General features: G+C 61.4%; 46 protein-coding genes, 2 tRNA genes and 3 pseudogenes (1 of these 51 running past the window's edge). 26 read left to right on the plus strand and 25 right to left on the minus strand.

Features of this window, described 5'->3' with window-relative positions:
- Window positions 1-577 precede the first annotated feature (577 nt).
- The 5 genes from P3T21_RS03390 to P3T21_RS03410 form a co-directional block, all read right to left on the minus strand.
- On the minus strand, window positions 578-934 hold the full coding sequence (locus tag P3T21_RS03390) for a hypothetical protein (protein ID WP_429254529.1): 357 nt from the start codon (window positions 932-934) through the stop codon (window positions 578-580).
- Window positions 935-1,400: 466 nt separating this feature from the next.
- A complete protein-coding gene (locus P3T21_RS03395; RefSeq protein WP_429254530.1) occupies window positions 1,401-2,519 on the minus strand; it encodes an ABC transporter ATP-binding protein in 1,119 nt (372 codons plus the stop codon).
- Window positions 2,520-2,651: 132 nt separating this feature from the next.
- Window positions 2,652-3,509, minus strand: coding sequence for a carbohydrate ABC transporter permease (locus P3T21_RS03400; protein ID WP_429254531.1), 858 nt, complete (start codon window positions 3,507-3,509; stop codon window positions 2,652-2,654).
- A complete protein-coding gene (locus tag P3T21_RS03405; protein WP_429254532.1) occupies window positions 3,499-4,440 on the minus strand; it encodes a carbohydrate ABC transporter permease in 942 nt (313 codons plus the stop codon). The genes P3T21_RS03400 and P3T21_RS03405 overlap by 11 nt, the downstream gene beginning before the upstream one ends.
- Window positions 4,441-4,610: 170 nt before the next feature.
- Complete coding sequence (locus P3T21_RS03410) at window positions 4,611-5,858, minus strand: ABC transporter substrate-binding protein (RefSeq protein WP_429254533.1); 1,248 nt, start codon at window positions 5,856-5,858, stop codon at window positions 4,611-4,613.
- A 515-nt stretch (window positions 5,859-6,373) separates the two neighbouring features.
- On the opposite strand from P3T21_RS03410, the gene zwf reads away from it, so the two are divergent.
- From zwf to P3T21_RS03425, 3 genes are all read left to right on the plus strand, one after another.
- Entirely contained in the window at window positions 6,374-7,837 is a 1,464-nt protein-coding gene (gene zwf, locus P3T21_RS03415; protein ID WP_429254534.1) for a glucose-6-phosphate dehydrogenase, read from the plus strand.
- Between the two features lie 198 nt (window positions 7,838-8,035).
- The gene (pgl, locus tag P3T21_RS03420) at window positions 8,036-8,740 is read left to right on the plus strand and encodes a 6-phosphogluconolactonase (RefSeq protein WP_429254535.1); all 705 of its coding nucleotides are present in this window, start codon (window positions 8,036-8,038) and stop codon (window positions 8,738-8,740) included.
- Window positions 8,718-10,637, plus strand: coding sequence for a bifunctional transcriptional regulator/glucokinase (locus tag P3T21_RS03425; RefSeq protein WP_429254536.1), 1,920 nt, complete (start codon window positions 8,718-8,720; stop codon window positions 10,635-10,637). The genes pgl and P3T21_RS03425 overlap by 23 nt, the downstream gene beginning before the upstream one ends.
- A gap of 114 nt (window positions 10,638-10,751) precedes the next feature.
- On the opposite strand, the gene P3T21_RS03430 is transcribed toward P3T21_RS03425, so the two are convergent.
- Window positions 10,752-11,975, minus strand: coding sequence for a Bcr/CflA family multidrug efflux MFS transporter (locus tag P3T21_RS03430; protein WP_429254537.1), 1,224 nt, complete (start codon window positions 11,973-11,975; stop codon window positions 10,752-10,754).
- A 212-nt stretch (window positions 11,976-12,187) separates the two neighbouring features.
- Between P3T21_RS03430 and P3T21_RS03435 the strand changes: the two genes are divergently transcribed.
- The 5 genes from P3T21_RS03435 to P3T21_RS03455 all read left to right on the plus strand — a co-directional run bounded on the left by P3T21_RS03435 (window position 12,188) and on the right by P3T21_RS03455 (window position 16,770).
- Window positions 12,188-12,694 carry a hypothetical protein gene (locus P3T21_RS03435; protein WP_429254538.1) on the plus strand — a complete coding sequence of 169 codons (507 nt, stop codon included), beginning with the start codon at window positions 12,188-12,190 and terminating at the stop codon, window positions 12,692-12,694.
- A gap of 169 nt (window positions 12,695-12,863) precedes the next feature.
- Window positions 12,864-14,174 (plus strand): glutamate-1-semialdehyde 2,1-aminomutase, encoded by a 1,311-nt coding sequence (hemL, locus tag P3T21_RS03440; RefSeq protein WP_429254539.1) that lies wholly within the window; start codon window positions 12,864-12,866, stop codon window positions 14,172-14,174.
- Between the two features lie 39 nt (window positions 14,175-14,213).
- Entirely contained in the window at window positions 14,214-15,365 is a 1,152-nt protein-coding gene (ribD, locus tag P3T21_RS03445) for a bifunctional diaminohydroxyphosphoribosylaminopyrimidine deaminase/5-amino-6-(5-phosphoribosylamino)uracil reductase RibD (protein ID WP_429254540.1), read from the plus strand.
- A 22-nt stretch (window positions 15,366-15,387) separates the two neighbouring features.
- Window positions 15,388-16,023, plus strand: coding sequence for a riboflavin synthase (locus P3T21_RS03450; RefSeq protein WP_429254541.1), 636 nt, complete (start codon window positions 15,388-15,390; stop codon window positions 16,021-16,023).
- An 87-nt stretch (window positions 16,024-16,110) separates the two neighbouring features.
- Complete coding sequence (locus P3T21_RS03455) at window positions 16,111-16,770, plus strand: glutathione S-transferase family protein (protein ID WP_429254542.1); 660 nt, start codon at window positions 16,111-16,113, stop codon at window positions 16,768-16,770.
- A gap of 305 nt (window positions 16,771-17,075) precedes the next feature.
- Here P3T21_RS03455 and P3T21_RS03460 read toward each other — a convergent pair whose 3' ends face one another.
- Window positions 17,076-17,789 (minus strand): type IV pili methyl-accepting chemotaxis transducer N-terminal domain-containing protein, encoded by a 714-nt coding sequence (locus P3T21_RS03460; RefSeq protein ID WP_429254543.1) that lies wholly within the window; start codon window positions 17,787-17,789, stop codon window positions 17,076-17,078.
- 641 nt (window positions 17,790-18,430) lie between these two features.
- Between P3T21_RS03460 and ribBA the strand changes: the two genes are divergently transcribed.
- The 4 genes from ribBA to P3T21_RS03480 all read left to right on the plus strand — a co-directional run bounded on the left by ribBA (window position 18,431) and on the right by P3T21_RS03480 (window position 21,870).
- Complete coding sequence (gene ribBA / locus P3T21_RS03465) at window positions 18,431-19,585, plus strand: bifunctional 3,4-dihydroxy-2-butanone-4-phosphate synthase/GTP cyclohydrolase II (RefSeq protein ID WP_429254544.1); 1,155 nt, start codon at window positions 18,431-18,433, stop codon at window positions 19,583-19,585.
- A 54-nt stretch (window positions 19,586-19,639) separates the two neighbouring features.
- Window positions 19,640-20,155, plus strand: a complete 516-nt coding sequence (gene ribH / locus P3T21_RS03470) for a 6,7-dimethyl-8-ribityllumazine synthase (RefSeq protein ID WP_429254545.1) — start codon at window positions 19,640-19,642, stop codon at window positions 20,153-20,155.
- On the plus strand, window positions 20,152-20,586 hold the full coding sequence (gene nusB / locus P3T21_RS03475; protein ID WP_429254546.1) for a transcription antitermination factor NusB: 435 nt from the start codon (window positions 20,152-20,154) through the stop codon (window positions 20,584-20,586). Before ribH ends, nusB begins: the two co-directional genes overlap by 4 nt.
- Window positions 20,587-20,676: 90 nt before the next feature.
- Window positions 20,677-21,870: a pyridoxal phosphate-dependent aminotransferase gene (locus P3T21_RS03480; RefSeq protein ID WP_429254547.1), complete on the plus strand. Its 1,194-nt coding sequence runs from the start codon at window positions 20,677-20,679 to the stop codon at window positions 21,868-21,870.
- Window positions 21,871-21,991: 121 nt separating this feature from the next.
- Here P3T21_RS03480 and P3T21_RS03485 read toward each other — a convergent pair whose 3' ends face one another.
- Window positions 21,992-23,167, minus strand: a complete 1,176-nt coding sequence (locus tag P3T21_RS03485; protein WP_429254548.1) for a transglycosylase SLT domain-containing protein — start codon at window positions 23,165-23,167, stop codon at window positions 21,992-21,994.
- 575 nt (window positions 23,168-23,742) lie between these two features.
- Between P3T21_RS03485 and P3T21_RS03490 the strand changes: the two genes are divergently transcribed.
- Entirely contained in the window at window positions 23,743-25,311 is a 1,569-nt protein-coding gene (locus P3T21_RS03490) for a UbiD family decarboxylase (protein ID WP_429254549.1), read from the plus strand.
- Window positions 25,312-25,415: 104 nt separating this feature from the next.
- Window positions 25,416-26,096 carry a LysE family translocator gene (locus P3T21_RS03495; protein ID WP_429254550.1) on the plus strand — a complete coding sequence of 227 codons (681 nt, stop codon included), beginning with the start codon at window positions 25,416-25,418 and terminating at the stop codon, window positions 26,094-26,096.
- Window positions 26,097-26,145: 49 nt separating this feature from the next.
- Here P3T21_RS03495 and P3T21_RS03500 read toward each other — a convergent pair whose 3' ends face one another.
- Both P3T21_RS03500 and P3T21_RS03505 read right to left on the minus strand, forming a co-directional pair.
- Window positions 26,146-27,111, minus strand: a complete 966-nt coding sequence (locus tag P3T21_RS03500; protein ID WP_429254551.1) for a threo-3-hydroxy-L-aspartate ammonia-lyase — start codon at window positions 27,109-27,111, stop codon at window positions 26,146-26,148.
- 222 nt (window positions 27,112-27,333) lie between these two features.
- Window positions 27,334-27,621: a hypothetical protein gene (locus tag P3T21_RS03505; RefSeq protein WP_429254552.1), complete on the minus strand. Its 288-nt coding sequence runs from the start codon at window positions 27,619-27,621 to the stop codon at window positions 27,334-27,336.
- A gap of 844 nt (window positions 27,622-28,465) precedes the next feature.
- Here P3T21_RS03505 and P3T21_RS03510 point away from each other — a divergent pair.
- From P3T21_RS03510 to trmB, 4 genes are all read left to right on the plus strand, one after another.
- Window positions 28,466-29,416, plus strand: a complete 951-nt coding sequence (locus P3T21_RS03510; protein WP_429254553.1) for a Rossmann-like and DUF2520 domain-containing protein — start codon at window positions 28,466-28,468, stop codon at window positions 29,414-29,416.
- 179 nt (window positions 29,417-29,595) lie between these two features.
- Window positions 29,596-30,159: a YggT family protein gene (locus P3T21_RS03515; RefSeq protein WP_429254554.1), complete on the plus strand. Its 564-nt coding sequence runs from the start codon at window positions 29,596-29,598 to the stop codon at window positions 30,157-30,159.
- Window positions 30,160-30,233: 74 nt separating this feature from the next.
- Window positions 30,234-30,308 (plus strand) — tRNA-Gly (locus P3T21_RS03520).
- 165 nt (window positions 30,309-30,473) lie between these two features.
- Entirely contained in the window at window positions 30,474-31,259 is a 786-nt protein-coding gene (gene trmB / locus P3T21_RS03525) for a tRNA (guanosine(46)-N7)-methyltransferase TrmB (RefSeq protein WP_429254555.1), read from the plus strand.
- 94 nt (window positions 31,260-31,353) lie between these two features.
- On the opposite strand, the gene P3T21_RS03530 is transcribed toward trmB, so the two are convergent.
- From P3T21_RS03530 to P3T21_RS03540, 3 genes are all read right to left on the minus strand, one after another.
- Complete coding sequence (locus P3T21_RS03530; protein WP_429254556.1) at window positions 31,354-32,187, minus strand: undecaprenyl-diphosphate phosphatase; 834 nt, start codon at window positions 32,185-32,187, stop codon at window positions 31,354-31,356.
- 71 nt (window positions 32,188-32,258) lie between these two features.
- Complete coding sequence (locus P3T21_RS03535; protein WP_429254557.1) at window positions 32,259-32,843, minus strand: DUF1439 domain-containing protein; 585 nt, start codon at window positions 32,841-32,843, stop codon at window positions 32,259-32,261.
- 91 nt (window positions 32,844-32,934) lie between these two features.
- Window positions 32,935-33,258: a YkgJ family cysteine cluster protein gene (locus P3T21_RS03540; RefSeq protein WP_429255152.1), complete on the minus strand. Its 324-nt coding sequence runs from the start codon at window positions 33,256-33,258 to the stop codon at window positions 32,935-32,937.
- Between the two features lie 237 nt (window positions 33,259-33,495).
- Here P3T21_RS03540 and hemN point away from each other — a divergent pair, with 237 nt between their 5' ends.
- The 4 genes and pseudogenes from hemN to P3T21_RS03560 form a co-directional block, all read left to right on the plus strand.
- The gene (hemN, locus tag P3T21_RS03545; protein ID WP_429254558.1) at window positions 33,496-34,881 is read left to right on the plus strand and encodes an oxygen-independent coproporphyrinogen III oxidase; all 1,386 of its coding nucleotides are present in this window, start codon (window positions 33,496-33,498) and stop codon (window positions 34,879-34,881) included.
- Between the two features lie 124 nt (window positions 34,882-35,005).
- Window positions 35,006-35,090: transfer RNA gene (locus P3T21_RS03550), tRNA-Leu, on the plus strand.
- A 174-nt stretch (window positions 35,091-35,264) separates the two neighbouring features.
- Window positions 35,265-36,010, plus strand: a pseudogene (locus P3T21_RS03555) (tyrosine-type recombinase/integrase); the annotation flags it as partial.
- Window positions 36,011-36,338: 328 nt separating this feature from the next.
- A pseudogene (locus tag P3T21_RS03560) lies at window positions 36,339-36,458 on the plus strand (transposase domain-containing protein); the annotation flags it as partial.
- 145 nt (window positions 36,459-36,603) lie between these two features.
- Here P3T21_RS03560 and P3T21_RS03565 read toward each other — a convergent pair.
- The 3 genes from P3T21_RS03565 to P3T21_RS03575 are packed head-to-tail and all read right to left on the minus strand — an operon-like array spanning window position 36,604 to window position 39,796.
- Complete coding sequence (locus P3T21_RS03565) at window positions 36,604-37,437, minus strand: SDR family NAD(P)-dependent oxidoreductase (protein WP_429254559.1); 834 nt, start codon at window positions 37,435-37,437, stop codon at window positions 36,604-36,606.
- A gap of 12 nt (window positions 37,438-37,449) precedes the next feature.
- The gene (locus P3T21_RS03570) at window positions 37,450-38,262 is read right to left on the minus strand and encodes an alpha/beta fold hydrolase (protein ID WP_429254560.1); all 813 of its coding nucleotides are present in this window, start codon (window positions 38,260-38,262) and stop codon (window positions 37,450-37,452) included.
- Window positions 38,263-38,269: 7 nt separating this feature from the next.
- Window positions 38,270-39,796, minus strand: a complete 1,527-nt coding sequence (locus P3T21_RS03575) for a flavin-containing monooxygenase (protein WP_429254561.1) — start codon at window positions 39,794-39,796, stop codon at window positions 38,270-38,272.
- A gap of 130 nt (window positions 39,797-39,926) precedes the next feature.
- Here P3T21_RS03575 and P3T21_RS03580 point away from each other — a divergent pair, with 130 nt between their 5' ends.
- The gene (locus P3T21_RS03580; protein ID WP_429254562.1) at window positions 39,927-40,946 is read left to right on the plus strand and encodes an AraC family transcriptional regulator; all 1,020 of its coding nucleotides are present in this window, start codon (window positions 39,927-39,929) and stop codon (window positions 40,944-40,946) included.
- Window positions 40,947-40,981: 35 nt separating this feature from the next.
- Here the strand turns inward: P3T21_RS03580 and P3T21_RS03585 are convergent, their stop codons facing one another.
- The 6 genes from P3T21_RS03585 to P3T21_RS03610 form a co-directional block, all read right to left on the minus strand.
- Window positions 40,982-42,544 carry a methyl-accepting chemotaxis protein gene (locus P3T21_RS03585; RefSeq protein WP_429254563.1) on the minus strand — a complete coding sequence of 521 codons (1,563 nt, stop codon included), beginning with the start codon at window positions 42,542-42,544 and terminating at the stop codon, window positions 40,982-40,984.
- Between the two features lie 683 nt (window positions 42,545-43,227).
- The gene (locus P3T21_RS03590; protein WP_429254564.1) at window positions 43,228-44,700 is read right to left on the minus strand and encodes a coniferyl aldehyde dehydrogenase; all 1,473 of its coding nucleotides are present in this window, start codon (window positions 44,698-44,700) and stop codon (window positions 43,228-43,230) included.
- A gap of 219 nt (window positions 44,701-44,919) precedes the next feature.
- Window positions 44,920-46,212: an anaerobic sulfatase maturase gene (locus P3T21_RS03595; RefSeq protein ID WP_429254565.1), complete on the minus strand. Its 1,293-nt coding sequence runs from the start codon at window positions 46,210-46,212 to the stop codon at window positions 44,920-44,922.
- 131 nt (window positions 46,213-46,343) lie between these two features.
- The gene (locus P3T21_RS03600; protein ID WP_429254566.1) at window positions 46,344-48,869 is read right to left on the minus strand and encodes an arylsulfatase; all 2,526 of its coding nucleotides are present in this window, start codon (window positions 48,867-48,869) and stop codon (window positions 46,344-46,346) included.
- 240 nt (window positions 48,870-49,109) lie between these two features.
- A complete protein-coding gene (locus tag P3T21_RS03605; RefSeq protein WP_429254567.1) occupies window positions 49,110-50,240 on the minus strand; it encodes a porin in 1,131 nt (376 codons plus the stop codon).
- A gap of 83 nt (window positions 50,241-50,323) precedes the next feature.
- Window positions 50,324-51,949, minus strand: a complete 1,626-nt coding sequence (locus P3T21_RS03610; protein WP_429255153.1) for a 3-(methylthio)propionyl-CoA ligase — start codon at window positions 51,947-51,949, stop codon at window positions 50,324-50,326.
- Window positions 51,950-52,518: 569 nt separating this feature from the next.
- Between P3T21_RS03610 and P3T21_RS03615 the strand changes: the two genes are divergently transcribed.
- The gene (locus P3T21_RS03615) at window positions 52,519-53,565 is read left to right on the plus strand and encodes an AraC family transcriptional regulator ligand-binding domain-containing protein (RefSeq protein ID WP_429254568.1); all 1,047 of its coding nucleotides are present in this window, start codon (window positions 52,519-52,521) and stop codon (window positions 53,563-53,565) included.
- Window positions 53,566-53,881: 316 nt separating this feature from the next.
- On the opposite strand, the gene P3T21_RS03620 is transcribed toward P3T21_RS03615, so the two are convergent.
- The gene (locus tag P3T21_RS03620) at window positions 53,882-54,808 is read right to left on the minus strand and encodes a LysR family transcriptional regulator (RefSeq protein WP_429254569.1); all 927 of its coding nucleotides are present in this window, start codon (window positions 54,806-54,808) and stop codon (window positions 53,882-53,884) included.
- Window positions 54,809-54,932: 124 nt separating this feature from the next.
- Between P3T21_RS03620 and P3T21_RS03625 the strand changes: the two genes are divergently transcribed.
- Entirely contained in the window at window positions 54,933-55,664 is a 732-nt protein-coding gene (locus P3T21_RS03625; protein WP_429254570.1) for a glucose 1-dehydrogenase, read from the plus strand.
- Between the two features lie 79 nt (window positions 55,665-55,743).
- Entirely contained in the window at window positions 55,744-56,637 is an 894-nt protein-coding gene (locus P3T21_RS03630; protein ID WP_429254571.1) for an SDR family oxidoreductase, read from the plus strand.
- A gap of 96 nt (window positions 56,638-56,733) precedes the next feature.
- Here P3T21_RS03630 and P3T21_RS03635 read toward each other — a convergent pair.
- Window positions 56,734-56,919, minus strand: a pseudogene (locus P3T21_RS03635) (SDR family oxidoreductase); the annotation flags it as partial.
- Between the two features lie 14 nt (window positions 56,920-56,933).
- Window positions 56,934-57,671, minus strand: partial view of an amino acid permease gene (locus tag P3T21_RS03640; protein ID WP_429254572.1) — the 3' portion only. The gene runs 642 nt beyond the window's last position; the window shows 738 of its 1,380 coding nt (coding positions 643-1,380); the start codon falls outside the window, past its right edge — the gene reads right to left on this strand; the stop codon is at window positions 56,934-56,936.

A 57,671-nucleotide genomic window follows, 5' to 3' on the forward strand; every position in this document is an offset into this window, starting at 1 on the left:
CAGGTGTTGGCCTACAACCTGAAGCGGGTCATGAACATACTTGGCGTTGCGGGGACGTTGAAGGCCATGAAGACGGCCGGAAGCTAAAGCCCCGAAGGGCTTTGTTGTGCTCGCAATGTTCGATTAGTGCAAACTCTCCGTATCAAACTCGATCAGCCTGATCGGCAATCAACCGCTCAGCGGCAAAAATGGAGTTTCCACACACTCTGGGTCGACTACGGTCGATCGCGTCCGTCGAAAGCGGACATTGGAGGTCCGGGACACTCACACATTGGACGACCGCAAAGGCCGAGATCCTGTCTCAGACCGAAATGCAACCGCAGGCCATAAGAAACCTGTCGTTCAAGCGAAAAGCGGCCGTTTCATGTTCGAGCTAGACCTCGTCATCTTCCCGTCCAAAACAAAGGCTGCGGGCAAGTCGAGCCACCCTGAACGCAGTGAGGCCTGGAGATGGCATTCCAGTGAGCTCTGACGCAGAGTATTGCAGACGATATGTCTTGAACTCAAAGCTTGAGTGCGGCCCTCCTTCCAGAAGAGCGATCCCTTCGGAAAGTCTGAACACTGGAAGGAGGTAACCTCAATGCTTCGTATCCGAACCTGGCGCAACGATAACGTCCGCCATCGCCGCTTCGCTCGCCTGCTGTAGGCTCCGCTTCGTCAACTGCCCTGCCAGCAGTCCTTGGAACGTTTTTACATCAAGCTCAGCATTTGCCTCAGCGTCATTAGCAACGGACTCCAACATCGAAAGCAACTTCGCACGATCGACAGCCGGCACATCACACGCTTCAATCGTCCGGGCGAGCGCCGCTAACTGCGCGAATTGCTGAACATGACGCTCACCTGCGAGCAACGCTGTTTCAAGCATCGTCTCTAGCAGACCGGCACGCGTGGAAGAACCGGAAGGGGCTTGAACAGCAAAAGAATTTGAAGACATGATGCGATCCTCGGGATGGTTTTGTGAAACAACCCGACACTCGCTGTCAAACGGGTGGACGGGCACGAGACAAGGTTGACAGACCGGAACCACCGCACACCGGCGAGCCTTGCGGCTCCCTTGCCAAGGCCCGCCCATAGGCGTGCGGAGGCAAAGCGCAGAGAACCCGCGAAGGCAGGCTAATGCGGCGATGATTAGCGGGCTGTCAAACCCGTCCATCGCTGTTTCGATGGCACCAAAAGTATAAATACGCGCCACCGACAACCAATCGCCCGCACAAGCTAAACCGACTAGCCTTTGATCAAAAGCAAAAAGCCCGAAACGTCTCCCAACGCAAGGGGCCTACTCCCTATCAACGCACGTCACCAAACAAACGCCGGATCCAAAAAGACACAACCCCGATGCGCCTTGGAACGCATCGGGGTTGTGCTTACTTCTCGCGAAAGCTTCGAGCAGCGACGGTTAATTAAGCAATCCGCTCTTCATTCGAAGGATCAAACAACACAGCCTTCGAAACATCAAACAGCAAAGTCGTATTAGCCATCGGCTGCGGGTTCGAAGCCGGATGCACGCGGCTAACAATCCGCTTGCCGTTCACCTGGGCAAACACCAGCGTATCCGGACCCGTAGGCTCAATAACATCAACCTTAACTTCGATAGGCTGCAGCTTCCCACCTTCGAGGTTATGCGCGTGACGGGCGTCGGTAATGCGTTCCGGGCGCAAGCCCAGGATAACCTCACGCCCAACGTGCGATTTAACCTTACCTGAATCAAACGGCAGATTCAGCACACCGCGCGTAGCGCCGGTATCAAGCTCGATGCCCATACCCGAACCATTCTCAACCAGCTTGCCTTGAATGAAGTTCATCGGCGGCGCGCCAATGAACCCGGCAACAAACAGGTTAGAAGGCGAATCATAAATTTCCTGCGGCGCGCCAAACTGCTGCACCACGCCATCCTTCATGACAGCAATCCGATCCCCAAGCGTCATCGCTTCGATCTGATCATGCGTCACATAAACGATGGTGGTACCCAGACGTTGATGCAGCAGCTTGATCTCAGACCGCATCTCAATCCGCAGCTTCGCATCCAGATTCGACAAAGGTTCATCGAACAGGAACATCACCGGATCGCGAGCCAGCGCACGCCCCATCGCCACACGCTGACGCTGCCCACCAGAAAGCTGCCCAGGCTTCCGATCCAGCAAATGCGTAATCTGCAGCGTATTAGCCACACGATCGACAATCTGCGTCTGCTCAGCCTTAGGCACCTTCCGGATACCCAACCCGAAAGAAATATTCTCGCGCACCGTCATCGACGGATACAGCGCGTACGACTGGAACACCATCGCGATGTCGCGATCTTTCGGCGAGAGGTTGTTCACCGTCTTGCCGTCGATCTGGATCTCGCCCTTCGTCACGGTCTCGAGGCCGGCGATCATGTTGAGCAGCGTCGATTTCCCGCAGCCTGAGCCGCCCACCAGAATCAGGAACTGGCCGTCTTCGATGTCGATGTTGACACCCTTCAGAACCGGCACCCCGTTCGGGTAGGTCTTAAACACGTCACGGATAGAAAGGCTTGCCATGCTGTGAATCCTCTAGTCTCTGTACTGCGTCTCGTGCATCCCGCCAGCCACTCAAACTGCACCGGCAAAACGCCTTGTTCGGGCCACCCGCGCGCAACGCGCGCAAAGGCAGCATGCATAATTCCCGATCGATCAGCCCTTCACTGCACCTGCCGTCAGACCGCGCACAAAATAGCGGCCGGCGACGATGTAGACGAGCAACGTAGGCAGCGCGGCGATGATCGCGCCCGCCATATCGACGTTATATTCCTTCACACCCGTCGACGTATTCACGAGGTTGTTCAGCGCCACCGTGATCGGCATCGAATCGACGCCGGAGAACACGATACCGAACAGGAAGTCATTCCAGATCTGCGTGAATTGCCAGATCAGGCAGACCATGAAAATCGGCAGCGAAACCGGCAGCAGGATCTTCGTGAAGATCGTGAAGAAACCCGCACCGTCAATCCGCGCCGCCTTCACGAGTTCAGCCGGAATGCTGACGTAGAAGTTGCGGAAGAACATCGTCGTGAACGCGATACCGTAGATCACGTGCACGAGCACGAGACCCGACGTCGTATTCGACAGGCCAAGGAAACCTTCGAAACGCGCCATCGGCAGCAGGATCGCCTGGAACGGAATGAAACAGCCGACCAGCAGCATCGTGAAGATCGGATCCGCACCACGGAAACGCCAGTGCGTCAGCACATAACCGTTGAACGCACCGACAATCGACGAGATCAGCACGGCCGGAATCACCATGCGCACGGAGTTCATGAAGAACGGTTGCATGCCGTCGCAACGCACACCCGTACACGCGCCGCTCCACGCCTTGATCCACGGATCGATCGTCCAGTGGGTCGGCGGCGTCAGCAGGTTGCCGGTGCGCAGCTGGTCGATGTCCTTGAACGACGTCGACAGCATCACGTACAGCGGGAACAGGAAGTACAAGGCAAACAGAACCAGGGCCGCATAAATGACGGCGCGGCTGATCGTCATCTTAGGCTGCATTGCGGGTGCTCCTCGATTCCAGATACATCAGCGGCACGAGCACGGCCACAACAGTCGCAAGCATCATCATCGACGACGCAGCGCCGACGCCCAGTTGCCCGCGATTGAACGAAAACGTGTACATGAAAATAGCCGGCAACGACGACGAAGTACCCGGGCCACCCGCCGTCAACGCGACGACCAGGTCAAACGTCTTGATCGTGATGTGGCAGAGAATCAGCAGCACGGAGAAGAACACCGGACGCATGCTCGGAATCACGATCTTGCGATAGATGGTGGGCAAGCCCGCGCCGTCCATCTGCGCTGCCTTGAAGATTTCCGAGTCAACGCCACGCAAACCCGCCAGGAACAGCGCCATCACGAAGCCCGTGGATTGCCACACCGCCGCCACCACGACGCAGAAAATCGCCTTGTCAGGATCGCCGAGCCAGCTGAACGAGAAGCTCGTCCAGCCCCAGTCGTGGAACACCTTTTCGAGGCCGACGCTCGGCGTCATGATCCATTGCCATGCGGTACCCGTCACGATGAACGACAGCGCCATCGGGTACAGGAACACGGCGCGCAGCGCGCCTTCGTTGCGGATCTGCTGATCGAGCAGGATGGCGAGGAAGAGACCGAGTCCAATACAGATACCGATGAACGGAATGCCAAACCAGCCAAGATTCGCAGCCGACGTCCAGAACACGTCGTTCTCGAACAGTTCGCGGTATCGGTCGAGACCGACAAATTCGTAGCGTGGCATCAGTCGCGAATTGGACAGCGACAGAAAGCCGGTGATCAGGATAAAACCGTAGACGAAAACAAGGCTGATCAGGACGCTGGGTGCGAGCACCAGCTTCGGAATATAGCGATCGGCCAGCGCCGCCATCGGCGACGTGCGGCGGGTCACGGAAGGCGTCTTCTTCCCGTTTCCGCTGATAGAAGCAGTCACTACTCGACTCCTGCTGAAACTGTGCCGCCGGTACGTCACGCAGGCAACGCGCGATGTCTGGCAAGCATAGAGGTGACTCAGGGTGAAGCACAGCTAAACCACTCACAAACCGTGCTACAGAAGGATACGCCCGGCGCCTGCGTGGACAGGTACCGGGCGCATCACTTCGCTTACTTCGTCTTCGCTGCCTTCGCGAGCGCTGCAACTGCGCTCTTCGAATCTTGCGTCGAGTTCATGAACTTCGTCACGACGTCCGAGATCGCGCCTGCTGCTGCGTCCGGTTGAGCCATGCCATGTGCCAGCGAAGGCACATAGCCGCCCGACTTGATCGACACCTGTTCATCAGCGTACGACTTCTTCGCGCAGTCGTCGAACTTGTCCATCGACACGCCCAGACGAACCGGGATGGAACCCTTGTTCAGGCTGAACTGTTCCTGGAAGTCCGGCGACATGATCGTCTTCGCCAGTGCCAGCTGACCCGGCGTTGCAGCCTTCTGGCCCTTCTGGGCAAAGAACACGAACGAGTCGACGTTGAACGTGTACGACTTTTCCGTACCCGGCACAGCGGCGCAGACGTAGTCCGTGCCCGACTTCTTGCCGGCGTTGGCAAATTCGCCCTTCGCCCAGTCGCCCATGAACTGCATGCCGGCCTTGCCGTTGATGACCATCGCCGTTGCCAGGTTCCAGTCACGGCCCGTGCGGCCCGCGTCGAAGTAACCCTGGATCTTGCGAACCGTGTCGAACACGCCAACCATCTTGTCCGACGTCAGCGTCTTCTCATCGAGGTCGACGATCGCCTTCCTGTAGAAATCCGCGCCCTGCGACAGCACCACGTCTTCCCACAGCGTCAGGTCTTGCCACGGCTGACCACCCATCGCGATCGGCTGGATGCCCGCGGCCTTCATCTTGTCGGCCAGCGCGAAGAATTCCGGCCAGGTCGTCGGTGCCTTGCCGCCTGCCTTGTCGAGCGCTGCCTTGTTGATGTACAGCCAGTTCACGCGGTGGACCGAGAACGGCGCGCCAACGTAGTGGCCGTCCGCGTGCATGATCTTGTCGATTTCGGGCGGCAGGTTCTTCTTCCAGTCGCCAGCCGCTGCGTCGATCGGTACCAGCACGCCTTGAGCGGCCCAGTCCTGGATCAGCGGGCCCTTGATCTGGGCTGCGCTCGGCGCATTACCCGAAATCACCTGCGTCTTGAGTGCCGTCATGGCAGCCGCACCTGCGCCGCCCGCAACCGCGAAGTCCTTCCACGTGTAACCCTGCTTCTGCATGTCGTCCTTGAGGACGCCAACGGCTTTCGATTCGCCGCCCGAAGTCCACCAGTGCAGAACTTCGACCGACTCGGCCGCCTGAACTGCCGACACGCCACACATCAGACCTGCGGCGCACAGAGCGCCCATGATCGCGCGAAATTTCATTGCTTATCTCCTCCAGACACCTGAACAAAAAACGAATGCCCCTGTAGAGACAGGGTGCGGTGGTTTGGTCAAACAGGCAAAACAGGGCGGTCGAACGTCGGGCAGCCGATGTGTTTGTACATCGCCGGCGCGCCGGTATCCGGCCGCTGGACGCTCAGAAGATGAGTGGTTCGGGATGCAACTGACTGTCTCCTCTTTTGATTTTTGCCTGCCCGCTGTGGCGCGCTGCAGACTCGAGGGCGGACCGCGCAAGGCTTCGGACATCTGCCGCCGCAAGCCCGCCAGGAAAGCCCGCCGGCGATGCGAAAACACGATGTCCGTTAACATGCAAGGACGCTTCGCTTATTCGGGAAAACGCGCATCTCTCTCGACAGCGCACGCTTTTTTTATCGAATTAGCGTTACCTCTTGATTTGGATTGTAGTTAAACTACAATTCAGTGTCAAAAAAAATTTTATCGGACTACGGTCGCCCTTTTCGCACCACTGGCGGCCCCCATGACATCGACGGAGACTCATGCAAACCGATTCAAGTTTCACCTTCGTTCTCTTCGGCGGAACCGGCGATCTGTCGATGCGAAAAATCCTGCCGGCACTGTATGAAGCGCACCGTGCAGGTGGCATGCTGGCTGAGAGTGGCAAGATCGTGGCGGTCGCACGTCACGAGGAAGACCGTGAAGGTTATCTGCAGTGGGTCAACGAACACGTCAAGCCGTACGTCTCGAAGAATGGCCTCGATGAAGCCGCATGGGCGAGCTTCGTTGCGCGCATCGACTATGTGAAGCTCGACCTGGGCAAACCCGAAGATTTCGTGCTGCTGCGCGATGCGGTGAAAGACCTGCCCGGCATCCGCGTGTTCTATCTCGCGACGGGTCCGTCGCTCTTCGTGCCGATCTGTCATGCGCTGGCTTCGGTCGGGTTGAACGCGAACGCCCGCATCGTCCTTGAGAAGCCGCTTGGCTATGACCTGCGTTCGTCGAACGCGATCAACGATGCAGTCGGCGAGATCTTCGCTGAAGAACAGATCTACCGGATCGACCACTACCTCGGTAAAGAGCCGGTGCAGAATCTGCTCGCGCTGCGTTTCGGCAATGCGCTGTTCGAACCGCTGTGGCGTCGTGAGTGGGTCGAGAGCATCCAGATCACGATCGCTGAAGAACTCGGCGTCGAAGGGCGCGGCGACTTCTACGACAACACCGGCGCGCTGCGCGACATGGTGCAGAACCATTTGCTGCAGCTGCTTTCCATCGTCGCGATGGAGCCGCCGCATTCGATGGATTCCGATTCGGTCCGTGATGAGAAGCTGCGCGTGCTGCGCGCGCTCAAACCGGTCGATGAACGCGAAATCGGCAAGGTCGCCGTGCGCGGCCAGTATCATGCGGGCGGTATCCGCGGTACGCCGGTGCCGGCCTATGCAACTGAGCCGGGCGTGAAACCGGACAGCACGACGGAAACGTTTGTGGCGCTTAAGGTGGAAATCGAAAACTGGCGCTGGGCGGGCGTGCCGTTCTTCCTGCGTACCGGAAAGCGGCTGGCGGATCGCGTCGCGGAAATCGTCGTGAACTTCAGGCCGGTGCCGCATTCGGCGCTGGGTTCGTCGGCGCTGCGTCCGGGCGCGAACCGTCTCGTGATCCGCCTGCAACCGAACGAAACGATTCGTCTGTACTGTCTTGCCAAGCAGCCGGGCGAAGGAATGAACCTCGCCAGCGTCCACCTCGACCTCGCATTCGACCAGTTCTTCCGCGAAGGCCAGATGGAGGCGTATCAGCGTCTGCTGCTCGATGTGATCAACGGTCGCCTCGCCCTTTTCGTGCGTCGCGATGAACAGGAAGCTGCATGGCGCTGGGTTGAGCCTATCCTGAATGAGTGGAGCAGCTCGAACAAGCCGCCCAAGCCGTACGCGGCTGGCACGTGGGGACCGGCGGCGTCGAGCGCGATGCTCGCGCAGCATGGCACGTGCTGGCTGGAAGAAGAGAACTGACGTCGCATTCCCGGTAGAGGCGCGTGGAGGTCCACGCGCCTTTTACCGTTGCAACGCCGCATTTTGGGAAGTATTGAACCGGGTTGACCGGACCGTGCAGCCGCCCATGAGACGCAATGCATCGCGTCTTATCGGCGACGGCATCAAACCGGTCGCTGTACGACCTGCAAACCTACAAGAAAGCAGCATGGAGGAGAAGTGATCGAGCTTCACGCTTTCGACGACCAACGCGCCCAATCCGACGCGCTGGCGAAAGCGGTGGGCGACGCGTTACATGCGTCACTCGCCGCACAGGCGACCGCGCCCCAGACCGGCGCGCGCCGCGCGACGCTTGCAGTTTCCGGCGGCTCCAGTCCGCGTCCGTTCCTGCAGACGTTGTCGACACAACCTTTCGACTGGGCGCACTTCGATGTGACGCTGGTCGACGACCGCTGGGTGCCGGAAACCGACGCGGCCAGCAACTCGCGCCTCGCGCACGAGACGTTGCTGCAGAACGCCGCGGCCGCCGCCACGTTCTGGCCGCTGGTCGACACCACAGAGACGCTCGAGGCCCACATCGCCGCGCTCAACGCTGACGCTCTTCGTCGCGTGCCGGATGTCGCGATTCTCGGCATGGGCGAAGACGGCCACACGGCTTCGATCTTCGCCGACGCGCCCGAGTGGGACCACGCCATCACGACGACTGAGCACTTCGTTGCCGTGCATCCGGGCAACGCGCCGCACGCGCGCGTGAGCTGGTCGCTTTCCGCGCTGCAACAGGTGGGACATCTGTATCTGCTGATCGCCGGACCGCGCAAGCTGGACGTGCTGCAACAGGCCGCCGCTGCGCCACAAAAAAATGCCATCTCGAAGTTGGCAAACGACAAGGGAGTGAGACTCGATGTCTACTGGTGTGCAAACTAAGGCTGTCCCGGTCGCGGGCCAGCACGCCGATGGACCGAGGCTACTCGCAGACATCGGCGGCACCAACGCGCGTTTCGCGCTTGAAACCGGTCCCGGTGAGATCGCGCAGGTGCTCGTGTATCCGTGCGCGGATTACCCGGGCGTCGCCGACGTCATCAAGAAGTATCTGAAGGACACGAAGATCGGCCGCGTGAACCATGCGGCGATCGCGATTGCGAACCCGGTCGATGGCGATCAGGTCAGCATGACCAATCACGACTGGACCTTTTCGATCGAAGCGACGCGTCGCGCGCTCGGCTTCGACACGCTCCTCGTCGTCAACGATTTCACCGCGCTCGCGATGGCGCTGCCGGGTCTCACCGACACGCAACGCGTGCAGGTGGGCGGCGGCCAGCGTCGGCAGAACAGCGTGATCGGCCTGCTCGGACCGGGTACGGGCCTCGGCGTATCCGGCCTGATTCCGGCGGATGACCGCTGGATCGCGCTCGGCAGCGAAGGCGGCCACACGACCTTCTCCCCGGCCGACGAACGTGAAGACATCGTGCTGCAATACGCACGCAAGAAGTGGCCGCATGTGTCGTTTGAACGGGTCGTCGCGGGTCCGGGTCTTGAAGTGATCTATCGCGCGCTGGCGGCACGCGACAAGAAGCGCGTCGCGGCATCGGTCGATGCGCCCGAGATCACGCGGCGCGCGCTCGAAGACAACGAGCCGCTTGCGCTTGAGACGGTAGACTGCTTCTGCGGCATTCTCGGCACCTTCGCCGGCAATATCGCGGTGACGCTCGGCGCGCTTGGCGGTATCTATATTGGCGGCGGTGTTGTGCCGCGCCTCGGCGAACACTTCGCAAAGTCGTCGTTCCGCAAGCGCTTCGAGGCGAAAGGCCGCTTCGAGGCGTATCTCGCGAATGTGCCGACGTATGTGATCACGGCGCAGTATCCGGCGTTCCTCGGCGTGTCGGCGATTCTCGCGGAGCAGTTGTCGAATCGCGCGGGCGGCAGTTCGTCGGCGGTGTTCGAGCGTATTCGCCAGATGCGCGATGCGCTGACGCCGGCTGAACGTCGCGTCGCTGATCTCGCGCTGAATCATCCGCGTTCGATCATCAACGACCCGATCGTCGACATCGCGCGCAAGGCCGACGTGAGCCAGCCGACCGTGATCCGCTTCTGCCGTTCGCTCGGCTGCCAGGGTCTGTCCGATTTCAAGCTGAAGCTCGCGACGGGTTTGACCGGCACGATTCCGGTGAGCCACAGCCAGGTGCATCTCGGCGATACGGCTACGGACTTCGGCGCGAAGGTGCTGGATAACACCGTGTCGGCGATTCTTCAGTTGCGTGAGCATCTGAACTTCGATCACGTGGAACAGGCGATCGATCTGCTCAACGGCGCGCGACGTATCGAGTTCTACGGCCTCGGCAACTCGAACATCGTCGCGCAGGACGCGCACTACAAGTTCTTCCGCTTCGGCATTCCGACGATCGCTTATGGCGACCTGTATATGCAGGCCGCTTCGGCTGCGTTGCTGGGCAAGGGCGATGTGATCGTCGCGGTGTCGAAGTCGGGCCGCGCGCCTGAATTGCTGCGTGTGCTCGACGTCGCGATGCAGGCGGGCGCGCAGGTGATCGCGATCACGTCGAGCAACACGCCTCTGGCGAAGCGCGCGACGGTGGCGCTGGAAACCGATCACATCGAGATCCGCGAATCGCAGCTGTCGATGATCTCGCGCATCCTGCATCTGGTGATGATCGATATTCTGGCGGTGGGCGTGGCGATTCGTCGCGCAATGCCGAATCCTGAAGTCAGCGAAGCGGTCGCGAAGGTACGCGAGCGTGCAGATGATGATTCGACGGCTGTGCTCGACTGGTTGAGTCACGGCGCGGCGTCTTCGGCGAAGGACTGAGTTCTAGCAGTCCACGTTCGGTGCCGATGTGAAAAAACGCCGGTCTCGTGAGAGGCCGGCGTTTTTTATTGTGCGTTCGAGATGCGCGTCGTGTTGTCTCGCAGCCTTCGCATGTCAGGCCGCGCGCACACCAGGCAACGGCCGTCCGTGCCAGCGCAACACAAGCCACCGGCCCGCAAAACACAGCAGCCCCGTCACGCCGATCGTCACGCCCATTCCCTTCGGCGTGCCGCCCTGCCAGAGTCCGACCGCGAAACTCGCCAGCGCGCCGAGCGCCAGCTGCATCGCGCCGAACACGGCCGCAGCCGCGCCCGCGTTGCGCGGATAGCGATGCATCAACTCAGTCGTGCAGTTGGCCGACAGCACACCCACCACGCCGACCACGAAGAACAGTCCGGCGACGATCGACCACAAACCGCCCCACCCTGTCAGACATACGAGCGCAACGAACAGCGACGCGCCACAGCTGATAGCCGCGGCAACCGAGATGATCGGCAGCGGCCCCAGCCGTCCGACGAGCCGCGTATTCATGAAGTTGCCGAACATGATGCCGATGATGTTCAGGCCAAACAGAAAGCCGTAATGCTGCGCCGATACATGGAAGTACTCGATGTACACGAACGGCGTCGCGGTGATGTACGCGAACATCGAAGCAAACGCCATCCCGCCGCACAGCATGTGCCCCCACGCGACCGGATCGCGCAGCAGCTTGCCGTAAGCCGCGAACGACTGCAGCACCGCCGAACTCGCACGCTTCTCGCGCGGCCAGGTTTCCGGCACGCGCAGAAACGCCATCGCTGCGCAGACCGTGCCGAACGTCGTCAATGCGATGAACACGACGCGCCAGCCGCCCAGCAGCAGCAACTGCCCGCCGATCAGCGGCGCGAGCAGCGGCCCGATCGATGTGACGATAGCCAGCATCGACAGCACGCGCGCGGCTTCGGTGGGCTCGTGGGCATCGCGGGCAATCGCGCGCGCCAGCACCGATGCAGCGCCCGCGCCCAGCGCCTGCACGAAGCGGAACGTCATCAGCGAGCCGATCGAGAACGACAGCGCGCAGGCGACGCTCGCGAGCACGTACATCACGATGCCGCCGAGCAGCACCGGCCGCCGCCCGAACGAATCCGACAGCGGGCCATACAGGAGCATGCCCATCGAAAAGCCCAGCATGAAACTGGTCAATGTCGACTGCGCAGCGCCCGCGCTGACGGCGAACGCGTGTGCGATCGACGGCAGGCTCGGCAGGTACATGTCGATGGAGATCGGCCCGCATGCGGCGAGCGCACCGAGCAACAGAATCAGCCGGCGATCGTGCCCGCTTCTGGCAGCGTGAGACATGGGAATCCGGATGAAGCGGCTCGCCGCAGGAATCGGCGAACAGCGGGTACGACGGGGTTAGGGGTCTCAACATTGTACGCGACGCTTAAAAGCGCCGTGCGCGGTCCGGCCCCTCAATCGACGCGACGTACGGGATTCAGCCCGCGCCGGCGATCGGTTAAAGTGCCTTTCCCGCCGGCCAGCATGTCGGCCCCCTTTGAACCCAATCCGCCATGACCGCCTTCCTGCTGATCTGGAGCCCCAAAAAGTGGCCGTGGCCCGAACTGCCCAACGTGGCGAAGCGGGTCGCCGCCGGCGAAGCCGTGCTGGACGTCTGGGGCTGCGGCTTCGCGCGCGGCATCGAGCCTGGCGACCGCGTCTTCCTGCATCGGGTGGCGCAGGAGCCGAAGGGCATCTTCGGCTCGGGCTACGTGATGCGCGCGCCCTACGAAGTCCCCGATCCGGCGACAAAGCGCGGCTACCGGCTGTGTATCGATTTCGTCTACGACTGGCTGGTCGACGCACATCAAGGTGTCGTGATCCCGCGCGAGGCGTTGCGCACGCATCCTTTTTCGGTCCAGACGTGGGACGCGCAAAGTTCGGGCACGTCGATCAAGCCTATGGCCGAAGGCGCGCTGGAAAAGCGCTGGGCCGAACTCACCGGCAGACGGCCGCGGCCAGAACCGCCCACGCCCAAAGGCCCCGTGCGTTCGTCGAAGCTCAAGGCCAGCGCGTCCTGAGACGACACCCCGCCCTGCTCCCGCGCAAGGCCTGATAAGCCCGACTCCGGTACAATTTCATAACCATCCAGCCGCCGCGACGCCAGCACGGAGCGGGCAAGCCGCCGTTTCCGCACCGCGCGTCCGTGCTTCACGATCAGGCAGATCACTTTCAGCAGGTCCAAAGTTCATGTCCAGCGCATCCAGCACCGCCAGCCCTTCCCGAAACGAGACGCTCTTCGAACGCGCCCAGCGCACCATCCCGGGCGGCGTCAATTCGCCCGTGCGCGCGTTTCGCTCGGTTGGCGGCACGCCGCGTTTCATCGAGCGCGCAGCAGGCGCGTACTTCTGGGACGCTGACGGTCAGCGCTACATCGACTACATCGGCTCCTGGGGACCGATGATTCTCGGTCACGTGCATCCTGAAGTGCTCGAAGCCGTGCAGCGCGTGCTGGCAAAGGGTTTTTCGTTCGGCGCGCCCACCGAATCCGAAATCGAAATCGCCGAAGAAATCTGCAAGCTGGTGCCGTCGATCGAACAGGTCCGCATGGTGTCAAGCGGCACCGAAGCGACGATGAGCGCGCTGCGCCTCGCGCGCGGCTTCACGAACCGCAGCCGCATCGTCAAGTTCGAAGGCTGCTATCACGGCCACGCGGACAGCCTGCTCGTGAAAGCCGGCTCGGGTCTCCTGACGTTCGGCAATCCGACGTCGGCAGGCGTGCCGACCGATATCGCGAAGCACACCACGGTGCTCGAATACAACAACGTCGCTGAACTCGAAGAGGCGTTCAAGGCGTTCGGTAACGAGATCGCTTCGGTGATCGTCGAGCCGGTCGCGGGCAACATGAACCTCGTGCGCGCAACGCCCGAATTCCTGACCGCGCTGCGTCGTCTCTGTACCGAATACGGCGCCGTGCTGATTTTCGACGAAGTGATGTGCGGGTTCCGCGTGGCGCTCGGTGGCGCGCAAGAGGTCTACGGCATCACGCCGGACCTCACGTGTCTCGGCAAGGTGATCGGCGGCGGCATGCCGGCGGCCGCTTTCGGCGGACGCCGCGACATCATGGCCCACCTCGCGCCGCTCGGCGGCGTGTATCAGGCAGGCACGCTGTCGGGTAATCCGATTGCCGTTGCCGCGGGCCTGAAGACGCTGCAACTGATCCAGGCGCCGGGCTTCTACGAGAAGCTCAGCGCGCAGACTTCGCGCCTCGCAGGAGGTCTCGCCAACGCGGCCCGCGAAGCGAAGGTGCCGTTCGCAGCGGATTCGCTCGGCGGCATGTTCGGCCTGTACTTCACCGATGCGATTCCCGCGAGCTTCGCCGAAGTCACGAAGAGCGACGTGCCGCGCTTCAATGCGTTCTTCCACAAGATGCTCGACGCGGGCGTGTACTTCGCGCCGTCGGCGTATGAAGCGGGCTTCGTGTCGATCGTGCACGACGATGCGATCATCGATGAAACCATCGCCGCCGCGCGCCGCGCCTTTGCTGCGCTCGCTGCCTGAACCCGGTCCCGTTCCAGCACAACACACGACAAACCGCCGATGTTCTCGCAAACCGATTTCGTCCATATGGAACGTGCACTCGCGCTGGCAAGGCGCGGGATGTACACGACCGACCCGAATCCGCGCGTCGGCTGCGTACTCGTCAAGAACGGCGAGGTGATCGGTGAAGGCTATACGCAGCCCGCCGGTCATGACCACGCCGAAATCCGCGCGTTGAAAGATGCCCGCTCACGCGGTCACGATCTGAGGGGCGCCACGGCCTATGTGACGCTCGAACCCTGCAGCCACTTCGGCCGCACGCCGCCGTGCGCGAGTGCCCTGATCGATGCGCAGGTCGAGCGCGTGATCGCTGCGATGGAAGACCCGAATCCGCAGGTGTCCGGGCGCGGCCTCACGATGCTGCGCGATGCGGGTATCGAAGTGCGCTGCGGCCTGCTTGAACAGGAAGCGCGCGAACTGAACATCGGCTTCGTGTCGCGCATGACGCGCGGCCGGCCGTGGGTCCGGATGAAGGTGGCGGCGTCGCTCGATGGACGCACGGGTTTGCCTTCCGGCGAAAGCCAGTGGATCACGGGTGAAGCTGCGCGCGCCGATGGCCATGCGTGGCGTGCCCGCGCGTCGGCGATTCTCACGGGCATCGGCACCGTCAAGGAAGACAACCCGCGCATGACCGTGCGCGCCGTCGACACGCCGCGTCAGCCGCTCCGCGTGTTGATCGACAGCCAGCTCGAGGTGCCACCGGAAGCACAGATACTCGTCGGCCCGCCGACGCTGGTCTTCTGCGGCAATCTCGACGAGCGTCACACCGAACGCGCCGAAGCGCTGCGCGCACGCGGCGCCGAGATCGTGCAGATGGCGAACGCGAACGGCAAGGTCGACCTGCCCGCGATGCTGAAGGCGCTCGGCGAACGTGGCGTCAACGAGTTGCATGTCGAGGCGGGCTACAAGCTGAACGGCTCACTGCTGCGCGAAGGCTGTGTCGATGAACTGCTCGTCTATCTTGCGCCGAGCCTGCTCGGCATGGATTCGATGAGCATGTTCAATCTCGTCGCGCCGGGCTCGCTTGCGGGCCGGACACAACTTGTCTTTCACAGCGTCGATCGCATCGGCGACGATCTGCGGATTCTCGCGCGGTTCGCTCCGCCACCTGAAACGTCTGAAACTCCAGAAGCGCCTGACGTTTCGCACTGAACACAGCAAAGGAACCAGCACGATGTTTACCGGAATCGTCGCGGCAGTGGGCCGCATTGAATCAGTCAAGCCACTCGGCAACGATGGCGATGCGGGCGTGCGACTGAATGTCGAAGCCGGCGCACTCGATCTCGACGACGTGCAGCTCGGCGACAGCATCACCGTCCAGGGCGCATGTATGACGGTCGTCGCGAAGACCGCGCATTCGTTCGAAGTCGATGTGTCGCGTGAGAGCCTGAACTGCACCGCGGGTCTTGGTGAGCCTGGCGAAGTCAATCTGGAGAAAGCGCTGCGTGCGCATGACCGGCTTGGCGGCCATATCGTATCGGGCCACGTCGATGGGCTCGGCACGGTCACGCATTTTGCGCCGGTCGGCGAATCGCACGAACTGCGCGTGCTCGCGCCGCGCGATATCGGCCGCTATCTGGCGTTCAAGGGATCGATTACCGTCAACGGTGTGAGCCTGACGGTCAACTCGGTCAAGGACACCGACAACGGCTGCGAATTCTCGATCAACCTGATCCCGCATACCGTCGAAGTGACGACGCTCAAAAACCTGCGCGCGGGTTCGAAGGTCAACCTGGAGATCGATCTGATCGCGCGGTATGTGGAGCGGATGCTGTCGACGTCGCAGGATGGACATCAGCCGTTGCAATAATCAATTTTTCGCAGGGCCGGTTTCGTTCGTCGAAGAGTAAGTGGACCGCTGAATGCGGCCGTATATCGCTATCCAGGGTGACTTTTCATGGCGCTGAAACTCTACTATCACCCGTTTTCGTCCTATTGCCAGAAAGCACTGGTCGCCCTGTACGAAAATGCCGTCCCATTCGAACCGCAGATACTCGCCGGTCCGGACAGCCCGGCGTTTCGCGAACTATCTGAACGTTGGCCCATGAAGCGTTTTCCGATGCTCGTGGATGGCGAACGCACCATCATCGAAGCCAGTTGCATCATCGAATACGTCGGCCTGTGCGCGCCCGGCCCAGTGCGCCTGATTCCCGACGACCCGCGTGCCGCACTCGAGGTTCGAACGATGGACCGCTTCTTCGACAACTATGTCTCGGCGCCCCAGCAAAGGATCGTGTCTGACTCGCTCCGACCCGATGATGCCCGTGATCCCTATGGCGTGCGGGAAGCACGGGACATGCTCGACACAGCTTATGCCTGGCTCGACAAGGTGATGTCGCACCGCGAATGGGCGGCCGGCGAGCACTTCAGTCTTGCCGATTGTGGCGCCGCGCCCTTTCTCTTCTATGCAGACTGGACACATCCCATCGGTAATGCCCATCCCAACGTGGTGGCCTACCGTCGGCGGCTGCTGGAACGGCCATCGTTTGCCCGAGCGGTGAATGAAGCACGGCCGTACCGCAAGTTGTTTCCGCTGGGCGCTCCCGATCGCGATTGATCGGTGAGAACCGGTCGACGCGCCCGTCGCCGACAACTCGCCCCGCACCAGGCCGCTGAACTAACCGGGCGTCGTGCTTCTTCCATACAGGGCGCGTCTGTGATGCCGTGATTGCGTGCGCCTTCTTCGGCCGCGCAGATGGGCCGGACGCGGGTCCGCGGTATATCGCAGCGTACCTTCGCCGCTGTCCGCGAAGTGAGCCACATCCACGTCGCCCTCTCCGCCGCGCAGTTCGCCAGTCAGACAGGTCCGGATAAAAGCAGAAATTCGTTTGTGCACGGTTCAACCTTCAATGATTCGCCGGATCATCCGGGCGTTGCGACCGGATCCTGCTGAAGCGCGCCGCGTCGACGCGACGTCTCGCCGTCGCCAGATGTATCGACCACGCTATAGATCAGCTGATCCATTTCCTTGATGATGTCGGCGAGCACGGTGGTGATGACCGCGAACTCCCGTCCGAATTGTCCCGCGCGCGCAGCGGCGATGCGCGCGTTGAGCGCGACAATATTGGCCTGCATGGAGATGTTGCCGAGCTGCTCGGCAATCTCCGTCTGACGTCTGTGCGCCGCCAGCTCGATGCCGCGCATCTCGTGCTGATAGGCGAGCGTGATGGCCTGCAACAGTTCGAGCAGCGGCGTGGCCTGGGCAACGAGGGCGTCGATGGCTTCGCGGTCCCCGGTCGTGCCTGATTCAAGACACGACACGGCGTGATTCGCGCATGCAATGAATCGCTGAATGCGTTCGTCCGCCTGACGCGTGCCGAAATAGACCTGACGCAGCGCGTCGGAAAACACACCGGGCAGATGACCGTTGCCGCTCACCAGATCAGCGTGCGTAGTCGCAAACGTGCTCAGGCAATCCTTGACCACCGCGAGCGCGGCGTCGTCGCCATGCGAAGCAAGCAGCACATGCAGCACGATGCGCTGCGAGAGCATCCGCTGCCGGCCAGACAGGTTGATGAGCTCTCCGATGAGCTGCCCGGAGACTTCTCCGGAGCGTGAATGTGTCTGCTGTTTCATGGTGAGAGGCGTTAGAAGACCCGGACCCGGAAACCGGTGAACGGACCGCGCGCATCGGCCGATCGCCAGCGCAAAAAAAAAAACGCCCCGAAACGCGTTCGCGCGGACCGAATGCTCGTTCAGCGCGAATCACGTTTCGGGACGCCGTTGTCCCTGATGGCTGCCGATATGAGCAGCCAGCAAAATGGTCGATAAGAAGAGGCCGCCATTGACCCCAGCGTGGGGCGTGCAATTGTTATGCCATGGCGTGCAGACAGCACTGACAGGGGAAATGGCGCCGCGTCAGGAACCGGGTTGGTGCAATATCGCGGTGCTCCGCACCAATTGGGCCGCGCGCCTCCCCATTCTCGACCTCGAATGCCGTGACGGAACAGGCCGCCTCACGGCCTCACAGCCTTACCCGCACGACATCAAAGCTCGCAAACAATCTTCTTCGCCCGCAACACCGACGACGGGCTCATGCTCAACCGGCCCGGCGCCGTTAGCATCAGCAAGCCCGCGTGACGGCGCGCGGGGCCAGATAGCCCAAACGCGATCACCCACATAAGGTAAACCCCGCCAAATGGCCTATGCCGTCTGGCCGAAGCGACGCGGGGGCGCGCGTGGCGTAAAATACGCGCTTTCCTGACATTCTCGCCAACATGACGCTCGCCTCCACTCTTGAGATCATCGCCGAACTGAAGGCCGGCCGGATGGTGATTCTCGTCGACGAAGAAGACCGCGAAAACGAGGGCGACCTCGTAATCGCCGCTGAATTCATCACGCCGGAAGCGATCAATTTCATGGCCCGCTATGGCCGTGGGCTGATCTGTCTGACGCTCACGCAAGACCGCTGCAAGCAGCTCAACCTGCCACTGATGACGTATCGCAACGGCACGCAGTACGGCACGGCATTCACGGTCAGCATCGAGGCCGCCGAAGGCGTCACCACCGGCATCTCCGCCGCCGACCGCGCACGCACGATCGCAACGGCCGTCGCGCATGACGCGCGCGCCGAACACATCGTGCAGCCCGGGCACGTGTTCCCGATCATGGCGCAGCCCGGTGGCGTGCTGGTTCGCGCCGGTCACACGGAAGCGGGTTGTGATTTCACGGCGCTTGCCGGCCTGACACCGGCCGCTGTGATCTGCGAAATCATCAAGGACGACGGCACGATGGCGCGCCTGCCCGACCTCATCGAGTTCGCGCAGGAACACAACCTGAAGATCGGCACGATTGCCGATCTGATCCATTACCGCAGCCGCACCGAATCGATTGTCGAGCGCATCTGCGAACGCACGATGCAAACGGCGCACGGCCCGTTCCGCGCGGTGATGTATCTCGACCAGCCGAGCGGTTCGCCCCACATCGCGCTGGTGCGCGGTACGCCCACGCCGGATCGCGACACGCCGGTGCGCGTTCACGAGCCGCTGTCGGTGCTGGACCTGCTGGAAGTCGGCGCATCCACCCATTCGTGGACGCTCGATGCGGCCATGAAGGAAATCGCCGAGCGCGATCTCGGCGTGGTGGTGCTACTCAACTGTGGCGATTCGAAAGATCACCTGATCGACGTCTTCAAGGCCTTCGACTCGAAAGAACGTGCCGAAGCACTCAAGCGCCGTCCTGTCGACTTCAAGACGTACGGCGTTGGCGCGCAGATTCTGCGCGAACTGGGTGTCGGCAAGATGCAGGTGCTGTCGAATCCGCGCAAGCTGGGCACGATGTCGGGGTATGGCCTCGAAGTCACCTGCTTCGTGCCGATGCCGGGCGCCCTGGCCGCACCCTGCCCGCCTGGCTCATCGGTACCGCAAGCCTGATCACCCGGATACTCATCGCTCACACGCGCTCATCCCAAACACTACGGACCTCAAATGGAAATCGGACAATATCAACCGAATCTCGACGGTGACGGCCTGCGCGTCGGCATCGTGCAGTCGCGCTTCAACGAACCCGTCTGCAACGGCCTCGCTGACGCCTGCATCGAAGAACTCGAACGCCTCGGCGTCACGGGTGAAGACGTACTGCTCGTCACCGTGCCGGGCGCGCTGGAAATCCCGCTCGCGCTGCAAAAACTCGCGGAAAGCGGCCAGTTCGACGCACTGATCGCGGTTGGCGCTGTCGTGCGCGGCGAGACATATCACTTCGAACTCGTGTCGAACGAAAGCGGCGCCGGCATCACGCGTATCGGCCTCGACTTCGGCATCCCCGTCGCGAACGCCGTCCTCACCACCGAGACTGACGAACAGGCCGTCGCGCGCATGACCGAAAAGGGTCGTGATGCGGCACGCGTCGCCGTCGAAATGGCGAATCTCTCGGTCGCGCTCGAACAGCTCGGCGGCGATGACGACGAAGATGAAGACGAGGAAGACGAAGAGGAACGGGCATGAAGAGCGCTCGCCGACGTTCCCGCGAACTGGCCACGCAGGGTCTGTATCAGTGGCTGCTCTCGGGCTCGCCCACGGGTGAAATCGATGCGCAGCTGCGTGGCGCACAAGGCTACGACAAGGCCGATCACGAGCATCTGGACGCGCTGCTGCACGGCGTGATCCGCGACTCGGAAGCGCTGTCGATCGACCTGATGCCGTGCCTCGACCGTCCGATCGACCAGCTCTCGCCGGTTGAACGCGCGGTGCTGCTGGTCGCTGCATTCGAACTGAAGAATCACATCGACATTCCGTACCGTGTCGTGATCAACGAAGCCGTGGAACTGGCCAAGACGTTCGGCGGTGCAGACGGCTACAAGTACGTGAATGGCGTACTGGACAAACTGTCGCTACAACTGCGCGCCGCTGAAACACAGGCCGCCCGCAAGCACTGATCCGGCGCGACCGGAATGGGTGCCACTTCGCGCAACACGCGGCGCACCTGTTCTGGCCGGTCACGCCCTTGAGAAACTGGAAGTATCCGCATGAACACCGTGACTGAACCGCTGGTGCGGCTTGCCGCCCGCGTCGATGCCATCCAGCCGTTTTACGTGATGGAACTGGCCAAACAGGCCGCGCTGCTGGAGCGCCAGGGGCGCGACATCATTCACATGGGAATCGGCGAACCCGATTTCACCGCGCCGGAACCGGTCATCGAGGCGGCGACGAGCGCGTTGCGCCGCGGTGTGACGCAATACACGAATGCACTCGGTTTGCCCGCATTGCGCGAGGCAATCGCCGGGCACTATCAACAGGTGTACGGCATCACTGTCGATCCGGCACGCATCGTGGTCACGGCGGGCGCATCGGCGGCGTTGCTGCTCGCGTGCGCGGCACTCGTCGATCGCGATGACGAAGTGCTGATGCCCGATCCGTCCTATCCGTGCAACCGGCACTTCGTCGCTGCGGCCGAAGGCAAGGCGGTGCTCGTGCCGAGTGGTCCGGCAGAGCGCTTCCAGCTGACCGCCGCCGACGTCGAACGCCTGTGGAACGATCGCACGCGTGGCGTGCTGCTCGCGTCGCCGTCAAATCCCACCGGTACGTCGATCGAACCGGCGGAACTGAAGCGGATCGTGAATGCGGTCCGCGCGCGCGGCGGCTTTACGATCGTCGATGAAATCTATCAGGGCTTGAGCTACGACGCGCCGCCCGTGTCGGCACTGTCGTTCGGTGACGATGTCATCACGGTCAACAGCTTCTCGAAGTACTTCAACATGACCGGCTGGCGGCTGGGCTGGCTTGTCGTGCCACCCGCGATGGTCGGTGCATTCGAGAAGCTCGCGCAGAACCTGTTCATCTGCGCGTCGGCGCTGGCGCAGCATGCCGCCCTCGCCTGCTTCGAACCGGACACAATCGCGATCTACGAAGGTCGCCGCCTCGAATTCAAGCGGCGTCGCGACTTCATCGCACCCGCGCTCGGGTCGCTCGGCTTTTCGGTGCCCGTGATGCCGGACGGCGCGTTCTATGTGTACGCCGACTGCACGCACGTTGCCCATCCGGCTGCGGGCAACAGCGCTGCGCTCACGAGCGCAATGCTGCATGACGCGGGTGTCGTGCTGGTGCCGGGGATGGATTTTGGATCGCACGCGCCACACGCCTATATCCGTCTGTCGTATGCGACGGCTTATGCAAAGCTCGAAGAAGCCGTCGAACGGTTACGTGGATTTTTCGGCCGCTGATCACGCCGGACGTCCGCCCGTGTATCAACGAACAGCGATCAACCCGCGACAATGAAAAAGGGCACCTGAAGGTGCCCTTTTTCTATTGCCTGTTACAGCCCGCTAGAGGCGCTTCCTGATATCAGGCGCCTAGTTCGGACGACGCAACGTGCTTCGTCGCGCTGGAGCTTGCGTCATCCTGCGCCGGCGCCCTGTCATGCGAAGGGGACGTGGCGGTCTTCGCCGTCGTCAGCGGATGCGCGCTATCGAGTGTCACCTGCACGCGCTTCGGCGACGAAGTCGTCGTGGCGGGAGCGGCAGTTGTCGACGCAGTAGTCGTTGTCGGCGCCTGCGGTGCGTTGACCGGCACCTTGCGGCCACGCGCCACGTCACGCAGCCGGCCACGCTCGGCCATCACCTTCGCGCCGTAACCCCCGTCATCCTGCGACGTCGAGCCCACATACAGACGCAAACCGCCCGGCAGCGAACCGCCGCGCGCCACACAATCCTTCAGCACGAGTGCGCCGACCTTGATGTTGGTCAACGGCTCGAGCGCGGCGCTCCGGCCACCGAAATACTCGAACTTGTCGGAGTGCACCTTCGACATGACCTGCATCAATCCTTGCGCACCGACGCCACTTTCTGCATACGGATTGAAACCGGATTCAATGGCCATCACGGCGAGCAGCAACAGCGGATCGAGACCGACTTCGCGACCCGTATCGAATGCAGCCTTGACGAGTTCGCCGACCGGTTCCTGAGCCACGCGATAACGGCGCGACAGGTACGAAGCGACGAGATCCTGTTCGCGGGCCGAGATCAGCACGCGATCGTCGCGCGCATCGGCGGACACGCGCTGCGCCGGGATCATGCGGGCGAGCGCGCCGACCGTCGGCAGCGTGCGCGGATCGAGGCCGTTCAGCGCCACCGCGCCGGGGCTAGCGGTGCCGCTGCTATCGAAGGCATCGTCATAGCTGGTGCTGGCGGTCGTACCGTTGTTGCCGGTATCGATGCCGACTGCCTGATTCGACGACAACGTGTCGTCAGACTGCGCGTTGACCGGTGCAAAGGACGGCAGCGGGTTGCCCTGCAACAGACGGGCTGGGCCCGCCTTCACTGCGGCAGAGATGACCGGCATCAGCTTTGCGGCAAGCGTGCCGCGCCAGGTGGGCATCAGCCACAGTGCAAGTGCCAGCACGAAGGCGAAACCGCCGACAATGCTGAACAGGTGATGACTCATACGCGTCCCGCGACGCAATGCACCGCGCATAACCTGCGCGAGACGCTCGTCGGGACGCCACGATAACCAGGCGTTCATTCAGATCTCCCAATTTGCATGAAGCCGCGAACGCGTCGGCAAGCCGACGTACAGCCATTCGCAGAATCAAGACGTCGCGCGCTCTGGTCGGGGCGACAGCGGCGTCGGGAAAACGGCATACACCGTTCGGGGAGCCCATCTAAAGTTCCGGCGGCATGCATGCTTGCAGCATGCGGGCGGAGGCTCCCACACGAAAAAACCAGCGCGAAAAAGGCGCCGGCGAGGAAAACAGGCAAGACCGTGAAGTACCGAGCAGGGATCGGCAAACGGCGACGCGTTGCGTCAGAAGACCGGGGGTAGTGGTTAAAACATGTAAACCCTGCAACCAATGTGGACGGATTCTAGCAGGGTTTTATAGATCGTCAACACTACAAATAAGCAAATCTATAACTGATTGTAATAATGAACAGTGTTCAGCGGGTGCTAAACCGCGCGGCGCGCGCGTTTCGGACCAGTCACAATTTTGCCCTTTAACGTGCGCTACCCAACGCAGGTAAAATCGACAATCGATCTGGCGTGGCGATTGCATGCTGCGCCCTCACCTCGCGGCGTACCGCCGCCCTGATCAGGACCCGATGAAATATAAAGACCTGCGCGACTTCGTCGGTCGCCTCGAGACGCTCGGCGAGCTGCGCCGCGTTCCGCAACACGTCTCGCCCATCCTGGAAATGACGGAAATCTGCGACCGCGTGCTGTGCGCCGGCGGCCCTGCGTTACTGTTCGAGAGCACGCGGCAGCATGCGTTCCCGGTTCTCGGCAACCTGTTCGGCACACCGCGCCGCGTGGCGCTTGGCATGGGCATCGACGCTGGCGCGGAAAACGGCGATAGCGCGGCGCTGGAGTCCCTGCGGGACGTCGGGCGTCTTCTGTCCGCCCTCAAGGAGCCGGAGCCGCCCAAGGGCCTGAAAGACGCCGGCAAACTGCTCTCGCTGGCGAAGGCCGTCTGGGACATGGCCCCGAAAACGGTCAGTTCGCCGCCCTGTCAGGAAATCGTCTGGGAAGGTGACGATGTCGACCTCGCGAAGCTGCCGATCCAGACCTGCTGGCCGGGCGACGTCGGTCCGCTGATCACGTGGGGGCTGACCGTCACGCGCGGACCGAACAAAACGCGGCAAAACCTCGGCATTTACCGGCAACAGCTGATCGGCCGCAACAAGCTGATCATGCGCTGGCTCGCCCATCGTGGCGGCGCGCTCGACTTCCGCGAATTCGCGCTGCAGAACCCCGGCAAGCCGTATCCGGTCGCCGTGGTGCTCGGCGCCGATCCGGCCACGATCCTCGGCGCGGTCACACCGGTGCCTGACACACTCTCTGAATACCAGTTCGCCGGCCTGCTGCGCGGCGGGCGTACCGAACTCGCGAAGTGCATCACGCCAGGCGTCGACACGCTGCAGGTGCCGGCACGTGCCGAGATCGTCCTCGAAGGCTTCATTTATCCGCAAAGCGGCACGCCTGACCCGGCGCCGGCCGGCGCGCCGCCGCGTCCTTCTAAGGGCGCTTCGGCATCGTATGAACACGCGCTCGAAGGTCCGTACGGCGATCACACCGGCTACTACAACGAACAGGAGTGGTTCCCGGTCTTCACCGTCGAGCGCATCACGATGCGGCGCGACGCCATATACCATTCGACCTATACCGGCAAGCCACCGGACGAGCCCGCCGTGCTCGGCGTCGCGCTCAACGAAGTGTTCGTGCCGCTGTTACAGAAGCAGTTCACCGAGATCACCGATTTCTATCTGCCGCCCGAAGGGTGCAGCTACCGGATGGCGATCGTCCAGATGAAGAAAAGCTACCCGGGACATGCCAAACGGGTGATGTTCGGCGTCTGGAGCTTCCTGCGACAATTCATGTATACGAAATTCATCGTCGTGGTTGATGAAGACGTGAACATTCGCGACTGGAAGGAAGTGATCTGGGCTATCACGACGCGCATCGACCCGTCGCGCGATACGGTGCTCGTCGATCGTACGCCGATCGACTATCTGGATTTCGCGTCGCCAGTCGCAGGGCTCGGCTCGAAGATGGGGCTCGACGCGACCAGCAAATGGCCCGGCGAAACAGATCGCGAGTGGGGCCGACCGATCGTCATGGATGACGCCGTTAAAAAGCGCGTCGACGCGATGTGGGGCGAACTCGGGCTCTGAAGCGGGAGTTCATCGCCTGGTAGCAGACGATCTCCGGCCGCAGACACGTTGAGCCGTCGCCGAAGCTCACTGGAATATCAAGAACAAACGGGAAAATTGCGGGGATGCACGCGTTATCAATGCTGTCGGATGGTTTCTTTCTATCTCTTTCGCTGTGTCTCGATATCGGCCTCGTCAACGTCGCGATCATTTCGCTGACGTTGTCGCATGGGTTCAGGCCTGGCTTCTGGCTCGGGCTCGGCTCGTGTTTTGGGGATCTGATTTATGCCGCACTCGCGCTCGCCGGTATGGCGGCGCTGCTTCAGTTCGAATCGGTACGATGGTTCGTGTGGATCGGCGGCGCGGCGATCCTGCTGTTCCTGACGTGGAAGATGGCCCGCGAAGCGCTCTTCCCGGCGTCGGCACCGCCGGTCGAAGGTGAAGCCGATGCGAACGCTCCGCATCTCAGCGCATGGCGCGGCTTTGTGCGCGGCACGTTGCTCGCGATTTCGTCGCCATCCGCGATTCTGTGGTTTGCGGCTGTCGGCGGCGCGCTGATCGCGAAAGCCGGTGCGACGACCGTGTCGACCGCGCCCGTTTTTCTCGGCGGTTTCTTTCTCGGCGGGCTGTGCTGGAACGTGTTTATCTGCGGACTTGCGAGTCACGGACGCAAACGCGCGGGTACCGGTTTGCTGCGCGCATGCCACGTGCTGTCGGCGCTGCTCTTCGCGTACTTCTCGTACAGCGTGATTGTGGATGGATATCGCGATCTGATCGTGCATACCAGCAGCATGGCGGCTGGCTAGATGCAACAAAGGCGAGCGGTCCGCCCGCCTTCCAGAACGACAGCACCCGTTAGCGGAGGAATTCGCCGAGCCGCTCGAGATCGACGTTACCGCCGCTGATCACGACACCAACGCGCTTGCCCTTCACCGGCACAATACCGTTCAGGACCGCCGCAGCGGCGAGGCAGCCGGTCGGTTCGACCACGATCTTCATCCGCTGCGCGAAGAAACGCATCGCGTCGATCAGTTGCGCATCGCTGACCGTCACGATCTGCTGGACGAGCCGCTGGATCACCGCAAACGTATAGACGCCGAGTTGCTGTGTGGCCGCGCCATCCGCGATTGTCTTCGGCACATCGATACGCACGCGTTCGCCGCGCGCGAGCGATTGCTGGCCATCGTTGCCCGCTTCCGGCTCGACGCCGATGATCTGACATTGCGGACTCAGTGCGGCCGCGGAAAGCGCGCTTCCTGATAACAGACCACCACCGCCAAGACACACGAACAGCATGTCGAGCGGGCCGGTTTCTTCGATCAGTTCCTTTACCGCGGTACCCTGCCCGGCCATCACGTGCGGATGATCGTACGGTGGGATCAGCGTCATGCCGCGCTCTTCGGCCAGCCGTCGGCCGATGGCTTCACGGTCTTCCTTGTAGCGGTCATAGACGATCACCTCGCCGCCATAACCCTTTGTTGCCGCGACCTTCGCCGCAGGCGCGTCGTGCGGCATGATGATAGTCGCGTGAATGCCCGCGAGACGTGCGGATAGCGCGATCGCCTGCGCATGATTGCCCGACGAAAAAGTCAGCACGCCGGCTTTGCGCTGTTCGGCGTCGAAGTGGGAAATTGCATTGCACGCGCCGCGAAACTTGAACGCACCCATGCGTTGCAGGTTTTCGCACTTGAAGAAGATCGAGGCGCCGGTGCGCTCGTCCGCAGTGGTTGAAGTGAGAACGGGGGTGCGGTGCGCGATGCCTTCGATACGCGCGGCGGCGTCGACGACATCGTCATAGGTTGGAGCAGGAAGTGCTTGCATCGGCGGGAGGCGCGGGGCGTGGTTGGTTGCACGGAGCACCATTGTCCCAGCTTCGATCGCGTTTTGGAACGCGGCCCGTTTGCCGCTATAACGATCGGTCTATGCGCAATTGAAAACGGCACAACGTGGCGATAAAGCCAACGTTGCGCCGTGCAGGCAATTCGTTCGACCGCGCCATCAACACGTCACACAACCAGACGTACTAACGGCCGGTTCGCAGCCTCAATAACGCGGGCCGTAGTAGCCGCGACCGTAGTAACCGCGACCGTAGTAACCGTGATAATAAGGCCGGCCATAACCGTAATACGGCGCCGGTGCATAGATTACAGGCGGCGGAGCGTACACCACCGGTGGCGGCGCGTAATAGACAGGCGGCGGCGCCGCATACACAGGGTAAGCCGGCGCCACGGGAATGCCGATACCGATACCGACCGACACGTGTGCCTCAGCAGCCGTAGTAAGCCCCGCGCCCAGCGCGGCAGCAACGATGAACGGGACGATCTTTTTCACTTCTGTTCTCCTGGCGGCCCTACCCCTATGGCATGGTCGCGTGACGGGCAACGCCCTTACGATCCAATGTATCGAAAAAGGCTCCGCAACGTCGGGTGCATTTGTAGCAAATTGCAATGGATCACACGCACGTGCGTTGCACCTGTCCGCCTCACGGGATTGATGTGGCCGCTTCCCTTACGAAAATCAAGGGTTTGCGGATCAAACCCCCGCCTTAATGACTTTTTTACCGGCGCCACTTCAGACTTCCCGGTCACATCGGTAATGTTTAATTACAAATTCGCTGCAGGGGGTCGCGCGATTCCGTTGTCTTCTTGCGTCGCTTTTCACCTGGCGAGATCCGTAAACGCAAAATGCCCGGCGAACATGCCGGGCATCCGTTTGATGTCAGTGAAGAATCAGCCGACCTTCACATAGGTAAATTCCCGAGAGACGTTGGGCGGCACATAGGCGCCGCTGATCTGTACGCGTGGTGTCAGTCGCTTCTTTTGATCCCACCAGCGGCGACGCTGTGTGTGTGTCAGAAACCGCAAGTGCTTTCGGTAAGAAAAAATGCTCATCGTGTACCTCCCGAAAATCTGGCTGCGCTACAGAAGAAACAACAACGGGGACTGCCGGAAAACCTGATGTGCGGATTCATTGTGAGCAGTTTTCGGACCTGCCGGCAATCCCCTGTCAGATAGATACGACGGCTCGTCATATCGGCCACGTAACCTTCTGAAGAATGCCCGTCGGTCTCAAAACCGGCTCCCGTCCTTTGCTGGCAAGGCGCCAACGCCACGCGGCGTCTTATTGAATGCGCGATACTCGCCGTTCCGCCTTTGTTCTGTCCGGAGCAGAAACCATGTCCCTGTCCCCATTGCCGCGTCTCGGCTTCGTCGGTGCGGGCCGGCTCGCGCATTGTCTTTCGCACGGCTTCTCGCGCGCCGGCTATCCCGTCACAGCGATCGCAAGCCGCTCGCGGGAATCCGCGCGGGCGCTTGCCAGTCAGATCGGGCACTGCGCTGCGTACGACGACCCGCAACAGGTCGTCGACGCAGCCGATATCGTCTTTTTAGCCGTCCCCGATGACAGCATCGGTACGACAGCCCACATATTGCGCTTCGATTCCGCCGCGGCAACCCGCACCGGCGCATGGGCGCTCGTGCATTGCAGCGGTGCATCGCCCGTCGAACTGCTGGCGCCGGCCCGTGAGCAGGGCGCGTCGACCGGTGGCTTTCATCCACTGTACCTGTTCGGTGGAAGTCTCGCAGATATCGACCGCATCGCCGGCTGCTCGGTCTCGATCGAAGCCGACGGCACGCTGAAAGAGGCACTGGTTGCGCTGGCGGGCGCGCTGCGCTGTCATCCGCTCTCGATTCCGGCCGGCGGACGCATGCTGTATCACGCCGCCGCGCATTACGCGGCGAGTTTCGCGCTATGTGGCCTCTCGGAATGCGTCGAACTGTGGCGCACGCTCGGTTTCGACGAAGACGATGCGTTGCGCGCCGTGCTGCCGATGCTCTCCGGCACGATCCAGACCGCCCGCGACAAGGGCTTGCCGGGCGCGCTTGCCGGCCCGGTGTCGCGCGGCGATACGGGCGTCGTCGAAAAACAGCTCGCGCTGCTTGAAGGACTCGGTGGCGACCACGCCGCGCTTTACGCGCTGATGACGCGCCGCGCGGTCGCTCTGGCGCGCCGCTGGCCGACGCCGCCCGCGGCGATCGATGCCATCGATACCGCAGTCGAGGATTCGCTCGGCCGTTCGCTGGATCGGTTGACCGGACAGGGATCGCAGGCGGCCATTAAGCCGTGATAATGTGACGACCGGCGCGATCTCAGCGAGGTGGAGGTGGTCGTCTGGCAGCGCCGACTGCACGCAGGCAACATCGGCACGCACCGACAGCACGCGCATCGGTTAAAAGCAGCATCCCTGACGACGCTGGCTCGCCACACGCAGCCGCTACGAATAACTAAAGAAGGAAAGGACACGAGATGGTCGGCGATATCGCCCGTTTTCTGCTGAATACCGTTTTCACCCTGTTCGGCGCCGCACTGCTGCTGCGCGCCTGGCTGCAGGTGGTGCGCATGCCGCCGTACAACCCGGTGTCGAACGCCGTGCTGCAGGCCACTAACTGGATCGTGCTGCCGTTGCGGCGGATCATCCCGAGCACGCGCAACATCGACTGGGCCAGCATCGTCGCGGCGATCATCGCGGCGATTGTCTATGTGGTCGCGATGGTCTGGCTCGCGGGCGTCGATCCGCTCGGCCTGATGCCCACGCTCTTGATCGTCGCGCTGCTGACGGTGATCAAGTGGTCGCTCAACCTGATCATCTGGCTGACGATCCTGATGGCGCTGCTGTCGTGGCTCAATCCGCGCTCGCCGGCCATGCCGATCCTGTATCAGCTGACCGCGCCGTTTCTGAATCCGCTGCGCCGTTTCGTGCCGCAACTGGGCGGCATCGATCTGTCGCCGATCCTGCTGTTCGTGATCGTGCAGGTGCTGTTGATGGTGGTGACGCGCGCGGCTGTTTCGCTGACGCTGTTTGGGATCTGATTCGAAAGGCGGCGTGCAGTCCGCGCCATCCTGTTTGCCCAAATCAGGCGAAACCGCGTAAAATGGCGCGCTCTGCGGGCGTCGTATAATGGCTATTACCTCAGCTTCCCAAGCTGAAGACGTGGGTTCGATTCCCATCGCCCGCTCCACATTCAGCTGATCTCCAGCGGAAATCCAGCACGAGAGCCGCCTCATCGAAGGCGGCTTTTTCGTCAGGGCGGTCGAAAATCGCATCTCCGCCCGTTTTCCCCGCTGACGTATGTATCACGGCGCGGCCGATTCGCCCGACGCCCTCACCCTTGCAGTCTCCGACGATGATCCACGACCCGAACGAAACCCGTCCGTCCGCCCCCGAAGCCGCCGACGAACTCTCCAGCGAAATCGCAGCCACCGAAACCGGCGGCGCAGCGTCGACGGGAGCGCTGCATCTGCGTCGCATCCGCAGTTTCGTCACGCGTGCAGGGCGTGTATCGACGGGCCAACGTCGCGCGATGGATGAACTCGGGCCGCGCTTTGTCGTTCCGTTTTCCGGGGAACAACTCGACTGGGGCACCGTTTTCGGTCGCGAGGCGCCGCGCGTGCTGGAGATCGGTTTCGGCATGGGCGCGACGACGGCGGAGATCGCCGCGCATCGCACCGGCGATGATTTTCTCGGCGTCGAAGTGCATGAGCCGGGCGTCGGCGCGTTGCTGAAGCTGATGGGCGAACAGTCGCTGTCGAATATCCGCATCATCCAGCACGACGCCGTCGAAGTGCTGGAGCAGATGATCGCGCCGGAAAGTCTCGACGGCGTGCATATCTTCTTCCCCGATCCGTGGCACAAGGCGCGTCATCACAAGCGTCGTCTGATCCAGCCGAAGTTCGTCGCGCTGCTCGTGTCGCGACTGAAGCCGGGCGCGTACCTGCATTGCGCCACCGACTGGCAGAACTACGCCGAGCAGATGCTCGAAGTACTCGGCGCCGAGCCCGCGCTGGAAAACACCGTCGATGGCTACGCGCCGCGTCCCGACTACCGTCCAGTGACGAAATTCGAGCGCCGCGGTTTGCGTCTCGGACACGGCGTGTGGGATCTTGTCTTTCGCCGGCGCGCGGGCAACTGAAGCTCGCAGAACGAACACCGTCGCACATGAAAAAGGTCCGCTCTCAGGCGGACCTTTGTTCATTTAACGTGCGTAACGTGCACAACGCGGGACATCAGTCGGCCCAGCTCAATCCGCCGCTATAACCGATGAGCAGGATCAGGAGACCGAAGCCGATCCGGTACCACGCGAACGCTGTGAAATCATGCGCGGCGATGTAACGCAACAGCCAGCGTACGCAGGCAAATGCGCTGACAAACGCAGCAATTAGACCGATCGCAAACAGGCCGAGCGCATCAGTGGTCAGCGTGTGCCAGCCCTTGATCATCTCGTAGAGCGTCGCGCCGAAGATGATCGGAATCGCGAGGAAAAACGAGAACTCGGTGGCGACGCGTCGATCGAGACCGAACAACATCCCGCCGATGATCGTCGAGCCCGAGCGCGACATGCCCGGCACCAGCGCGAAACATTGTGCGAGACCGACCTTCAGCGCATCGAGCGGCGTGAGATCGTCGACTGAATGGACGCGTGGCGGCGCACCCCGATCACGCTGACGCGCCTCAACCCACAGGATCACCAGGCCGCCGATCACGAGCGCCAGTGCGACCGGCACCGGCGAGAAGAGCGCCGCCTTGATCGCCTTCTCGAACAGCAGCCCGAGCACGACCGCAGGAATCGTTGCGATGATCACGTTCATCGTGAAGCGTCGCGCGGCGGGTTGCGTCGGCAGGCCGGCCACCACGCTACCAATCTTGCGACGGTATTCCCAGCACACCGCGAAAATCGCGCCGAGCTGGATCACGACATCGAACGTTTTCGCGTGTGGCGGGTTGAAGTTAAGCAGGCTGCCCGCGACGATCAGATGCCCTGTGCTCGACACCGGCAAAAATTCCGTCAAACCTTCGACGACGCCCAGAATCAGCGCCTTGCAGATCAATATCCAGTCCATCCGTGGCCCTTTTTTGAAGGTTTTCTGATCAGGCCGCCCGGCTTCGCGCGGCCCGACCGGCCGCGCGCACGTCATTTTTCGACGATCTGCACACGTATGCCGTTTGTAAGGATAGTGATTGTACCGGGTTCGTAGTTCACACCGGCAAATTGCAGCTGTTCGGGCTTGAATGTGTAGATCGGATAGTTGGTCAGCAGCTGCGTCGCGAGCACGGCGGCGGCCGCGTTGATCTGCTGCGTGTAGGCCTGCGCGTCGCCGGTGACCGCGACGTTATCGACCGTCGGCTGCTTGAGCACGACGGCGCGCGTCGTCGCATCGTAGGCAAGCTGGCTCGACAGCGTGAACACACCGTTCACCGGTTGCGGCATGAACGGGCTTGCGAGCCGCGCATCGAGCTTCACCGACACGCGGTTCGAATCCGGCAGAAGACCGACGACCGGGTTCGTGAGCGCGACATCCAGCACCTGCGAAACGGTCCGCTGATACGGGAACTTACGCTGCACGGCTTCCTGCACCTGCTGCGGCGAGAACGTGTAGTGATCCGGAATGAACGGAAAGATCGACGCGGCGCACGCAGCCAGCGAAACGCCGACGCCAGTCACAGCACATACGGCGAACAGGAACCGGCGCCTTGCGGGCGCAGCGGCTTGAGTCATGCGAAACCTCCTGTTGAAACCCAGACAATCATGCGATCGATTGCGACGAATACCCATTGAATCCGGACACCCTGGCCGCGAACACACGCGTTCACAAGGTGCTACCGCGCAATGCGCGCGACGGCTGCGTGTCGGCTTCCAGCTGCGTGAGCCACGCGAGCGCTTCGGCGCGCGTCGTGCCGCACATGTCGCTTTGCGGTTGCAGTCCCGAACAGCATGCGGGCCGCTCCGGCTTGCCGAAGATCGCGCACCGCAGATCGTCGCCGAGTTGCACGCAGCGCACGCCCGCTGGCTTGCCGTCCGGCATGCCAGGAATCGGATTGGTAATCGAAGGCGCGATGCAGCACGCGCCGCAATCGGGGCGGCACGCGTGGCCCGGCACAGCAAATGGAGAAACCCGCAAGGAAGCAGCCATCACGACAGAAATTCCTGAAACGCAACCATCGAACCCAGGCGCCCACGCGCCCGACCCGCATTGTGCCATCGCGCGGCGTGCGACCTTTTTACACAATGTCTGTAGAAAGCGCTCACGTACACTCGTCGGGTTCGAAACGCCACGCCCACAAGGCGCCCGCGCGGCCCGACGGGTCTCACACTATCTATGTCGAAGACACGCCGGTTCGTTCAGCGTCGCGCCGGATCACAATCAAAGATGAACGCCGCCGACACACTCTTTCGCCCCGACCTCCTCGCGAATTACAACGCAAACGGCCCACGGTATACGTCCTATCCGACGGCCCTTCAGTTCCGCGACGACTTCAATTTCGCCGACTACCTTCGCGCCGCCGCCGATCCCGGCGCGGCCGGCACCGACCTTTCGCTGTACTTCCATATCCCGTTCTGCGACACCGTCTGCTTCTATTGCGGTTGCAACAAGGTGGCCACGAAAAACCGTGCGCATGCGCGTCCCTATCTCGACCGGTTGAAACGGGAGCTTGCGTTGCAGGCGGCGCTGTTCGACACAACGCGTCCGGTGTCGCAACTGCATTGGGGCGGCGGCACACCGACGTTCCTCTCGCACGACGAAATGGCCGAACTGATGACGGCCACGCGCGAACACTTCCAGCTTGTGCCGGACGCTGATGGCGAATTTTCGATCGAAGTCGATCCGCGTGAGGCGTCGGCGGAAACGATCGCGCATTTGCGCACGCTAGGGTTCAACCGGTTGAGTCTTGGCGTGCAGGACTTCGATCCGCGCGTCCAGCAGGCGATCAACCGCATCCAGCCGTTCGAGATGACGGCCAGCGTCATGCACGCCGCGCGCGTTGAGGGTTTTCATTCGATCGGCGTCGACCTGATTTACGGTTTGCCACATCAGACCGTCGACAGTTTCGGGCGTACGCTCGAAACGATGCTCGCGCTCGCGCCGGATCGTCTGTCCGTGTTCGGTTATGCGCACATGCCGCAGTTGTTCAAGATGCAGCGTCAGATGGATCCGGCGACGTTGCCTTCGCCGGACGTGCGACTCGCGATCCTGCGCCTCGTCGTCGAGCGTCTGACGGGCGCGGGTTACGCGTACATCGGCATGGATCACTTTGCCCTGCCCACCGATGAACTGGCGCGCGCGCAGGCACAGCGCACGTTGCATCGCAATTTCCAGGGCTACAGCACGCGGGCGGAATGCGATCTGATCGGCTTTGGCGCGTCGTCGATCGGCAAGGTCGGCGATGTGTATGCGCAGAACGCGAAGGACCTGCCCGCGTGGGCAGACGCCATCGACGCGGGCCGTCTCGCGATCACGCGCGGTATTCGCCTCACGGCCGACGACCGCCTGCGCCGCGACATCATCACGCAACTGATGTGCAACCTCGAACTGCGTTTCGACGCGTTCGATGCGACGTACGGCATCCGTTTCGCCGAAGCGTTTGCGCCGGAGCTAGAACGTCTGCGGTCGTTTGAAGACGACGGTCTCGTGTCGATCGGCGCGCGTCGCCTCGACGTACTGCCGGCGGGCCGGATGCTGGTGCGCAATATCGCAATGGTTTTCGACCGCTATCTCGGCCAGCAGACGCTGGCGCGGTTTTCGCGGACGGTTTGACTGTGCCGGCGGTGGCGGCAGGCGAGCCTGCAACTTGCCCGGGAGCGGCTTTTCGGCCATAATTCGCGTTTCCCGCAGCGCTGTGCTGCGTTCGCGCAGGGAAATATCAAGGCAATACCCACAAGCCCAGGTGGTGAAACAGGTAGACGCAGGGGACTCAAAATCCCCCGCCGCAAGGCGTGCCGGTTCGAGTCCGGCCCTGGGCACCAAAAGTTGTTCCGGCATGAGCCGCAGTATTCCGAGAAACCCCGTAAAGTCAACGACTTGCGGGGTTTTTTCTTTCCTGGATGATCCGGCTCGACCCGTGTACAGCTGGTGGTATCCGGTGGTATTTTTGGTGGTATCAGCCTCATAGCCACCCTTCTCCAACCGGAGATACCACCATGCCGCTCACCAACGCCCAAGTCAGGAACGCTCGCTACAACCCGGAGAGAACCGGCAATCGCCTGGCAGACGGTGGCCGCATTACCTCCAGCTCGACAAGTCTGGCGCGAGGTACTGGCGGATGAATTACCGGTTCGCCGGCAAAGACAAGACGCTCGCGCTCGGCGTCTATCCGGACGTGTCGCTCGCGGCGGCCCGCAAAAAAGCGCGAGGACGCACGCGGGAAGCTGGCGGCGGGTATCGATCCGGGCCAGGAGGGGCTTTGCAACACAGACCCAGCTAAGGATTTGATCGGTGCTATACCGGCGCCGGTCGAGAGGCATTTCGCGGCTATTACCGAACCCGTCAAGGTGGGGGAGATGCTGCGGGCGTTTGATGGGTTCTCAGGCACGTTCCCGGTGCTTGCGCGCTCAAGCTGGCGCCGATGCTGTTCGTGCGGCCTGGCGAACTGCGACAGGCGGAATGGTCGCAGTTCGATCTGGACAAAGGAGAATGGCGCTACCTCGTCAGCAAGACCAGGACGGAGCACCTGGTGCCGCTCTCCACGCAGGCGGTTGCGATCCTGCGCGAACTGCACGTCCTGACAGGGCAAGGGCGCTACGTGTTCCCGGGCGCACGCTCCAACCGTCGCCCGATGAGCGAGGCGGCCATCAATGCGGCGCTTCGCCGGCTCGGGTACGACACCCGCACGAAGATTACCGGTCACAGCTTTCGCGCGATGGCTCGTACGATTCTGCACGAGGAATCGAACCTACGTCATCCGGCAAGCGGATAGGCTACCGCCGGTTTTGGGCGCCAGGTGCAACGCACTTCTAGTAGATAGACACGGTCGCGGCCTCAGTAACCTTGCGCTTGTCAACACGTGCTCTCGCGTCGACCGGGACCCTGTTGCGTATTTCGGTAATGTGATCGACCAGATCAACGCGAACATCAAGAACTGTATTTGTGGCCCCCGAAATAGCTCGTCGTCTGCAGCGGCATTGAGAGGCTGAACGCGCCCTACTTCAGCCTGTCGGCGACGATGTCGCGCCAAGGACTGCTTGCAAAGAACAGCGGGCGTTAGAGGCGTCGTCCTCGAGCATGTGCTTACGCACATTGCCGATCACAAGATCACCCGCATCGACGAGTTGTTGCCCTGGAACGTCGCCGACAAAATCCGCAAAGCGGCTGACCCGGCGGACCATACCGCTTGAACGTAGCGATCCTCCGACGACCTGCAACCCGGACGTAAGTCGCATCGTCGCCCAGGCGCGCACGACAATCGAGAACGGCCGTCGTGAGCCGATTACGGTGAAGCTATGTTGTCGCGCGCATCAAACGCCCGACGTTGTTTCTGTATTACAAAAAACCCATCTTGCGCGATGTAGCGATGGCGAACTTGCGATAGAGGGATGGAGACAGCCGCTTGACGTAGTAGCACGGGCGCGCCGATGTGCCGACGACCACCATTTCACGTCCGGAAATGACGCCTTCGACAATCGCATCGGCAACCCGGTCAGGCGAGGTGCCCTGGTTCCGATAGTAATCCTGCAAACGTACCTTCTGCGCCTCGGACACCGATGGCGCCGTTACCCCGGCACCGGTGGTGATGGCCGTATTGATCGCTCCTGGGCAGACCACGGTGACACCAACGTCGGTGTCTTCGAGTTCCATCGAGAGTGCTTCGGAAAATCCCAACGCGGCATACTTGCTCGCGCTATAGACCGCCAGCGTGGGCAACGGTGCGAAGCCGTTGGCCGATGCAATGTTGACCACGCGGCGCACGCCGCCGCCGGCGATCATTTTTGGCAGGAACAGGTAACAACCGCTGAGCACGCCTTTGACATTGACGTCGTACAAGCGCTGCCACGACTCCGACGGGCTGTCCAGGAAGTTCCCGCAATAGGCGATCCCTGCATTGTTGATCAACACATCCAGCGCACCGACCCTGGCATGCACTTCGTCGGCGAATACACGCATCGCGTTATCGTCGGCGACATTGACGGTCAATGCCAGGCAGGCGGCACCGAGGGACGTCACCTCGCGTTCCACAGTGGCGAGGTTGGTCGGATTGATGTCCGATAGCACCAGCTTGGCGCCGTGCCGGGCAAACGCCAATGCGGTACTGCGGCCTATGCCGGAGCCGGCTCCGGTGATCAGAACATTCTTGCCGGCGAGGTTTTTCATGCTCATGTTGGCTGCCTTCTACGAAAAAGAGGTTGCTAAAAAATTGATCAAGGTCCGATTGACTGCCTCCGGTTCCTCAATCGGCAGGAAGTGGCCGGCGTCCGGGACTATAACCAGCTGCGATCCGGAAATGTTTGCATGCAAGCGCTGCGAATGCGCGGGCGTCGTCTGGCTGTCTTTGTCGTTGCTGCCCACCATGACCAGCGTTGGCACGGCGACACGGTACAGTTCGCGGCTCAGGTCGTCGCGCGCGTTCACTGCCTTGGCCGTGCGCAAAAGGGTGGCAACGTTATTGTCCAAAATGCGCTGACGTATTGCCCGTCGCAGCACCGCGCGGGCAGGATGGGCGAGGAATTTATCGCCGAGACAAATATCCATCAGCGTACCGATGACCGGTCTGATGCCAAACCAGCGGACGACAAAAACCAATATGCCGCTCATGCGAAGGTCAGCGGCCGTCGGCGCCTCGGCCGAACTGCCGATCAGGCTCAGCGATTTGACTAATGCGGGGTGGCGCAAAGCCAGCCGCAACGCGATAAAACTGCCCATCGATTGGCCGACGATATGGCAAGGTCCGTCGCCGAGCGCATGAATCAGCGCGGCAACGTCGTTGGTCTGCGTGTATAGCTCGTAGCCCGATTTGGTGACCGTGCTGTGCCCATGCCCGCGCAAATCCACGCAGACGCAACGGTAACGGTCTTGCAAGGTGGCGACCTGGGCGTCGAACAAATGCCAGTCCCACAGCATGCCGTGGAGGAAAACGATGGTCTCGGCGCCCGCGCCGTGGACTTCGTAGTGGAGTTGCCCGTCAGTGACCGGTAGGGTTGCCATAGGGTTCTCACTCGGAAGCGGCGCGTGCGTAGCGTGCGCCGCTTGTCGGCCTCTCGTCACGGGTTTGCTCGACGACGAATTCGTCGAAATTCGGACGCATCAGCCTGCGCCAGAAGCCGAAACCGGAGTCCGGGGTATTCGTCACGATGCGGCCGCCCTCGTTCTTGAACCAAACGGGACAGCTACCGCTCCAGACCATTCCCTTGAAACGTTGCTGCATCATTTCGTTGTAGTCGTGCTGCACGTCGCCCCGCACATCCATCGAACGCCAATCCTTGCGGCCGGCATGACGAATGCAGCGCACGATATAGTTGACATGGCGTTCGATGACGAACAATGCGGATTGATGGCCGAATGCGCTATTCGGTCCAAGCACGGTGAACAGATTGGGGAAGCCGGCGGTGACGACGCCGAGATAGGCGGCCGGTTCCTGACCCCAGACCTGCGCCAGCGTCTTGCCGTGTTTGCCGGTAATGGCGAAAGGCATATCCCCGATATTCTTGAACCCGGTGGAATACACCAGCACATCGGCGCGATGGCGAGTGCCGTCGGCGCAAATCACTTCGTTTTCCGTCGCTCCGGTGATCGCTGTCGTCTGCAGGCTGACGTGCGGCAGCAGAAAGCTCGGATAATAGTCGTCCGACACCAGCACCCGCTTGCAGCCGACCGCGAAATTCGGCGTCAACTTCTGGCGTAAAACCGGATCGCCGATGGTGCGGTTGAGGTGGGTCGTCGCCAGCCATGTCAGCGCCTTATGCATGATTCCGCCGGGGTTTTTCAGTGCCGGGTAAATCAACTCTTGCGTCAGGAACAATTGCAGGCGGTGCAATCTCTGCGCACCTGGAAGCCAGCGGAACAGGACCTTTCTGAGGGCCGAATAGGCGCGGTCTTTCCTTGGCAAGACCCAACTCGGCGTGCGCTGAAACACGGTGACCGAAGCCGCCACCTTGGCCAGTTGCGGGATCGCCTGGATGCCGCTGGCGCCGTTGCCGATCACGGCGACATGCTTGCCTCGAAAGTCGTAGTTGTCATCCCAGCAAGCGGTATGCATGGCAGCGCCGGCGAAGGATTCGATACCCTCGATTTTCGGATATTGCGGCAGCGACAAGCCGCGCGACATCGAGATCAAGTACCTTGCGCGCGCCTGCTCGCCCGAGCGGAAATCCAGCACCCATAGTGCGGCTTGCTCGTCATAGGTCGCGGCCACGACCTCCATTCCATAGCTGATGAAACTGCCCATGCCAAATTGTTCGTGGCAGCGCTGTTGATAGGCCCAGATTTCGCGGCCCGGCGCGTAGCGGCGCGACCAACCCGGATTGGGCGCAAACGAATAGGAATACAAATGCGAAGGGATATCGCAGCACAAGCCGGGATAGCGGTTGTCGCGCCAGACGCCGCCGAGCGCGGCGGCCTGTTCAAAAATCCGGAAATTGGTGATGCCGGCGCGCTTGAGCTGGATGCCGGCGCCCAGGCCCGTGAACCCGGCGCCGACGATGGCCACTTCAAGGATCATTTCGCTGTGCTTGATATCCACTTTGCTCGTTCCCTTGCATTATCGAATGCCCGTTGATGTTGCACCGATTGTATTTGCCCGAAAGCGAAAATTATTAACATTGGGCGACAAATATTGCACAATTGACGACAGGTAACCGACAAGGAATGCAATGGCGATCAAGCTGTCGCGTGCGGATGCACTACTCGGCTATGGCGAACTGGTCAGCGCGCTCGACGGTGACGCGGGCAAATTGCTGGCGGACGCAGGTTTGCCGGCAGAAGTGCTCGACGATCCCGATATGCTGATATCGAGAGCGGCGATCGCATCGCTACTCGAACGCAGTGCGACGGTGCTGCATTGTCCGGATTTCGGCATGCGCCTGGCGGCGCGCCAAGGTATCGACATACTGGGTCCCCTGGCCCTGGAAATACGCAATTGCCCGACCGTCGCGGACGCGCTTGCCAGCTTGAGCAAATACGTGGCTGTCATTAGGCCCGGCCTGGAGGTAACAACGGAAAGCGATCGCCGCGCCGGCACAACGTTTGTGCGCGTATCGTTAGTGACTGGCCATGCCGGCAATATCTCGCAGTTGCTGGAACTGACGATGAGCGTGGCACAAGGCATACTGACGCTGCTCTCGGGCGGGCAAGCCAAGGCGCTGCGGATTTCCTTCGAGCACGGAAGGGTTGCGGCGCTCGCCAGCTACCAGGCAATCTTCGGCGTCAATGTGCGTTTCAATTCCGAACACAGCGGATTCTTGTTCCGCTCCGCCGACCTCGCGCTGCCCATCGCGAACGGCAATCCTTTATTGCACAAGATCGCGCAAGCCTATCTCGACACCCATTTTGCCGCACCCGATACCGCCGTCACGGCCCGCATTCGCGCGCTGGTGCCGACACTGCTGGCGCCCGGCATGTGCCATCACGTCCGCGTTGCCAAGACCATCGGCCTGCACCCACGCACCATGCAACGCCGCTTGAGCGAAGAAGGCACCTCGTTTGCGGCGATCGTCGACGAGGTCAGATATGAGCTGGCACAGCGCTATTTGAGCCAGGCTCACGTTCCGTTAAACCGGATTGCGGAATTACTGGGCTACACCGAGCCGTCCGTGTTTTCGCGTAGCTGCAGGCGTTGGTTCAGCGCGACTCCGAGCGAGCTTCGACGCAGGGCGCTGTCTAAAAATAACTGACGGCTCCGCGCTCGCCGGATCAGTGTTCAGGACGCCTACGAACGCAACCGGAACAGGGCGACCGCGGCATTGAGTTGGGCGGCCTGACCCTCAAGTGATTGGGCGGCAGCGGCCGCCTCTTGCACCAGAGCGGCATTTTGTTGAGTGACATCGTCCATTTGCGTGACCGCCTGCCCGACCTGGTCAATTCCTCGGCTCTGCTCGTCCGATGCCGACGCAATTTCGCGCATGATCTCGCTCACGTGGGACACGGCTTCGATAACTTCTCCCATCGTCTGCCCCGCCTGGTTGACGAGTTTCGTGCCGGCGGCCACGCGAACCACCGAAGTATCGATTAATTCCTTGATTTCCCTGGCGGCGGCAGACGACCGTTGGGCAAGCGCCCGCACCTCGCCCGCGACCACGGCGAAGCCGCGTCCCTGCTCGCCCGCGCGAGCCGCCTCGACGGCTGCGTTGAGCGCCAGAATATTGGTTTGAAACGCGATGCTGTCGATCATCCCGACAATTTCGCCGATCCTTGTGGAGCTCTCACCGATCGTGTCCATGGTCCCCATGACGCGCGCCACCACCTCGTGACCTCGATCGGCGATATCCGATGCTTGACCCGCCAACGTGCATGCATAGCGTGCGTTTTCAGCATTCTGGCGCACCGTGCCAGTCAACTGTTCCATGCTGGCTGCCGTTTCTTCGAGCGACGCCGCCTGTTGTTCCGTGCGGGAAGACAGGTCGAGGTTGCCGGCGGCTATCTGCTTCGTCGCGGATCCAATAGTTTCGCTGCTGGCGCGCACATTGCCGACGATATCGAGCAGACTATCGTTCATGCGTTTGAGCGCTGCCAGCAACTGGGCTGTCTCGTCGCTTCCCGTCGCTTCGATGTCGGAAGTCAAGTCGCCGGACGCCACCGTTTCCGCAACTCTGACTGCCTGCGCGAGTGGCTTCGTAATCGAGCCAATCAGTTTCCAGCAAATAAGCACAGCCGCTACGAGCACGAGCATCGTTTCGATTGGCTGTATCAACTTTGCCCGTTCATAGATTTTGTGAGACTTAGCGTATTCCTGCCGCGCAACATCCGACTGCAGCTGCATCAGTTTCCCGATCACCCCGGACAGTGGCTCGATGGCCGGATACATCTCGCTTACGACGAACCTCCGCAAGCCTTCGGTATCGTTTGTCCGCAACAGGTTCAGCAGTCGGTCGACGGCGCTGTTCGCGAGCTTCAAACGGGGTTCGGCCTGCGCTACCAGATTTTTTTCGTCATCGATCAGTTCGGTCGCGGTGTAGTCCTTCCAATCCCGGTCGATGACCGCACGCGCTGTAGTAATTGTCCGGATGGCGTCGGCCGACGCCATTGCGCCGTCGCGGACCTTGTGCGCAGTACTCGCGATGATTACCGCATAGCCATCCGAGACAGCCTCGATCTGGTTGAGGCGCACGACACGATCGTTGTAAATGGTTTCGATCGACGCGTTCGCCTGACTCAGACGTAAAACGGTATTGACGGAAGAGCACGCGAGCAGCGCAAGTAGACCGGCCACCAGCAACATCAACCGATTCCCAATGCTGAGGCGCGACAGCGAATTTCTTCTTATGTGCTTCAATTTACGATCCTTGTCTTTTCAATGCTGTCCGACCTCGCTCGTCAGTTCGCCCCGCTCAACCCGCCACTTCATACCCAATGCACGTCGACGTGCGCCCGGATTCAGGTGGGAACAGGCGCCACGTGCCGTCACCGTGCTGGAAAAAGTAGATTGCGACTGGGTCTTGCGATCTCAGCGCCTCGACACGCACACAACGACTCCGCATCGGATGCGCTCGAACGTATCGCGTAAGGCGTACCCTTGACGTCGCGCTCGGCGCGAACCATTTCTCGATCAATGAACGCAACGATATCTGGGCGGCGCCCATCAGCAACTCCCATTCAACTCACGAAAGCCGATCGCCGTTCGAATCGACAACGGTATCGTCTCTTGACTTTCCATTTTGCTCAGGCCCAAGTACGAAAACGCGCAATAGCGCATGCACATGTCGCCATCATCCCGTGCCTCACCTCGTCGAACGATATCCGCAGTCGACATCGGCATGTCACTTCGAGACACCCCAGGGATATTCCCAAGCGGGGTTCGCCATGTTCATATCAGGCTAGGGATCAAAGCAAAGGGACAGGCGACCCGGCGAGCGGCGGGCCAGCCCGGCTCCGCCCTCGAACACGAGTCGCATCAATCTGCCGCACGCCTGGTATGGCCTGAAGACTGGTGCCGACGCATTGCGGATCTAGCTGCCTTCATGCTTCAATCCGCCCATTGCTCGTTGCGCAGGTCAGCCTGGCGTTCGGGTCGCTCTTGCCGATGAACAGCCTCAGCGCGAGACGTTGCACCCTGTTGCCGTACGGCGGATAGAACAAGTCGATGGGGAAGAACCGGTGCCGTTTAAAGACAGTGCGTGCGTGCGATAGCTCTCGGAACCCCTCTTCGCCATGGTAGTTACCCATGCCGGAGTTGCCGACGCCGCCGAATGGCGCGGCATGATTGAGCGCGTGCCAGCCCCAATCGTTAATTGTTACGCCACCCGAGTGCGTCCGGCGCAGCAGTCGCTGCCGTGCGTCGGCGTTATGACTAAAGCAGTACAGTGCCAGCGGCCGCGGTTGGCTTTGGATGTAGCTCACGACCTCCTCTTCGGAATCGTAGGGAATGACCGGCAGGATCGGGCCGAAAATCTCCTCCTGCATCACGGCCATCTCGGAGGTACAGTCTGTAACGATATGCAAGGGGATGCGGCTTCCGGATCCCTCGCCGCCGCATGACACGATGGTCGCGCCTTTTCTCCCGGCATCTTCGAGCAAGCTTCTGATGCGGCCGGCCTGGCGCTCGTTCACCACCGAGGTGTACTCCGCGTTGTCTTGTGGCCTGTCGCCCCAGAGACGGATTGCGGACTTTTTCACCGCTTCAATGAAGGCCCCCACAGACTCGCGCGGCACCATCGCGTAGTCCGGCGAAACGCAGATCTGCCCGCAGTTGACACCCTTGCCGTGCGCGATGCGCTTCGCGGCGTCGGCGATGGAATAGTCACGCAGCACCACGGCCGGAGATTTGCCGCCTAGTTCCAGCGTCACCGGCGTCAGGTTTCGCGCAGCCTCACGCATGATCACTTTGCCGACGTCCGGTGAGCCCGTGAAGACGATATGGTCAAACGGCAACGAAGTGAAGATGTTCCGGTCTTTCAACTCTCCGCCAATGACGGCGACCAGGTGTTCCGGAAAGATTTCCGTAAGCAGGTGCCTGAGCACAGCCGTGGATGCCGACATATTTCTGGGCATCAGGATCATCGCGCGGTTGCCGGCCGCAAGTGCCGTCACCAGTGGCCCCAGCGACAGATAGATCGGAAAGTTCCAGGTCCCGATGATGCCGACTACGCCCTTGGGCTGGTACGTCACGCGCAGGCTGTTGGTCGCGAACAGCAACTCGGTCGCACGCCGGCTGCTGCGCATCCAGCGCTTGAGATGCAGCAGGCAGTGATTGATCTCCAGCGTCGTGGGCAGGATGTCGAGCATCAGTGTCTCGGAGTGAGCCCGCCCGCTGAAGTCTCTGTCGATGGCTTCCGCGAGCGCATCCTGATAGCGGCGCAGCTGAATCTTCAGCTTGCGCAAATTGTGCTGCCGCTCGTCGGCGCCCGGATAAGGGGCGCTTGTGAACGCTTCTTTCTGGACGCCAAACACGGCGTGTAGCTCGGCAATTTCGTCTTGATAGTCTCGTTGCATGTCTGCCCTTCTTCAGGTTGGATCTGTACCACGCCTCAGGCGTTGCGCCTGGCCAGCACGCGGCCGATTCGGTGAGCCAGCGCCGTCACCACGATCCACGTGACAAGGAATGCGGCCAGCATGAACGGACCGCTCACCTCGGCGCCGTCGAGCAAGCCATTGGCAACATAACGTCATTTCAATTCTGATAACGCATGCGACAACATTCCGCCTGCTTACTTATTCTCTCTCGGGGGTTGCCTCGAGCGGAATGATCAACGGTCCCTTGAAGGCCTGCATGATGGCCGACGCCGGCAAACCATGACCCAGGAGCTTCGCCATCGCATTCATGTACTGCGTCACGTGCCGGAAGTATTTCTTGTAGCCGGCGCATAGATAGTTCAGGCCCGGCTCCCCGTCCGGGGTCGCCATGAAGCGATTCTTTGGGCATTCGCCATGACAGGCGAAACGGTAATCGCACTTTCGGCAATAGTCCGGCAGCGATTCCTCCTTTGCAAGGCCGAAAGCCTGCTGGGCGGGCGACGTTATCATCGCCGCAGGTTCGTCGTGCTGTATGTTCCCGAGCTTGTATTGCGGGTACACGAAGTGATCGCACGAGTACACGTCGCCGTTGTGCTCCACGATGGCAGCCTTGCCGCAGCGTGGGGAAAACAGGCACACGCCAGCCGGAACCTGGCACCAGGCGGCTAGCGCCCACTCGAAGTTCATTACATGTACTCGTCTGACGTCGTTACGAACCCATTCGTCGAAGATAGCGATCAGAAAATCGCCGTAAGCTTCGGGCTCGACGCTTTGAGCCGTCACGGCACTGGCCGGGTCCGTCTCGCTTTGCCCGTGACGAGACAGCTTCGGGGGAATTGCATGGGACAAGCCGAAGCGAATTTCCTGTGGACGCGGCGCTCGCTCCACGACGGGATTGAACTGTATGTGCCGCACGCCGCTTTCTTTCAGAAAGCGATAGATCTCAAGCGGGTATTTAGCCACGTCGCGTGCCACCGTCACCAGCACGTTGAACTCGACTCCGTGGCGCTTCATGCACGCGAGGCCACGCATGACATCGTCGAAGCTCGAGCGGCCCTGCTTGTCGGGCCGGTACAAATCGTGCACCTCGCGCGGCCCATCCAGGCTCAACCCTACCAGGAAGCGCTCACGCGCAAGGAACTCGCACCAGGTGTCATCCAGCAAGGTGCCGTTGGTCTGGAGGGTGTTGCGGATCGCCTTGTCACCGGCAAATTCGCGCTGGTAGGCGACGGCGCGCTCAAAGAAATCAAGCCCCATCAGCGTTGGCTCCCCGCCTTGCCACGTGAATTCCACCTCGGGTGTCGTCTGCGCCGCGATGTAACGCTGCACGTAGCTGCGGAGCACCGAATCGGACATCCGGAAGCGCTGGCGCGCCGGGAACAGACTTTCCTTCTCCAGGTAAAAGCAATAGCTGCAATCGAGATTGCAGAGCGGGCCAATGGGCTTGGCCATCAGATGCAGGCCTTGGGGAGATTCGGTAGATTCTTGCATTTCGCTTCCTGCACGCTGTGGTACCCGCATGGCTGGGCTTTGTAGCCGCAGCCATCCGAACACCAGGCAAACTGGCCAGCGCACAGTCCGTGCGCCGGCCAGCGGATTCACTATCGAGTCACGCTGTGAGCCTATTCGGTATAGTGGATATGAACGTCATGAATCGTGCCGTTGAAGGCAAAAGGCGTCTTGTCGAAAAAGTCCAGCGACACCGGCGAACCATGATCCGCGCCGACTTCGAAAGCTGCGTTCGCGCTAAACGCGAACGGCACCGTGTAGGGAACGCGCCCCTTTGCAACAGGCTTGCCATTGACGCTCAACGCGACGTCGGCTGCCGCAGCCCGCCCGCCGCCCGCCATCGTGAAATCAATCTCGATGACGTTGTGTCCCGCCTGCAGCTTCTCCGGCGCCTGGATGCGCGTGCGCACCAGTGACTCTCCGTTGTATTCGTACACGAGGTGACCGTCCTTCACATAGAGCGCGACACCACCGCCTGTATCGCCGAGCGAGAAGAGCACGCCATTGGCTTGAGGTGGAACGTCCACGTCCACAGTCACGCGGTGATTGCGCGAACGAATATTGGGTGCGGCGAACTCCGGGAGGCTGCCGATGTCGGGAGTGAAATGAAAGTCCGTCCTGCCGTCGTCGCCCGGGCGATCGTTGGGATGCAGTAAGGCATAAAACGCCGCTCCGATCGGGTAGACGTGGTTGTCCCTGGCATCCTGGTCAAACAGCTTCTTCAGTTCGGCCAGTTTTTCAGGATGCGCGTCGGCCACATCTGTCGACTGCGAATAATCCTTCTTCAGATCGAACAGCGCCCATTTGTCTTTGTCGGGATTCCACTTCAGCCAACCGAGTTTGTCACCAATTGCAGGCTTGCCGAGCAGGAATGCCAGCTTTCCCTGCGGGGTCAGCAAATCGGCAAAGTCCGCTTTCCAGGGTGTACGCGGCCCAAAGACCGAAGCGATCCAACCGTCCGCGTATTCGGCGCGACTGCCAAGTACCTCGAAGTATTGGTGCTTCTTGTGGGTCGGCGCATCGGCATGGGTCAAACTGTCGGCGAAACTCATTCCGTCGAGCGGTTCCTGCTTGCGGCCATTCACGACTTCGGGCGGAGCAATCCCGTCCACGTCATAGATGGTGGGCGCGATGTCGTTGACGTGCAGAAACTGGCTGCGCACCACGGTATCGTGCCGGAACCCCTTGGGCCAGGACACGGCCAGGGGCACTCGCGTTCCTCCGAAATATCCCGCCACCAGCTTGGTGCCGACAAAGGGTGACTCGCTGGCCCATGCCCAGGCAGCGCTGTAGTGCTCGTGGAGCTTCGGACCGCCAAGCGCATCCAGGCCGCCGTAGTACTTGTTCAGCGCGTCCATGTGCTGCCGGACCGTTGTCGGAATACCGTTTGTCGCAATTAACTCGTTGATCGAGCCTTGCATGCCCTCCGCCGAGGCGCCGTTGTCCGAGAACACATAGAAGATCAGCGTGTTGTCCCGCAGGCCCAACCGTTCAAGTTCGTCGACGACCTTGCCCGCCTGGGTATCCGTGTGTTCCAGGAATCCGGCATAAACCTCCATCAGTCGTGCCTGAAACTTCTTCTCTTCCGGGCTCAGGCTGTCCCACGCCGGCAGATCGGCCGGCCGCGGTGTCTGCTTCGTATCGGCCGGAATCCAGCCAAGCTGTTTCTGCCGTTCGAAGGCACGCGCTCGATACGCGTCCCACCCACTGTCGAACTTGCCCTTGTACCTGTCGGCCCATTCCTTCCAGACCTGGTGCGGGGCATGCACGCCGCCCGGCGCCCAGTACATGAAAAACGGCTTGTTCGGCTCGATGGCCTGATGTTGATCAAGCCAGCTGACGGCCTGCCTGGCCAGGTCTTCCGACAAGTGGTATTTGGGATCGTTCGGCACCGGCAAGGGCGTGGTATCGCTGTACAGGTGCGGGTGATACTGGTCGCTTTCGCCTCCGATGAATCCATAGAAGTGCTCGAAACCGTAGCTGGTGGGCCAGTGGTTGAACGGCCCCATCGTCGAGGTTTCTCCAGGCGGGGTGTTATGCCATTTCCCGAACGCCGCCGTGTTATAGCCATAGTCCTTCAGCACCTCCGCCACCGTGGCGGCACTCTTGGGCATGACGCCGGTATAGCCGTCGAAGTCGGTCATCAATTCGCTGATGCTTCCGTTGCCGACGCGATGATGATTGCGGCCGGTCAGCAACGCGGCTCGCGTCGCCGAACTGATGGCCGTGGCGTGAAAGCGGTTGTACGTGATGCCCGTTTGCGCGATCCGGGCGAAAGTCGGGGTGTGAATTTCGCCACCGACCACATCGGATTGGGCAAAGCCGGCATCGTCGAGCATGATGACGAGCACATTCGGCGCTCCGGCACGCAGATGCGACGGCTCTTGCCGCCAATGGTGCGTCGAGTTGTCCAGCGATGTGCCCGCCACGCTCGCGCTGGGGGGACGGGGAAACGGCAGTTCGCCGCCCGTGGCGCCGGCCTGCGCAGTAAGACTGCCGCCGAGAGCCAGCACGCCCATCGACAGCATGCTGAAGCGAGGGAGATAGTTGCGCGGAGTGCGCTCGTTCATTGCGCGATTCTCCATTTGTTCAGCGTTAGTCATCCGTCTTGATCTCCAAAAACACTTCCACTTCAGCACGCCGGTCCGGCAACGCCCTCGGCACGCGCGGCTCATCTTCGTCGGTTCACCATGGTTAGAGAATTGCCTGGGTCGGCAACTTGCTCGATGCGCTCGACCCGTCTCGTTCCGCGCCGTACCTGCGCCTGACGAAAAGGCTCGAGGTGCAAGACGCATCGTAGAATACTGCGTGTTCGTTCGTTGCGAAATCAGTCGGGCGTGCAACCACACACGCCCGACTTTCAAGCGACATTGCGTGCGTCAGAACGTGTGACGCATGCCGATGTTCGCGGCGGTAGTTGACGTTCCGGCAGGCACGAACTGGCCGTAGCTGATCATCGAGCCCATATTCCCCTTGTTGTCGACGTAGCCCACTTGAGCATAGAGCGTCGTCGATTTCGACAGACTGTAGGAGCCGCCGCCGGCGACCGTGGTGGACTTGTTGGCCGAGTTGTTCCGGTCTTTCAGGTAGTACACGCCGGTCGTGACCTGAAACGCGGGGGAGAACTGATAGCCAAGGCCGGCCGAATACAGGTCGAGGTTGACCAGGTTCGAATGCGCCGGGTTCTTGCCGTTGGCATACGAAGCGGACACGGAGAAATCGTGAATCGTGTACAGCGCGCCAAAATAGGCGTAGCGATTGTTGTTGACTCCGGTCGGCGGCGTCGTTGCTGCAGGACTGGGATTCGTATCGTGGCCGTTGTAGTAGAGCGCCGTAAGGTGGAGCCCGTAGTTCGCGTACTTCAAGACGGCCGACTCTCGCGTGCCGCCCTGGAAGCTGGCAGCCACGCCTCCTGGAGCGTATTCCAAAGCAGCGCTTGCACCGTGAAAATTGGGCGACTCGTAGACGATCGCGTTGCTGTCGTACAAGGCGCCGATCGGCCCGTTAGTGCTGGCGAAGTTGAAGCCCGCGGCCTGGTTCATGCCGATCCAGGCGGTGAAGATACTGCCGAAGTAGTTGCCTCGACGAACGTCAGTCTCCGCCATCGCCAGGGCCATCGGCGCGAATTGCCGGCCCATGGTAACCGTTCCAAACGGACCGGAGAGGCCGACGGACGACACCATGTTGAAAATCGAGGCAGCGCCAGCCGTGTCGGCAAGACCTGACTTCCCGTTGCCGTTCATGAACGAACTTTGCAGACGGAAGTTGACGTGATATCCGCCGCCGATATCCTCGGTCCCTTTCATGCCCCAAAAGCTCGCGTAGATCCCTCCGTTGTTGAAGGCAAAAACACTTCCCTGGTTTTTCGCCCTTGGGATGGGCGCGGCAATCGACTTATTCTGATACAGCAGGCCCGAATCGATTGCGCCGAACAGCGTCACGGAGGACTGCGCGTGCGCAGCCCCTGCGAATGACAGAAGTGCCGCCGCACCCACCAACTTCATCTTCATTTCGTCTCCTCTACTGGTTTTTGCTTGATATGAACTGCAAGTCTTGCTGCTCGAAACTGCATCGAAGACGTTGTCGCGCCGCACTATGCCGTCAAAAAGTAGTCCTGAAATTGATCACGCAACCTGTTCTTCAACACCTTTCCTGTGGCGCCGAGCGGCACGGTGTCGATGAATACGACCGCATCCGGCCGGGCCCATCTGGCGACCTTGCCTTCGAAGAACGCCAGCAACTCGTCAGCAGCAACGGCACTGCCAGGCTTTCTCACGACGAGGAGCAGTGGGCGCTCATCCCATTTGCTGTGCCGCGCGCCGATACAGACGGCGCTGGCCACGTCCGGGTGCTGGCTTGCGACGTTCTCGATAGCGATCGAACTGATCCATTCGCCTCCTGATTTGATGACGTCCTTTGCGCGGTCAGTGATATGCATGAAGCCGTCGGCGTCGATCTTCGCGATGTCGCCGGTCGGGAACCAGCCATCACGATGGGCAGGTGCATCGGTGCTCCGGAAATAGGAATCGACGACCCACGGACCGCGCACCAACAGTTCGCCGGTGGAAACGTCATCCCACGGCATCTCACGACCGTCGTCGCCGACGATCTTCATGTCGATGCCGAACACAGCGCGGCCCTGCCTCGCCTGTATCGCCACCCGCTCATCGGGCGACATCGAAATTTGATGCGGCTTGAGCGAACAGACTGTGCCCAGCGGACTCAATTCGGTCATGCCCCACGCGTGGAGCACGTCGACGCAGTGAGCTTCCTGGAACTCCGCAATCATGGCCGGGGGGCACGGAGCGCCGCCGATCACCGTGCGCCTCATCGTGGAGAAGCTGTGTTGATGTTCATTGACGTACGCAAGCAGGCCCTGCCAGACCGTCGGCACCCCGGCTGACATCGTGACGCCCTCGGTTTCGATCAACTCATATAGCGAATCGCCTTTCAGCCAGGGACCCGGGAACACCAGCTTTGCGCCAACCATGCAGGCGACATACGGCAAGCCCCACGCGTTCACGTGGAACATCGGCACGACCGGCAGGATCGTGTCCCATGCCGAGCAGTTCAGCGCGTCAGGCAGCGCGACGGCGAAGGTGTGCAACACCGTAGAACGGTGGCTGTACAGCACACCTTTCGGATTGCCTGTCGTGCCGGAGGTATAACAAAGCGACGAGGCATCGTTCTCATCGAGAACTGGCCATTCGAAGTCGTCGTCGCAAGCGTCGATTAGATCCTCGTAGCACAGCACCGGCTCCGGCAATTCGGAAGGCGGCATATGTGCGCGGTCCGTCATCGCCACGAACACCATCGATTTCGTCAAACGAGGGGCAATAGCCTGCACGACCGGCAGCAGATCGACGTCAAAGAAAAAGATGCGATTTTCTGCGTGTTCGATCATGTACACGATCTGATCGAGATGCAGCCGCGGGTTGAGCGTATGCAACACAGCACCCGAACCGGAGACCGCGTAGTACAGCTCCATGTGCCGATAACCGTTCCACGCCAGCGTGGCGACCCGGTCGCCGGAGAGTACGCCAAGTCCCGCCAGTGCATTCGCCATGCGCCGCGCACGTTGCGCAAGATCCCGATAGCGATAGCGATGAATGTCTCCCTCTACACGCTTCGAGACAATTTCCTGCTCGCCGTGATGCCGCTCGGCGTGCGTAAGCAACGTCGAGACAAGTAACGGCTGCTGCATCATCAGGCCCTTCATCTGATATTCCCGGTCAGTGACTATGACCGTCATCATCTGCTGACTCACGGCGTCAAACGACATCCGGAGTCGACATCGGCAGGTCACTTCGAGACACGTCAGGGATATTCCTGAGACGAGCCTGCGACCTCGCCCCGTTCTCCCGACCGACAGAGTTGGCCAGCGCCGATACGTGGCTGGGAGCCGCTCGCCGGCCAGGGTGAGCAAAACGGGGCGGGGATATACATGCGGCGCTGACGTGCGTGAGCGCGAGCGGAGCGACATCTCTAAGAGCAGCGCGTTACGTAGACGACTGGAGATGCGGGCAAGCGGCGAGCGATACCCTCACGACCCAATATTCTTCCCTACCCTGAAAGACTCGTTCGCATCGTTGACGATCCGGCTATGATCTTCAGTTGTGGCTCGCCAGGCGATATCCGCGGTTGACATACCCATATCACTTCCGGACACCCAGGGACTTCCCTGATTTCGTCTGCCATGTCACTACCGGTTCTTGCTCAGGGACATCCCCAATCTTTCACAAGCGGGATTCATCGAATACCATTTCCAAAATGGGGATGAAGCAACAAATGACTTCGGCACCGCAACGGCGCATTCCAGCGCGTTATTTCGTATTACTTTTTAATGCCCTGCGCGCACAGGGCGTGGACACGGCGCGCCTGCTATCCGCCGCCGGGATCGATGAAACAGCTTTCAATCGGCGCGACAACACGCTGTCAACGACCGAGGTAAATGCCTTTGTCCGGGTAGCCAATGAACTTACGGGCCGGGAAGATCTCGGTTTTGAACTCGGTCGGCTCATCAAGATGAACTCGCACGACCTGCTTGGCTACGGACTGCTCAGTTGCCATACCGCGCACGAAGTAATGTGCATGACGAGCCGGCATTACCACTTGATGACGGAGACCTTTGCTATGCACTACCAGCGTCGGCCCGGATCGCCAGGCGAAACGACCTTCACGCCGACGATCGCGATGCCCGAAGCGACCCTGCGTTTCGTCCTTGAAGTGATAGCCATCGCACATCAGAATCAGGTGCGATTGCTGCTTGGCGCCGACCTTCCGGCCTATGATATTTACCTGTCGATGCCGGAACCCGCACACGTCCAACGCTATCGGGCATTGGCGCCCATACGGTTTCATTTTTGCGAGAATGCGCTGCCCGGCGTCCGCGCCGTGATGAGTGCCGAGCTGCTGGATAGACCTCTGCCGATGGGCAACGCGCTGGTCGTCCAGCAAGTCGATGAGCAGTGCAGCCTGATGAGCACGCGCCCCGCAACCGGCCATTTTGGCTGGGGGGAATACGTGGAGATGGTGCTGCGCGCAGCCGAGGGCGAGCAAGTGACGCTGGAAGATCTCGCACGCCGCCTCAATGTATCCGCGCGAACGATAGACCGCCATCTGAGGTCAGAAGACCTGGCATTTCGCGACCTGTCGGACAAAGTGCGGTTTGAAAGAGCCTGTGAACTGCTCCGCACCCCCGGTGTGACGATCAAGCAAGTGGCGTTGAAGCTCGGCTTCAGCGACACGGGTAATTTCAGGCGCGCGTTTCGACGCGTGGTCGGCGTCACTCCAACCGAATACTTGAATTGCAACGGACAACCGTTCGCGGCATAGTCGACCTCCGCATTCCACTCACAGCATCCCTGGTTGCCCCCGCTTGACTGGGGTAGCATGCCCTGTCCGGTGGTACTTTTGGTGGTATGTCTTCAACGAATAATCCTCGGACCAAGTCCAGTAAAGCGATAGCGAGAATTTTTCCATTCCGGCCCTGGCACCAGAACATCGCTTCAAGCAGTACGCTTCACGTACTAAACGCAGCAACAACGGCAGCAGCGACGAAAAACCCGCGCCCATCGTCACGATGCCCCGGGTTTTGTCTTTTCAGCCCTCACGATTCAGCGCACCGCAGCGCCCGACCCCGACCTTATCCTCAGCCCCCTCTCGCCCCGCCCGCCGCACCCGCGTCCCATTGTCCGAACAACCCGGCCAGCCAGTCGACAAAAACCCGCACCCGCGGTGACAACTGCCTGTGATGCGGATACATCGCCGACACGGGCATCGTCGGCAGCACGTAATTCCTGAGCACTTCGCGCACCGTGCCGTTCGCGATGGCCCGCATCGCGTGATAGCGCGGCACCTGCACCAGCCCCATTCCCACGACACAGCATGAGAAATACGCGTCCGCATTCGATACGGAAATGCGTCCCTTCATCTCGACCTCGCGCCGTGTGCCATCGACGATGAATTCGAGCGGCCACGCGCGCCCCGTCGACGCCAGCGTGTAGTTCACCGCCCAGTGGTTCGCGAGATCGTCCAGCGTCTTCGGCTCGCCGTGACGGTCTAGATACGCGCTGCTCGCGCACGTCACCTGTTCCATCGCCGCGAGCCGGCGCGCGACCATCGTCGAATCCTTTGGCGTCCCGGCGCGCAGCACGCAGTCGAAGCCTTCGCGAACCATATCGACCGTGCGATCGCCGAAACCGATATCCAGATCAAGCTCTGGATACAACTCGCAGAACGCGGCGAGTTCGGGCAGCACGATCTCGTGCGCGAGCGTCGCCTGCATGTCGACGCGCAGCTTGCCCTTCGGCTTCACCGACGCCTCCGTGAACACCGATTCCGTTTCCTCCAGATCCGCCAGCAGCCGCACGCAACGCCGGTAGTACGCGTCGCCGTCGAGCGTCGCGCTGACGCTGCGCGTCGTGCGCTGAAGCAGCCGCACGCCGAGCCGCGCTTCCAGCTGCTTGATCGTATGCGTGACGGTGGCGCGCGGCAGGCCCAGCGCGTCCGCCGCCCGCGTGAAGCTGCTCAGTTCGACGATCCGCGTGAACACCTGCATCGACTGAAAACGGTCCATACGATTGTTGATCCATATTGCACAGTTATGGCAATTCTATTGTATTTATCCAACCTGCGCTAAGGAACAGAATTCGTTCACAGCATCACTGAATGTCTTCCGAACCCAACGAAGGAGCAGAACCATGAGCAAGATCGCAATCGTTACCGGAGCATCCCGCGGCATCGGCGCCAGCATCGCCAAGCGTCTGGCGCGCGACGGCATGACTGTCGTCGTCAACTACTCGAATCGCGTTGAAGAAGCCGCTGAGGTCGTCGCAGAGATCGCAGCCGCCGGCGGCAAGGCCATCGCCGTGAAGGCGGACGTTTCCAGCGCGAAATCGGTGCGCGAAATGTTCGACATGGTCGAAACACAACTCGGCAAGGTCGACGTACTGGTGAACAACGCCGGCGTGATGCCCGCACTGAAGCCGCTCGCCGAACACGACGACGACACGTTCGACCGCGTCATCGCGATCAACCTGAAAGGCAGCTTCAACACGATGCGCGAAGCGGCCACCCGTCTCTCCAACGGCGGCCGGATCGTCAACTTTTCGAGCAGCGTGACGGGTCTCGCGTTCCCGGGCTACACGGTCTACGCCGCAACGAAGTCGGCGATCGAAACGATGACGAACATCCTCGCGAAGGAAATGCGCGGCCGCAACATCACGGTCAACGCGGTTGCGCCGGGACCGACGGGCACCGATCTGTTCCTCACGGGCAAGTCGCCGGAAGCCATCGAAAAGCTGGCCAAAGCAGCGCCGCTCGAACGCCTCGGCACGCCGGATGACATCGCCGCCGCCGTCGCCTTCCTTGCAGGCCCGGACGGCAGCTGGATCAACGGCCAGACGCTGCGCGCCAATGGCGGAATCATCTGAACTCAGGACATGCCGCGGGCGGAAGCGCAGCGCAAGCGCGCACCGGCCCGCGACTAACCGACACACCAGGAGCAGAAAAATGAAACAGGTCATTCTCGTCACAGGCGCATCGACCGGCATTGGCAACCTCACGGTCCGCTCGCTCGCTGCACACGGTCATACGGTGTACGCCAGCATGCGCGACGTCGCCGGCCGTAATGCGGGCCGCGTGCGCGAACTGCGCGACTACGCATTCGCCAACGGCTACGACATCCGCGCCGTGGAACTCGACGTGCTGTCGCAGGAATCCGCCGATCAGGCCGTGGCCGAAATCGTCAACGCGAGCGGCCGGCTCGATGTGGTCGTGCATAACGCAGGCCACCTCGTGATCGGACCGACTGAAGCGTTCTCGCCGGAAGAAATCGTCCGTGTGTTCGACACCAACGTGCTCGGCGCGCAACGTGTCAACCGCGCCGCGCTGCCGCATCTGCGCGCGCAACAGTCCGGCCTGCTGGTGTGGGTGAGCAGCACGACAACGCGCGGCGGCTACCCGCCGTTCATGGGTCCGTACGCCGCAGCGAAGGCAGCGATGGATTCGTTCGCGGTGACGATGTCATACGAACTCGCGCGCTTCGGCGTGGAAACGTCGATCGTCGTGCCGGGTGCGTTCACGAGCGGCACGGCGCACTTCCCGAACGCCGGCAAGCCGGCCGACGAAGCGACCGCCGCGCAATACGCCCGCTATGACGGCCTGCTCGACCAGGTCGGCGCGCGTCTCTCTGCCCTGTCGCCTGCGGATGCGGATCCGCTTGCGGTCGCCGAGGAAATCGCGCGCGTCGTCGATCTTCCGGCTGGCACACGTCCGGCGCGCACGGTAATCGACTTCATCGACGACGGCGCCGCCGATGTCATCGCGCTCGGCGAACAAAAGCGCGTCGAGTTCGCGGGCCGCATCGGTATCGCGGATCTGTTAAAGCCGACTGTGCAGGCCTGAGTATCCAAACAACGCGAAAACAACGCGCAATGCGAAACGGCAACCACCGGAATGTGGCCGCCGTTTCTCTATCGCTTCGCGAAACAGGAACGACGCTTAAATCTGCGCCATCCCGCCATCGACGAACAGTTCGATGCCGTTCACAAAACCCGCGTCGTCGGACGCGAGAAACACGGCGGCCTTTGCGATCTCATCCGGTGCGCCGGCGCGCCCGAGCGGAACCTGCGTGGCGAGATCATCCAGCAGGCCCTTTTGCTGCGCGGCGTCCGGCCCGGCAAGGTTGAAACCGGATCGGCCTACGCGGTACCCGCCTGCGCAAGCTTCGCAGCCGAGCGGCGCTTCGCCACATAACCGGCCCACATCAGGATCAGCCACACTGGCACGAGCAACACCGAAACGGAGAGACCGGGCGTCATCACGAGAATCACGAGGATCATCGCCATGAACGCGAGGCAGATCCAGTTGCTGACCGGATACCAGAGCGACTTGAAGACGAGCGTCTCGCCTGCCTGCACCATCGCCTTGCGCGATTTGAGGTGCGTGAGGCTGATTAGCGCCCAGTTAATCACGAGCGCCGCGACGACCAGCGCCATCAGCACGCCGAGCGCTTCGGCGGGAATCAGATAGTTGACGATTACGCAGGCGAACGTGGCGAGCGCGGAAAGACCAATCGCCATATACGGCACGCCGCGGCGGTCGACCTTCAGCAGCGCGCGCGGCGCGTTGCCCTGTTCCGCGAGGCCGTACAACATGCGGCTGTTCGCGTACACGCCACTGTTGTAGACCGACAGCGCCGCCGTCAGCACGACGAGGTTCAGCACGTGCGCCGTGAGTCCTGCGCCGATCTGCGAGAAGATCATCACGAAAGGACTGCCGCCCGACGCCACCTGGTTCCACGGATACAGCGACAGCAGAACCGTCAGCGAGAAGATATAGAAAATCAGGATCCGGTAGATCACCTGGTTCACGGCTTTGGGAATGCTCTTTTGCGGTTCATCGGCTTCCGCTGCGGTGATGCCGATCAGTTCGAGCCC

Source organism: Paraburkholderia sp. GAS334 (assembly GCF_050436625.1).
In the GTDB taxonomy this organism is placed as follows: domain Bacteria; phylum Pseudomonadota; class Gammaproteobacteria; order Burkholderiales; family Burkholderiaceae; genus Paraburkholderia.

Excerpts from the sequence above, each read along its gene's own strand:
- P3T21_RS03390 (WP_429254529.1), bottom strand. The coding sequence starts at position 934 with ATGTCTTCAAATTCTTTTGCTGTTCAAGCCCCTTCCGGTTCTTCCACG.
- P3T21_RS03395 (WP_429254530.1), bottom strand. The coding sequence starts at position 2,519 with ATGGCAAGCCTTTCTATCCGTGACGTGTTTAAGACCTACCCGAACGGG.
- P3T21_RS03400 (WP_429254531.1), bottom strand. The coding sequence starts at position 3,509 with ATGCAGCCTAAGATGACGATCAGCCGCGCCGTCATTTATGCGGCCCTG.
- P3T21_RS03410 (WP_429254533.1), bottom strand. The coding sequence starts at position 5,858 with ATGAAATTTCGCGCGATCATGGGCGCTCTGTGCGCCGCAGGTCTGATG.
- zwf (WP_429254534.1), top strand. The coding sequence starts at position 6,374 with ATGCAAACCGATTCAAGTTTCACCTTCGTTCTCTTCGGCGGAACCGGC.
- P3T21_RS03425 (WP_429254536.1), top strand. The coding sequence starts at position 8,718 with ATGTCTACTGGTGTGCAAACTAAGGCTGTCCCGGTCGCGGGCCAGCAC.
- P3T21_RS03430 (WP_429254537.1), bottom strand. The coding sequence starts at position 11,975 with ATGTCTCACGCTGCCAGAAGCGGGCACGATCGCCGGCTGATTCTGTTG.
- P3T21_RS03435 (WP_429254538.1), top strand. The coding sequence starts at position 12,188 with ATGACCGCCTTCCTGCTGATCTGGAGCCCCAAAAAGTGGCCGTGGCCC.
- hemL (WP_429254539.1), top strand. The coding sequence starts at position 12,864 with ATGTCCAGCGCATCCAGCACCGCCAGCCCTTCCCGAAACGAGACGCTC.
- ribD (WP_429254540.1), top strand. The coding sequence starts at position 14,214 with ATGTTCTCGCAAACCGATTTCGTCCATATGGAACGTGCACTCGCGCTG.
- P3T21_RS03450 (WP_429254541.1), top strand. The coding sequence starts at position 15,388 with ATGTTTACCGGAATCGTCGCGGCAGTGGGCCGCATTGAATCAGTCAAG.
- P3T21_RS03455 (WP_429254542.1), top strand. The coding sequence starts at position 16,111 with ATGGCGCTGAAACTCTACTATCACCCGTTTTCGTCCTATTGCCAGAAA.
- P3T21_RS03460 (WP_429254543.1), bottom strand. The coding sequence starts at position 17,789 with ATGAAACAGCAGACACATTCACGCTCCGGAGAAGTCTCCGGGCAGCTC.
- ribBA (WP_429254544.1), top strand. The coding sequence starts at position 18,431 with ATGACGCTCGCCTCCACTCTTGAGATCATCGCCGAACTGAAGGCCGGC.
- ribH (WP_429254545.1), top strand. The coding sequence starts at position 19,640 with ATGGAAATCGGACAATATCAACCGAATCTCGACGGTGACGGCCTGCGC.
- nusB (WP_429254546.1), top strand. The coding sequence starts at position 20,152 with ATGAAGAGCGCTCGCCGACGTTCCCGCGAACTGGCCACGCAGGGTCTG.
- P3T21_RS03480 (WP_429254547.1), top strand. The coding sequence starts at position 20,677 with ATGAACACCGTGACTGAACCGCTGGTGCGGCTTGCCGCCCGCGTCGAT.
- P3T21_RS03485 (WP_429254548.1), bottom strand. The coding sequence starts at position 23,167 with ATGAACGCCTGGTTATCGTGGCGTCCCGACGAGCGTCTCGCGCAGGTT.
- P3T21_RS03490 (WP_429254549.1), top strand. The coding sequence starts at position 23,743 with ATGAAATATAAAGACCTGCGCGACTTCGTCGGTCGCCTCGAGACGCTC.
- P3T21_RS03495 (WP_429254550.1), top strand. The coding sequence starts at position 25,416 with ATGCACGCGTTATCAATGCTGTCGGATGGTTTCTTTCTATCTCTTTCG.
- P3T21_RS03500 (WP_429254551.1), bottom strand. The coding sequence starts at position 27,111 with ATGCAAGCACTTCCTGCTCCAACCTATGACGATGTCGTCGACGCCGCC.
- P3T21_RS03510 (WP_429254553.1), top strand. The coding sequence starts at position 28,466 with ATGTCCCTGTCCCCATTGCCGCGTCTCGGCTTCGTCGGTGCGGGCCGG.
- P3T21_RS03515 (WP_429254554.1), top strand. The coding sequence starts at position 29,596 with ATGGTCGGCGATATCGCCCGTTTTCTGCTGAATACCGTTTTCACCCTG.
- trmB (WP_429254555.1), top strand. The coding sequence starts at position 30,474 with ATGATCCACGACCCGAACGAAACCCGTCCGTCCGCCCCCGAAGCCGCC.
- P3T21_RS03530 (WP_429254556.1), bottom strand. The coding sequence starts at position 32,187 with ATGGACTGGATATTGATCTGCAAGGCGCTGATTCTGGGCGTCGTCGAA.
- P3T21_RS03535 (WP_429254557.1), bottom strand. The coding sequence starts at position 32,843 with ATGACTCAAGCCGCTGCGCCCGCAAGGCGCCGGTTCCTGTTCGCCGTA.
- P3T21_RS03540 (WP_429255152.1), bottom strand. The coding sequence starts at position 33,258 with ATGGCTGCTTCCTTGCGGGTTTCTCCATTTGCTGTGCCGGGCCACGCG.
- hemN (WP_429254558.1), top strand. The coding sequence starts at position 33,496 with ATGAACGCCGCCGACACACTCTTTCGCCCCGACCTCCTCGCGAATTAC.
- P3T21_RS03565 (WP_429254559.1), bottom strand. The coding sequence starts at position 37,437 with ATGAGCATGAAAAACCTCGCCGGCAAGAATGTTCTGATCACCGGAGCC.
- P3T21_RS03570 (WP_429254560.1), bottom strand. The coding sequence starts at position 38,262 with ATGGCAACCCTACCGGTCACTGACGGGCAACTCCACTACGAAGTCCAC.
- P3T21_RS03580 (WP_429254562.1), top strand. The coding sequence starts at position 39,927 with ATGGCGATCAAGCTGTCGCGTGCGGATGCACTACTCGGCTATGGCGAA.
- P3T21_RS03590 (WP_429254564.1), bottom strand. The coding sequence starts at position 44,700 with ATGCAACGAGACTATCAAGACGAAATTGCCGAGCTACACGCCGTGTTT.
- P3T21_RS03595 (WP_429254565.1), bottom strand. The coding sequence starts at position 46,212 with ATGCAAGAATCTACCGAATCTCCCCAAGGCCTGCATCTGATGGCCAAG.
- P3T21_RS03605 (WP_429254567.1), bottom strand. The coding sequence starts at position 50,240 with ATGAAGATGAAGTTGGTGGGTGCGGCGGCACTTCTGTCATTCGCAGGG.
- P3T21_RS03610 (WP_429255153.1), bottom strand. The coding sequence starts at position 51,949 with ATGAAGGGCCTGATGATGCAGCAGCCGTTACTTGTCTCGACGTTGCTT.
- P3T21_RS03615 (WP_429254568.1), top strand. The coding sequence starts at position 52,519 with ATGACTTCGGCACCGCAACGGCGCATTCCAGCGCGTTATTTCGTATTA.
- P3T21_RS03620 (WP_429254569.1), bottom strand. The coding sequence starts at position 54,808 with ATGGACCGTTTTCAGTCGATGCAGGTGTTCACGCGGATCGTCGAACTG.
- P3T21_RS03625 (WP_429254570.1), top strand. The coding sequence starts at position 54,933 with ATGAGCAAGATCGCAATCGTTACCGGAGCATCCCGCGGCATCGGCGCC.
- P3T21_RS03630 (WP_429254571.1), top strand. The coding sequence starts at position 55,744 with ATGAAACAGGTCATTCTCGTCACAGGCGCATCGACCGGCATTGGCAAC.